This window comes from Enterobacter sp. Ap-867, assembly GCF_011752855.1.
In the GTDB taxonomy this organism is placed as follows: domain Bacteria; phylum Pseudomonadota; class Gammaproteobacteria; order Enterobacterales; family Enterobacteriaceae; genus Cedecea.
Genome location: NZ_VWWS01000005.1, coordinates 286,957 through 344,627 on the forward strand (window position 1 = coordinate 286,957; position 57,671 = coordinate 344,627).

The 57,671-nt window shown below is 52.3% G+C and carries 50 protein-coding genes, 1 tRNA gene and 1 pseudogene (2 of these 52 only partly in view); 24 read left to right on the forward strand and 28 right to left on the reverse strand.

Going from position 1 to position 57,671, the window contains the following annotated elements; genetic code table 11:
• Window positions 1-737 carry the 5' portion of a LysR substrate-binding domain-containing protein gene (locus F3J26_RS14205; RefSeq protein ID WP_166994474.1) on the reverse strand. The gene continues 193 nt to the left of window position 1, outside the view, so 737 of the gene's 930 nt are visible here — the first part of the coding sequence; the start codon lies at window positions 735-737; its stop codon lies off the left edge, out of view.
• 178 nt (window positions 738-915) lie between these two features.
• On the opposite strand from F3J26_RS14205, the gene F3J26_RS14210 reads away from it, so the two are divergent.
• Together F3J26_RS14210 and F3J26_RS14215 are read left to right on the forward strand one after the other, a co-directional pair.
• Window positions 916-1,521 carry an ankyrin repeat domain-containing protein gene (locus F3J26_RS14210; protein ID WP_008455923.1) on the forward strand — a complete coding sequence of 202 codons (606 nt, stop codon included), beginning with the start codon at window positions 916-918 and terminating at the stop codon, window positions 1,519-1,521.
• A gap of 49 nt (window positions 1,522-1,570) precedes the next feature.
• Window positions 1,571-2,956, forward strand: coding sequence for an amidohydrolase family protein (locus F3J26_RS14215; RefSeq protein WP_166994476.1), 1,386 nt, complete (start codon window positions 1,571-1,573; stop codon window positions 2,954-2,956).
• A gap of 44 nt (window positions 2,957-3,000) precedes the next feature.
• Here the strand turns inward: F3J26_RS14215 and uspG are convergent, their stop codons facing one another.
• Both uspG and F3J26_RS14225 read right to left on the reverse strand, forming a co-directional pair.
• A complete protein-coding gene (gene uspG / locus F3J26_RS14220) occupies window positions 3,001-3,432 on the reverse strand; it encodes a universal stress protein UspG (protein ID WP_008455928.1) in 432 nt (143 codons plus the stop codon).
• Window positions 3,433-3,620: 188 nt separating this feature from the next.
• Window positions 3,621-4,394 carry an SDR family NAD(P)-dependent oxidoreductase gene (locus tag F3J26_RS14225; protein WP_008455930.1) on the reverse strand — a complete coding sequence of 258 codons (774 nt, stop codon included), beginning with the start codon at window positions 4,392-4,394 and terminating at the stop codon, window positions 3,621-3,623.
• A 163-nt stretch (window positions 4,395-4,557) separates the two neighbouring features.
• On the opposite strand from F3J26_RS14225, the gene F3J26_RS14230 reads away from it, so the two are divergent.
• Both F3J26_RS14230 and F3J26_RS14235 read left to right on the forward strand, forming a co-directional pair.
• Window positions 4,558-5,466 (forward strand): LysR substrate-binding domain-containing protein, encoded by a 909-nt coding sequence (locus F3J26_RS14230; protein WP_166994478.1) that lies wholly within the window; start codon window positions 4,558-4,560, stop codon window positions 5,464-5,466.
• Entirely contained in the window at window positions 5,466-6,752 is a 1,287-nt protein-coding gene (locus tag F3J26_RS14235; RefSeq protein ID WP_166994480.1) for a DUF445 family protein, read from the forward strand. The genes F3J26_RS14230 and F3J26_RS14235 overlap by 1 nt, the downstream gene beginning before the upstream one ends.
• Window positions 6,753-6,783: 31 nt before the next feature.
• Here the strand turns inward: F3J26_RS14235 and F3J26_RS14240 are convergent, their stop codons facing one another.
• The gene (locus tag F3J26_RS14240; protein ID WP_008455937.1) at window positions 6,784-7,068 is read right to left on the reverse strand and encodes a hypothetical protein; all 285 of its coding nucleotides are present in this window, start codon (window positions 7,066-7,068) and stop codon (window positions 6,784-6,786) included.
• Between the two features lie 320 nt (window positions 7,069-7,388).
• On the opposite strand from F3J26_RS14240, the gene F3J26_RS14245 reads away from it, so the two are divergent.
• Entirely contained in the window at window positions 7,389-7,730 is a 342-nt protein-coding gene (locus F3J26_RS14245) for a DUF1294 domain-containing protein (RefSeq protein ID WP_166994482.1), read from the forward strand.
• A gap of 402 nt (window positions 7,731-8,132) precedes the next feature.
• Here F3J26_RS14245 and F3J26_RS14250 read toward each other — a convergent pair whose 3' ends face one another.
• From F3J26_RS14250 to tssB, 16 genes are read right to left on the reverse strand one after another with little or no spacing between them, the layout of a single operon-like run.
• Entirely contained in the window at window positions 8,133-9,239 is a 1,107-nt protein-coding gene (locus tag F3J26_RS14250; protein WP_166994484.1) for a VasL domain-containing protein, read from the reverse strand.
• Window positions 9,236-11,761, reverse strand: coding sequence for a type VI secretion system ATPase TssH (tssH, locus tag F3J26_RS14255; RefSeq protein WP_166994486.1), 2,526 nt, complete (start codon window positions 11,759-11,761; stop codon window positions 9,236-9,238). Before tssH ends, F3J26_RS14250 begins: the two co-directional genes overlap by 4 nt.
• An 18-nt stretch (window positions 11,762-11,779) precedes the next feature.
• A complete protein-coding gene (locus tag F3J26_RS14260) occupies window positions 11,780-15,190 on the reverse strand; it encodes a type VI secretion system protein (RefSeq protein WP_166994488.1) in 3,411 nt (1,136 codons plus the stop codon).
• Between the two features lie 5 nt (window positions 15,191-15,195).
• Window positions 15,196-15,807, reverse strand: coding sequence for a DotU/TssL family secretion system protein (locus F3J26_RS14265; protein ID WP_166994490.1), 612 nt, complete (start codon window positions 15,805-15,807; stop codon window positions 15,196-15,198).
• Window positions 15,807-17,159: a type VI secretion system baseplate subunit TssK gene (gene tssK, locus F3J26_RS14270; RefSeq protein ID WP_166994493.1), complete on the reverse strand. Its 1,353-nt coding sequence runs from the start codon at window positions 17,157-17,159 to the stop codon at window positions 15,807-15,809. The genes F3J26_RS14265 and tssK overlap by 1 nt, the downstream gene beginning before the upstream one ends.
• A gap of 1 nt (window position 17,160) precedes the next feature.
• A complete protein-coding gene (tssJ, locus tag F3J26_RS14275) occupies window positions 17,161-17,772 on the reverse strand; it encodes a type VI secretion system lipoprotein TssJ (protein ID WP_166994495.1) in 612 nt (203 codons plus the stop codon).
• On the reverse strand, window positions 17,772-18,830 hold the full coding sequence (gene tssA / locus F3J26_RS14280) for a type VI secretion system protein TssA (RefSeq protein WP_166994497.1): 1,059 nt from the start codon (window positions 18,828-18,830) through the stop codon (window positions 17,772-17,774). Before tssA ends, tssJ begins: the two co-directional genes overlap by 1 nt.
• Before the next feature lie 12 nt (window positions 18,831-18,842).
• Complete coding sequence (locus F3J26_RS14285) at window positions 18,843-19,142, reverse strand: PAAR domain-containing protein (protein ID WP_008455956.1); 300 nt, start codon at window positions 19,140-19,142, stop codon at window positions 18,843-18,845.
• Window positions 19,142-19,591 (reverse strand): DUF6931 family protein, encoded by a 450-nt coding sequence (locus F3J26_RS22875; protein WP_008455958.1) that lies wholly within the window; start codon window positions 19,589-19,591, stop codon window positions 19,142-19,144. Before F3J26_RS22875 ends, F3J26_RS14285 begins: the two co-directional genes overlap by 1 nt.
• A 9-nt stretch (window positions 19,592-19,600) precedes the next feature.
• Window positions 19,601-21,580: a type VI secretion system Vgr family protein gene (locus F3J26_RS14295; protein WP_166994501.1), complete on the reverse strand. Its 1,980-nt coding sequence runs from the start codon at window positions 21,578-21,580 to the stop codon at window positions 19,601-19,603.
• Entirely contained in the window at window positions 21,574-22,536 is a 963-nt protein-coding gene (gene tssG, locus F3J26_RS14300) for a type VI secretion system baseplate subunit TssG (protein ID WP_166994503.1), read from the reverse strand. Before tssG ends, F3J26_RS14295 begins: the two co-directional genes overlap by 7 nt.
• Window positions 22,527-24,326: a type VI secretion system baseplate subunit TssF gene (tssF, locus tag F3J26_RS14305; RefSeq protein WP_166994505.1), complete on the reverse strand. Its 1,800-nt coding sequence runs from the start codon at window positions 24,324-24,326 to the stop codon at window positions 22,527-22,529. The genes tssG and tssF overlap by 10 nt, the downstream gene beginning before the upstream one ends.
• Complete coding sequence (locus tag F3J26_RS14310) at window positions 24,319-24,741, reverse strand: GPW/gp25 family protein (protein ID WP_166994507.1); 423 nt, start codon at window positions 24,739-24,741, stop codon at window positions 24,319-24,321. Before F3J26_RS14310 ends, tssF begins: the two co-directional genes overlap by 8 nt.
• Before the next feature lie 46 nt (window positions 24,742-24,787).
• Window positions 24,788-25,270: a hypothetical protein gene (locus F3J26_RS14315; RefSeq protein ID WP_166994509.1), complete on the reverse strand. Its 483-nt coding sequence runs from the start codon at window positions 25,268-25,270 to the stop codon at window positions 24,788-24,790.
• 41 nt (window positions 25,271-25,311) lie between these two features.
• A complete protein-coding gene (gene tssC, locus F3J26_RS14320; protein ID WP_442892752.1) occupies window positions 25,312-26,775 on the reverse strand; it encodes a type VI secretion system contractile sheath large subunit in 1,464 nt (487 codons plus the stop codon).
• Window positions 26,776-26,786: 11 nt separating this feature from the next.
• Window positions 26,787-27,275, reverse strand: a complete 489-nt coding sequence (gene tssB / locus F3J26_RS14325) for a type VI secretion system contractile sheath small subunit (protein ID WP_166994513.1) — start codon at window positions 27,273-27,275, stop codon at window positions 26,787-26,789.
• A 529-nt stretch (window positions 27,276-27,804) separates the two neighbouring features.
• Here tssB and F3J26_RS14330 point away from each other — a divergent pair.
• Both F3J26_RS14330 and F3J26_RS14335 read left to right on the forward strand, forming a co-directional pair.
• Entirely contained in the window at window positions 27,805-28,611 is an 807-nt protein-coding gene (locus F3J26_RS14330) for a winged helix-turn-helix domain-containing protein (protein WP_166994515.1), read from the forward strand.
• 3 nt (window positions 28,612-28,614) lie between these two features.
• The gene (locus F3J26_RS14335) at window positions 28,615-29,076 is read left to right on the forward strand and encodes a YqeJ family protein (RefSeq protein ID WP_166994516.1); all 462 of its coding nucleotides are present in this window, start codon (window positions 28,615-28,617) and stop codon (window positions 29,074-29,076) included.
• 211 nt (window positions 29,077-29,287) lie between these two features.
• On the opposite strand, the gene F3J26_RS14340 is transcribed toward F3J26_RS14335, so the two are convergent.
• On the reverse strand, window positions 29,288-29,989 hold the full coding sequence (locus tag F3J26_RS14340; RefSeq protein WP_166994517.1) for an EAL domain-containing protein: 702 nt from the start codon (window positions 29,987-29,989) through the stop codon (window positions 29,288-29,290).
• A gap of 493 nt (window positions 29,990-30,482) precedes the next feature.
• On the opposite strand from F3J26_RS14340, the gene ebgR reads away from it, so the two are divergent.
• The 5 genes from ebgR to F3J26_RS14365 all read left to right on the forward strand — a co-directional run bounded on the left by ebgR (window position 30,483) and on the right by F3J26_RS14365 (window position 38,324).
• On the forward strand, window positions 30,483-31,466 hold the full coding sequence (gene ebgR, locus F3J26_RS14345; protein ID WP_166994518.1) for a transcriptional regulator EbgR: 984 nt from the start codon (window positions 30,483-30,485) through the stop codon (window positions 31,464-31,466).
• Between the two features lie 176 nt (window positions 31,467-31,642).
• On the forward strand, window positions 31,643-34,735 hold the full coding sequence (ebgA, locus tag F3J26_RS14350; RefSeq protein WP_166994519.1) for a beta-galactosidase subunit alpha: 3,093 nt from the start codon (window positions 31,643-31,645) through the stop codon (window positions 34,733-34,735).
• Window positions 34,732-35,181, forward strand: coding sequence for a beta-galactosidase subunit beta (locus tag F3J26_RS14355; protein ID WP_008455981.1), 450 nt, complete (start codon window positions 34,732-34,734; stop codon window positions 35,179-35,181). Before ebgA ends, F3J26_RS14355 begins: the two co-directional genes overlap by 4 nt.
• Before the next feature lie 93 nt (window positions 35,182-35,274).
• Window positions 35,275-36,708 (forward strand): amino acid permease, encoded by a 1,434-nt coding sequence (locus F3J26_RS14360; protein WP_008455984.1) that lies wholly within the window; start codon window positions 35,275-35,277, stop codon window positions 36,706-36,708.
• A 182-nt stretch (window positions 36,709-36,890) separates the two neighbouring features.
• The gene (locus tag F3J26_RS14365; protein WP_166994520.1) at window positions 36,891-38,324 is read left to right on the forward strand and encodes an amino acid permease; all 1,434 of its coding nucleotides are present in this window, start codon (window positions 36,891-36,893) and stop codon (window positions 38,322-38,324) included.
• A gap of 605 nt (window positions 38,325-38,929) precedes the next feature.
• Here the strand turns inward: F3J26_RS14365 and F3J26_RS14370 are convergent.
• Window positions 38,930-39,006 (reverse strand) — tRNA-Arg (locus F3J26_RS14370).
• Window positions 39,007-39,202: 196 nt separating this feature from the next.
• Here F3J26_RS14370 and folD point away from each other — a divergent pair.
• From folD to F3J26_RS14395, 5 genes are all read left to right on the forward strand, one after another.
• Entirely contained in the window at window positions 39,203-40,069 is an 867-nt protein-coding gene (gene folD, locus F3J26_RS14375) for a bifunctional methylenetetrahydrofolate dehydrogenase/methenyltetrahydrofolate cyclohydrolase FolD (RefSeq protein ID WP_008455989.1), read from the forward strand.
• Between the two features lie 2 nt (window positions 40,070-40,071).
• Window positions 40,072-40,284, forward strand: a complete 213-nt coding sequence (gene ybcJ, locus F3J26_RS14380) for a ribosome-associated protein YbcJ (protein ID WP_008455991.1) — start codon at window positions 40,072-40,074, stop codon at window positions 40,282-40,284.
• Window positions 40,285-40,582: 298 nt separating this feature from the next.
• Window positions 40,583-42,082, forward strand: a complete 1,500-nt coding sequence (locus F3J26_RS14385) for a PTS transporter subunit EIIC (protein WP_008455993.1) — start codon at window positions 40,583-40,585, stop codon at window positions 42,080-42,082.
• A gap of 70 nt (window positions 42,083-42,152) precedes the next feature.
• Window positions 42,153-43,169 carry a Mal regulon transcriptional regulator MalI gene (gene malI / locus F3J26_RS14390; protein ID WP_008455994.1) on the forward strand — a complete coding sequence of 339 codons (1,017 nt, stop codon included), beginning with the start codon at window positions 42,153-42,155 and terminating at the stop codon, window positions 43,167-43,169.
• A gap of 182 nt (window positions 43,170-43,351) precedes the next feature.
• Window positions 43,352-44,344, forward strand: coding sequence for a lysozyme inhibitor LprI family protein (locus tag F3J26_RS14395; RefSeq protein WP_166994521.1), 993 nt, complete (start codon window positions 43,352-43,354; stop codon window positions 44,342-44,344).
• A gap of 146 nt (window positions 44,345-44,490) precedes the next feature.
• Here F3J26_RS14395 and F3J26_RS14400 read toward each other — a convergent pair.
• Window positions 44,491-46,200, reverse strand: a pseudogene (locus F3J26_RS14400) (flagellar biosynthesis protein FlhA); the annotation flags it as partial.
• On the opposite strand from F3J26_RS14400, the gene F3J26_RS14405 reads away from it, so the two are divergent.
• Window positions 46,199-47,002: an OmpA family protein gene (locus F3J26_RS14405; protein WP_008456000.1), complete on the forward strand. Its 804-nt coding sequence runs from the start codon at window positions 46,199-46,201 to the stop codon at window positions 47,000-47,002. The pseudogene F3J26_RS14400 and the gene F3J26_RS14405 overlap by 2 nt on opposite strands.
• A 17-nt stretch (window positions 47,003-47,019) precedes the next feature.
• Complete coding sequence (locus F3J26_RS14410; RefSeq protein ID WP_166994522.1) at window positions 47,020-47,856, forward strand: NlpC/P60 family protein; 837 nt, start codon at window positions 47,020-47,022, stop codon at window positions 47,854-47,856.
• Between the two features lie 99 nt (window positions 47,857-47,955).
• On the opposite strand, the gene rnk is transcribed toward F3J26_RS14410, so the two are convergent.
• The 5 genes from rnk to dcuC all read right to left on the reverse strand — a co-directional run bounded on the left by rnk (window position 47,956) and on the right by dcuC (window position 52,706).
• Entirely contained in the window at window positions 47,956-48,366 is a 411-nt protein-coding gene (gene rnk / locus F3J26_RS14415) for a nucleoside diphosphate kinase regulator (protein WP_008456004.1), read from the reverse strand.
• A gap of 161 nt (window positions 48,367-48,527) precedes the next feature.
• Window positions 48,528-49,904, reverse strand: coding sequence for a GntP family permease (locus F3J26_RS14420; RefSeq protein WP_008456007.1), 1,377 nt, complete (start codon window positions 49,902-49,904; stop codon window positions 48,528-48,530).
• 281 nt (window positions 49,905-50,185) lie between these two features.
• Entirely contained in the window at window positions 50,186-50,344 is a 159-nt protein-coding gene (locus tag F3J26_RS14425; protein ID WP_157141387.1) for a hypothetical protein, read from the reverse strand.
• 91 nt (window positions 50,345-50,435) lie between these two features.
• Window positions 50,436-51,242: a ribonuclease I gene (gene rna / locus F3J26_RS14430; RefSeq protein WP_008456009.1), complete on the reverse strand. Its 807-nt coding sequence runs from the start codon at window positions 51,240-51,242 to the stop codon at window positions 50,436-50,438.
• Window positions 51,243-51,329: 87 nt separating this feature from the next.
• Window positions 51,330-52,706: an anaerobic C4-dicarboxylate transporter DcuC gene (dcuC, locus tag F3J26_RS14435; RefSeq protein WP_008456010.1), complete on the reverse strand. Its 1,377-nt coding sequence runs from the start codon at window positions 52,704-52,706 to the stop codon at window positions 51,330-51,332.
• A gap of 407 nt (window positions 52,707-53,113) precedes the next feature.
• On the opposite strand from dcuC, the gene F3J26_RS14440 reads away from it, so the two are divergent.
• The 5 genes from F3J26_RS14440 to F3J26_RS14460 form a co-directional block, all read left to right on the forward strand.
• Window positions 53,114-53,527, forward strand: a complete 414-nt coding sequence (locus F3J26_RS14440; protein WP_336708397.1) for a DUF2946 domain-containing protein — start codon at window positions 53,114-53,116, stop codon at window positions 53,525-53,527.
• Between the two features lie 66 nt (window positions 53,528-53,593).
• On the forward strand, window positions 53,594-53,971 hold the full coding sequence (locus F3J26_RS14445) for a copper-binding protein (RefSeq protein WP_166994523.1): 378 nt from the start codon (window positions 53,594-53,596) through the stop codon (window positions 53,969-53,971).
• An 11-nt stretch (window positions 53,972-53,982) separates the two neighbouring features.
• Window positions 53,983-55,239: a TolC family protein gene (locus F3J26_RS14450; protein WP_008456017.1), complete on the forward strand. Its 1,257-nt coding sequence runs from the start codon at window positions 53,983-53,985 to the stop codon at window positions 55,237-55,239.
• Window positions 55,236-56,702: an efflux RND transporter periplasmic adaptor subunit gene (locus tag F3J26_RS14455; RefSeq protein ID WP_166994524.1), complete on the forward strand. Its 1,467-nt coding sequence runs from the start codon at window positions 55,236-55,238 to the stop codon at window positions 56,700-56,702. Before F3J26_RS14450 ends, F3J26_RS14455 begins: the two co-directional genes overlap by 4 nt.
• Window positions 56,699-57,671 carry the 5' portion of an efflux RND transporter permease subunit gene (locus tag F3J26_RS14460; RefSeq protein WP_008456020.1) on the forward strand. The gene runs 2,147 nt beyond the window's last position, so only the first 973 of its 3,120 coding nucleotides appear in the window; the start codon lies at window positions 56,699-56,701; its stop codon lies beyond the right edge, outside the window. Before F3J26_RS14455 ends, F3J26_RS14460 begins: the two co-directional genes overlap by 4 nt.

The following is a 57,671-nucleotide window of genomic DNA, read 5'->3' on the forward strand; positions in this document are numbered from 1 at the left end:
TCCGGCAAAAAACCGATGCCGTCGCCTAAAATCTGGCACTGGCATTTGGTCGGGAAGTCCGGTACCACCACGGTTTCCTGGCCATGCAGCAGCCAGCCCACTTTTTTATTAATGGTAGAGGCGGTGTCTTCCACCATGATATTCGGATACAGCCTGAGCTGGCTTTCGGGGATCGGTTCCTGTGCCGCGGCGAGAGGGTGATCTGGCGCGATAGCGAACGCCCAGCGGATAACGCCAATCTCCGTGTAGTCAATGCCGCCCCCGCCCAGCAGCGCATCCGGCGCGCCGATGGCAATATTCACCTGATTGTTGAGCACCGCATCCCAGACGCCGTTGTACACCTCTGTGGTGACGGCAATCTGGCAGCCGGGAAACTGCTTTTTTAACATATTCAGCAGCCTGGCCGTGTGCTGAGGCGTGTACAGCAGATGGTTAATGCAGATCCTGACTTTCGCTTCGATACCCTGCGAAATGGTCTCAATGCCCCGCCGGATCCCTTGAAAATCATTCAACAAGTCGCTGGCCTTGCGGTAGAGATAGATCCCGGATTCGGTCAGCTCAATGCTGCGGGTGTTGCGGATAAACAGCGGCGCATCGAGCCACGTTTCCATGCGTTTTATGGTGTAGCTGATGGCGGAGGTGGTCACGCCCAGCTCTTCGGCAGCCCGGCTGAAGCTGCCGTAGCGGGCGGCGCAGGTGAAAGCCTGCAGGTTCTCTTCGGTAAAGATGGAGTGCATTCCGGGCTCCCTTCGATGACGCGTGATGCGGGGAGTTTGACACATTCTGAAAAAGATTATTAAAACACATTCAACAATAGCGGCATCAGCGATGAATCTTTTTTAAGCGGATGTTTTTCCCGCCAGGGCGTTGTTATTCTCGAATTTCGGCCATAACCGCGAACGACAGGAGAACATGATGTCTGACAACGAGCTGATAACCGGGTTTTTGACGGCGGCTTTGAACGGGGACGTGTCAACGCTGAAAGCATGCGTGGCGCAGGGCGTGGATATTAACGTCACCAACCGGCAGGGCAGAACGGCCATCACCATCGCCAGCCTGAACCAAAAATATGACTGCGTGGCGCTGCTTATTGAGGCGGGTGTGGACATTAATCAGCAGGATGAAACCTGTTTTAATCCCTTCCTGATTAGCTGCCTGAATAACGATCTCAAGCTGTTGCGCCTGTTGCTACCCGCGAAGCCTGACCTGACTCGCTTAACGCGTTTTGGCGGGGTGGGTATTACGCCTGCCAGCGAGAAAGGCCACGTCGAGATTGTGCGCGAGCTGCTGGTGCATACCGAGATTAACGTCAACCACACCAACTTCCTCGGCTGGACGCCGCTGCTTGAGGCCATCGTGCTGAACGACGGCGGCAAAAAGCAGCAGGAGATTATCTCGCTGCTGCTGGAACACGGCGCCAACCCGCACATGACGGATAAATACGGTAAAACGCCGCGGGAACTGGCCGAAGAAAAAGGCTACCGCGAAATCGCTCAATTGCTGAGAGAGGCGGGCGCTTAGCCGCTGTATACCTGACAACCACCATCACACTCTGGGTAGAAAAATAATAATGACTGAGATTGAGAAAAGCCGTCGCGACTTTATTAGCGGAGGCGGCAAGGTCGCCGCAGCCTGCGCGCTGTTTGGGGCTAGCGGCACCGCAGCCTGGGCCGCGAAAACACCTGCAACCGCCTGTGAGAGCAGCCACCAAATGAATGCTATCAGCGAAAAACACTATTACCTCGACAATGTGCTGCTGGAAACCGGGTTTAATTATGAAGGCGAAACCGCCGTCAGTACCCGCACCGAACTGCACACGTTAGAAATCAAAGACGGCAAAATTGCGGCAGTTCGTGCCAATAAATCGCACCCTGACGGCACGCTGCACAGCTATGACGCCGGGAGTAAGCTGTTGCTGCCGGCGATGCGTGATATGCACATCCATCTGGACAAGACGTTTTATGGCAGCCCGTGGCAGGTACATAACCGCCCGGAAGGTACCACCATCATGGATATGATTGCATGGGAGCGTAAAATTCTGCCGGAGCTGCAGCCCTACACCCGCGAGCGCGCCGGCAAGCTTATCGATCTTATCCAGTCCAAAGGGTCGACGATTGCCCGTAGCCACTGCAACATTGAGCCGGTTTCCGGGCTGAAAAACCTTGAAAACCTGCAGGCGGTACTGGCGGAGAGAAAGTCAGGTCTGAACTGTGAAATCGTGGCGTTTCCGCAGCATGGCTTGCTGCTTTCAAAATCTGAACCGCTGATGCGCGAAGCGATGCAGGCCGGGGCCCACTACGTAGGGGGGCTGGATCCAACCAACGTGGATGGCGCGATGGAAAAATCCCTTGATACCATGTTCCAGATAGCGCTTGATTACGACAAAGGCGTGGATATTCACCTGCATGAAACCAGCCCGGCGGGCGTGGCGGCGGTGAATTACATGGTGGAAACGGTTGAGAAAACCCCGCAGCTTAAGGGAAAACTGACCATCAGCCACGGTTTTGCACTGGCGACCCTTACGCCGCAGCAGGTGGATGATATTGCCACGCGCATGGCTGCCCAGCAGATCAGTCTCGCTTCTACGGTGCCCATCGGGACTTTGCATATGCCGCTGAAGCAGCTCCAGCAAAAAGGCGTGCTCGTGATGACCGGCACCGACAGCGTGATCGATCACTGGTCGCCGTACGGGCTGGGCGACATGCTGGAAAAAGCCAACCTGTATGCGCAGCTCTACGTTCGCCCGAGCGAGTTTAGCCTGTCGCGTTCGCTGACCATTGCCACCGGCAATGTTTTGCCGCTGGATGATAAAGGTAAACAGGTGTGGCCGAAGGCGCAGGATGAGGCGAGTTTTGTGCTAGTGGATGCATCATGCTCAGCGGAAGCGGTGGCGCGTATTTCGCCGCGTACCGCGACCTTCCATCAGGGCAATTTAGTCTGGGGAAGCGTGATTTAATCCGAGGTAGAATAGCCTGCAAAAGCAGGCTATTTATTGACACTTTAGCGAACCACAAAGACCGGGAAGCGGGCATGGCGAATAATGCTGGAAGCGTTGGAGCCGAGCAGGTGGGTGGAAATAGACGGGTTCTTCGAACCTACAATGATCACATCCGCATGAATGTCCTGTGCGACTTCGTTCACTTCGTCCCTCACCGAGCCGTAGCGAATCTCCAGCACGACGCGTTCTTTAGGCAGTGAGAAGTGCCCGCGCAATTCTTCCATCTTTTCTTCGGCGTTTTTCTTCAGGTATTCGTCGAATTTACGGATGTCAGAGGAAAAACCGTGGGTATTAAACAGCGGGGATTTAGGCAGAACGTACAGAAGGTGGATTGTGCCCTCAGACTCTTTCGCCAGATATTCGGCATGGCGAATAGCTTTATCCGTGAGCTCCATTTCAAAAACATCCACCGGCATTAAGATGGTTTTATACATCGTTCAGCTCCTTTTGGTAACGTTTCAACCATTCTGGCACTAACGATGCGGTTTCGCCGTGATCTGGCGGGGAAATAAGGCATTTATCCCCTCGCCCTGGAAGGGAGAGGGGATAACCAATGTTTCCCAGGCTTTTATTTTCTCCCTCATCCCTTTGGAGAGAGGGCTGGGGTGAGGGGCGATCGCGCCTAGTTACGACCCGCCATCACGCCGCCGTCAACGTCCCACAGGGCACCTGTCACCCAGGTAGTATTGTCGGACAGCAGGAAGCTCACTACTTCGGCAACGTCGCGTGGCGTACCTACGCGGCCAATCGGGTGGAAGCTATCAAAGCTGCCCATCACGCCCGCCACATCCTCTTTAGGAATGAAGCCTTCATAAATTGGCGTATGCACCACGGCCGGAGAAACCGCATTGACACGGATACCGTGTGAACCCAGCTCAATGGCAAGATTCTTCGTCAGCGCATGCAGACCGGCTTTCGCCATGGAGTAGGCGGAAGAAGGCGTGGCACCGATGGCCTGCTGCGCCCACATGGAACCGATGCTGACGATTGAGCCTTTGATGCCGGCGGCAACCATGTTTTTCACCACTTCGCGGGTAATGAAGAAGGTCGCACGGTTGATGTTCATGTACATGTCGTAATCCGCCTCTTCGTGTTCGGTAAAGGCTTTCGGGAAGAAGACCCCGGCGGCGTTCACCAGCAGGCTAATGTCGCGGTGCTCGGCGTTAATCACGTCCATCACTTTATGCATCCCTTCGCTGCTCATCAGGTCTGCGACGATGACGGACACTTCCCCGAGGGCAGACAGCGCCTGGCGTGCCTGTTCGGCTTTCTCCGCGCGATTCCCGACCAGCACAACTTTCCCGCCGTTTTCCAGCACCTGACGGGCGCTTTCCAGACCCATACCGCTGGTGCCGCCAACAACTAAAAGTTTCTTACCTGCGAATGATGTAGACATGATGACCTCGTTTCTCTTTGCTTAATAAGGTGAAGCAGCCTGCCTGGCGCTTCGGAATGGCGACAGAATGCCAAACCTATTTCGGCCTGGCGAAGCATAAGAACTTGCATATCGAGAAAGAAAAACTATCTTGTCGGTATATCGTCCTTGTCGAAGAGAAAATATGAGATCGCTGAATCGCCTGAAATGGCTGCACGCCTTTGAAGCCACGGCGCGCCACGGCAGTTTTACCGGCGCGGCGGAAGAGCTGGGCGTAACGCCCGCCGCTGTGGGGCAGCTTGTTCGTTCCCTGGAGGAGTGGGTCGGCCATCCGCTGCTGCACCGCACGCGCAGCGGAAAAGAAAGACTTACGCTGGTGGAGGAAGCAAGGGAGGCGCTGCAGGACATTACCGCTGGGCTGGACAGCCTGGAGCAGGGATTGAATAAGTTGCGAGGTGCCAGAGCCCGCGCGGTGGTGGTGATTACCGCTTCTCAGGTACTGATGATGAACTGGCTGATGGAGCGCCTCAACCGCTTTTCCGAGGAGCATGACAGCATCGACCTGCGCCTTAACGTCACGGAAAAACTGACCGATGTGCTGCACGGCGAGGCCGATGTCGGCATACGCTGCGGTCCCGGCAGCTGGCCCGGTTTACAGTCAACATGGTTAATGGACGAAGAGGCGGTGATTGTCTGCAGTCCGCATTTGCTGACTGGCGTCACCGAAGCTGACTGGCTGTCAAAACAGAAGCTTATTTATGATGATACACCGCATCCCGGGGCGAATTTCCCGGAGTGGGAAACGATTTCTCAGGACATTGGCGTGGCGTTGTGTGAGCAAAACGGCCTGCACATTAACTCTACGTCGGCCGTTATCCTGGCTGCTCTAAGCGGGCGTGGTGTGGCGGTGGTGCGCAAAGCGCTGGTCCAGCAGCTGATCGAACTTGGGCAGCTGCGCCAGCTTTTCCCGCAGCACAAATGGCCGCTGACCTGGTCCTATTTCATCGTGCGTTCAGAGCGCTCCAGTCGACGCCCGGAGGTGACGCTGTTCCATGACTGGCTGGTGGCAGAGACGGGCGCTACGCTTAAGTAATGGAAAAACTCATCGAATTAAAGCGCGCCAAACGCCTGGCGCTCTCACTTTTGCTGATTGCCGCCGCGACGTTTGTCGCCACTTTGTTCTTGCCGCCTAATTTCTGGGTGAGCGGCCTGAAAGCGATTTCTGAAGCGGCGATGGTCGGCGCCCTGGCCGACTGGTTTGCGGTGGTGGCGTTGTTTCGCCGCGTACCGATCCCGTTTATCGCCCGGCATACCGCCATTATTCCGCGTAATAAAGACCGTATCGGCGAGAATCTCGGCAAGTTCGTGCAGGAAAAGTTTCTGGATACCCAGTCGCTGATTGACCTGATTCGTCGCCATGAGCCGGCGCAGATGATGGGGAGCTGGTTCCGGCAGCCCGAAAATGCTCAGCAGGTAGGGCGGCATATGCTCAAGGTGATGGAGGCTTGGCTGTCTCTGACCGATGACACGCGGATTCAGGGGCTGATTCGCCGGGCGGTGCACAAAGCTATTGATAAAGTCGACCTCAGTTATTCCAGCGCGCTGCTGCTGGAAAGCCTGACCAAAAACAACCGTCATCAGGCCTTGCTCGACTCGGTCATAGCTCAACTGCTGGCGCTGCTCGAGAAACCGGCCAGCCGGGAATTTATTGCCCGCCAGATCGTCCACTGGCTGGAAACTGAGCACCCGGTTAAGGCCAGAGTGCTGCCCACCGAATGGCTGGGCGAGCAAAGTGCAGAGCTGGTGTCCGACGCCGTTAACTCTCTGCTGGATGACGTGAGCCAGGACAAAACGCATCAGCTTCGCCGGGCATTCGATCGCGCCGTGCAGCGGCTTATCGACAGCCTGAAACATGACCCGGAAATGGCGGCTAAAGCGGAAACGATCAAAAGTTACCTGAAGGAGGATGAGAAGTTTAATCTCTACCTCGGCGAGCTTTGGAATGACCTGCGGGGCTGGCTGAAAACAGATATCGCCCGCGATGATTCGCGGGTGCAAAAGCGCATTGCCGAAGCGGGGCAATGGCTCGGGGAAACGCTAACGGCCGATGCTTCGCTGCGTGCCTCGCTGAATGAGCACCTTGAGCAGGCTGCCCGGCATATCGCGCCGGACTTCTCAGCTTTTCTCACCCGGCACATTACCGATACGGTGAAAAGCTGGGACGCAAAAGACATGTCGCGGCAGATTGAACTCAACATCGGCAAAGATCTGCAGTTCATTCGCATTAACGGCACGCTGGTGGGGGGCTCGGTCGGACTGGTGCTCTATTTACTTTCACAATTGCCGGGCGTGATTGAGGGCTGGGGGCTGCGGTTTTAAGGCACAGGGCGCGAGGCCCTGTGCAGCGTGGTTAGCCCTGATGAGGCATCAGTTTTGGGTCACCGGCAAAAGCGGGTTTACTGCTGCTTAGAGCCTGTTCGTCAGCGCCTATCGAACCGCTGTTATCCGCCCAGACACCTTCCTGAGTTTTGCTGATTGCCTGATGCTGGCCGTTAAGGTTTTGCCCCATGGCGGCAATGTGCTGGCTTTCTGTTCCACCGCTGTTGTCGGCCCAGGGAATGACGGGGTCGGCCGCTGCGGCGAATAAAGGCAAGCAAATCGAGCTGGCAAGCAGCATTTTGATGGCTTTATGCATGTTATTCACCTGCTGACATTAGCGTTTTGGGTGCCAGCTCCGGAGGAGATGGCGGTACCCGATAAGTCTACTGCGGCGAGAAATATGCGCTGGCGAGGAAAAGTAAAAGAGCGTGTCATTTGCCACAATTGCTTACCGACGATCTCAAACTATTCAATAAGATAGACAGTGAATATGTTTCTTGTGAAATAATTAATTCGCTAATGATAATGGCCGTGATTTATTAAGTGACTGAACCGCCCAACAACCCGGCAGGACCCATGAACAATTTTTAGGTATCATTTCGTCTTATTTTCAATGGGATATTACTGCGGTAACTGATGAACCTTAACCATTTCTGCTATTGTCTTCTGATGCTCGCCGCGCTGGGCAGCACTTTTATGCCTCACTCTTTGGGCATGTGGTTTGTACTGGTGAATGTGCTCACGCTGCTGGTTTACGGCGCTGACAAACTGGCTGCGGTAAAAGGCTGGCGGCGCGTGCCGGAGGCAACATTGCTTCTCTTTGGGCTGACGGGCGGTTGGCCCGGGGCGATTCTGGCTCAGCAAAGTTTTCGCCATAAAACTCAGAAACAGCCGTTCAGACGCTGGTTTTTTATTACTGTGATAATAAATTTAATTGCCGTTATTGTCGTGGCATATGAGTTTTATTTACCCAGGTAATATTAATTTTGTATGTTCATGAAAGCGATAAACGCCGGGGATGAGGTGATGTCAGGGCAGTTTAGCAGTCGGGGGAAGCATTACATCTGGCCGAATGCCGAAAAAGCGGATGACGTGGCAAATACCTGTCTTGTTCGCGGAAAGCAGAATCAAAACAATATTATCTACGTTACACCCGAATGTGTATACTTTTAATGTTGCCGGTGAATGTTTTTCGGTTGAAGCATAAAGCAGGATAAATTAAGAAAGCTAAATGCCATGTGGATAATACATGGCATTTTTATCTTTCTTGCTGCAGGGAGCGTATTGAATGAATGCGCGTTGATAAATATTCATAATCTGAACACTGAGAAACCCTTAACGCTATTTAAATTAAGGGTTTTCTTGAGTGTTATTTATTAATTAAATTCCATCTTCCATTTTCAATAGCAAGAATTTACTTTTCAATCCTTCTATTTTGGCTGATAGCGCATACAGTTGCGCCGGTGGTATCTGCCTGTCGTTATCTTTTAAACGTTGGATCTGATTGAGCTGATTCTCTACCATGGTGCTCTGCCGGTGAACTGTTTCACGTAATTGATATATTGCCGTTTTTAACTCGGAAATAGTCATATAGGAGGTTCGTTTTTGTTCCGCCTCTAAAAGTCGTTTTTCAATGGCTGTAAGCTGTGAAATCAACTCTTCATAGGTTGTATTAGCCGGCGCAGATTTGCTGGCAATTTCCTGCTTGTTTTTCCATTGAGTGACCAACGGATTATCTTGCCAGATGCTGTTGGTCACTCGCAGTACGTCTGGATTATCGGCACTTTGGTAGAGGGACAAAATGGAAAGTGCAAAGGCTGCGCCAGCTACACTCCAGCAAAGCTTATTGGGCCAGGTTAATGGCCGGGATTCGGGGAGCTGCAGGTGTGTTATCGTGGGCTCCAGCTTTGGCGCTGCCGGTACGGCGGGTTTGCTCTGCTGGGTTTGCTGCTGGAGCATTTTGATGTTCATCTCCAGCCACAGTGAGAGCTGCCGAAAAACATCTCCCTGGGAAGATTGCAGCTCAACGGCCTGGGCTTCTAACATCCCCGATGACATTAGCAACTGTTCCATCGCCGGGATGTTGTCCGTCTGTAGCGGAAGGCAATAAATTAACGGCGTTAGGTACCGGCAGTAGCTATCAATCATTTGGCGACGCAGATCGAGAGCTGACAGGGGAGGCCAACAGGGAGGATGTTGTTTGGCAAAACCACTGGTAAAGACCTGGGTTGCACTGGCAACACCTTTCCAGCCATTTCGCTGACAGGCAATCAGGCAGTACCACATCCCAATTTGAAGGTCGTAGCCAAATTTTTGGAATAGCTGATTGCAGTCCTTTTCCCGTTCTCTCCACCAGTTACCGTCGTCTGAATAAATCTTCCAGCGGTGCATGTCGTTGCTGAACTGGAGAAAAGTATGATGGCCACGCGGATCGTGGCTGTTAATTTTCAGCGTGCGGGTATGTTCAGAATGGATGGGCTCGCTCATGTTGTGACCTTCTCTGCGCGCAGGGTGAGGACTTTTTTACTGACGTCGATTCTTAAGGGGATTCCCGGCGCGCCATGCAATGCGCTGTCGGCCATCAGCGGGAGCAGATGCTGATTCAAAACCTGATCAATATCGCGGGCACCACTTTGAGCCACCCGGCAGCGGTCGGCAATCCAACTGACGGCTCGTTTGCTGTAACCCGGCTGCGCGGAGGCATCTGCTGCTTTCTGGTATCGCTGGCACAAACGCTGCAATTTAAGACCAATGATTTCATTCATCGCGTCAGAAGAGAGCGGCAGATAGGGCGTCAGCGTCATGCGCCCCATGAGTGCCGGGCTAAATACGCGTTCAAATTCCGGGCGAATGGCATTACACAGCGCCTCCGGGCTGATTTCCCCTGAATCATAGGTTGCCATCAACGTTTCGCTGGCGAGATTGGACGTCATAATAATCAGCGTATTGCGGAAGTTGATCTGCTGGCCTTCTGCGTCCTCGATCTGGCCCTTATCAAAGATTTGATAAAATAGCTCCATAACGTCCGGGTGGGCTTTTTCTACTTCATCAAGCAAGACGACAGAGTAGGGATTGCGACGAACAGCTTCAGTAAGTACGCCACCCTGGCCGTAGCCGACATAGCCAGGAGGGGAGCCTTTCAGGCCGGAAACTGAATGCGCTTCCTGGTATTCGGACATATTGATGATCACCATGCTTTCCTCACCGCCAAACAGCAATTCGGCCAGCGCAAGCGAGGTTTCCGTTTTTCCCGTGCCGGATGGACCTGCCAGCATGTAGACCCCCATTGGCTTGAGCGGGTCCCCCATACCTGCCCGGCTGATTCGTACCTGCTGCGCGATCTGTTTGAGAGCGTGATCCTGACCAATCACTCTTCCGGCCAGTCGCTCAAATAAAGCATCGATTTGCTGATGCTCTTTCTCCAGCATTCGCCCTAGTGGAATGCCCGTCCAGTCGGCCACTACATCTGCAATGCAGGTCGCATCGACACATTCAAATACCATGGCATGTTGCTGATGTCGGGCCGACAGTCTCTCCCGGCCGTGGGAAATAAATGCGGCATCTTTGCTGTTCAGCAATTGCTGAACCAGGTCATTTTGTTCCCTCCATTCCTTGGTAAGGGCTTCAAGCTTTTGCGTTAACTCTGTGGTTTGCCGCGTCAATATTTCAAGGCGCTTTGGCGCTGTGTCTTCTCGTCTCAGGGCTTCACATTCACTGCTAATCGCCCGTAGCTGGACGTTGATCGCTTCAATTTCTTTGGGTTCGTGGGTTTGAGACACGGCGACTCGGGCGCAGGCCGTATCCAGCAGACTGACGCACTTGTCCGGCATTTGCCGCCCGGCGATATAGCGATTGGAAAGAGTAACCGCCGCATGGATCGCGCTTTCTAATACGGGCACACCGTGGTGTTGCTCCATTGCCGGAGACATTGCTCTGAGCATGGTTGTCGCATTTTCGATATCAGGTTCTGCGACTTTGACAACCTGGAAGCGGCGGGTTAATGCGGCATCTTTTTCGAAGTACTTTTTATATTCAGCCCAGGTAGTGGCGGCAATCACGCGCAGTTCGCCGCGAGCCAGGGCGGGTTTCAGGAGATTGGCCGCGTCGTTCTGACCCGCCTGGCCACCGGCGCCAATCAGCATATGGGCTTCATCAATAAACAAAATAATGGGTTTGGGGGCACGCGTGATTTCTTTTAGCAATACCTGAAGACGGTTTTCAAATTCTCCTTTTACGCTGGCTCCGGCCTGCAGCAACCCAAGATCCAGGGTCAGAACTTCCATCGCTCTCAGTTCAGGCGGCACCGTGCCCTCGGTAATCCGTAGCGCCAGCCCTTCGGCGATAGCCGTTTTACCCACGCCCGGTTCGCCCGTCAAAATCGGGTTGTTTTGCCGGCGTCGCAGCAGGATATCGACCATTTGTCTTATTTCAGATTCACGTCCGAGCACGGGATCCAGGGCACCTTTTTGGGCCAATTCGCTCAGATTGCGGGTATATTTTTTCAGTGAAGAGTGCGTGGCAAGGTGGTCATTATTTGGCTGGGAACTGGCTGGCGTAGAAGCACGAAGAAGTTCATTAACTTTGTCCGATTCGCAGTGCAGGGCATCCTGAACCTGTCTAGTGAAAAGCGGTTTAACTATATCGCTGAAAGCGCTGGCAATTAGCGCTTCAGGCGTTAGTGAGCCGCTTCCCCACCGTGCGCTGGCCAGCATCCACCCATTCGTTAACCACTCTACCAGCTCGGTGGAAAATACCGGCGTGGGCACCTGCGCTTTATTCGCCTGGGTCAGCGCATGTTGCAGCGCACTGAATAACTGGCTGACGGGTAAACCTGTTTGCAAACTTAGCGTTTCAAATAAGGTGCTTTGCTGCTGAATGATAGCCAGCAGCAGGTGCTCTGGCGTCACCTCCGTATGCTGCTGGGAGGCTGCATGACTAACGGCAGTATCGAGCGCGGCTCGGGTATCGGTATTAAGTCTGCTGATAATAGATTTTAAATAATGGTTCATCATTTCTCCCATCAGGTATTAATTGCACTGAGCGATATCGCCGGGCAGCGCTGAAATAGGGTTGCTAAGTTGTGTTTCTGAACGAAAGGCAAGGTCGGCAATTTGCGTGTTAAGACTGTCAATGTTTTGCGCCAGGGCATCCCAGCTTTGCCAGGCCGTTTCCAGTTGGTTCGTGTCGGAGAGGGCAAAACGCACCAGCAGATGTTTGATTCCGGTCTGTTTGAGCAAGTCTTCATCGTCGCCAAATTCATCGCTTTGGAATAATGCTTCGCCGGAATTAAAGCGGCGAATGAAGGCCGGCCAGGCGTCTTCGCCATAAAGGCGATGGTGGACGGTGAACCCAGGGAAAATGACGCTGACAGTGACGTCAGTACACTGGCCGGGCTGCCAGCTAAAGTCATGTTTGTCGGCAAAGTTCATGTTGAGAAATTTCTGTTCACCCTTCTGGCAGCTCAGCGTTAGCTGCGTACCGGTAGGCACTAGCTGTGCGCCACCTGGCACGGAGGCTGGCATACTGGCGACACTGAGCTTCCAGATTTTTTTCGACAGCGTGGTTTGTTCGCCTTCCAGGGTGGCCACTTTTGCCACCAACGCCGCCATTTGGTCTCCGTCTCGCGTTGATTGCCGGTCCTGAACTTCCAGAAGCTTTTCTGCCGAAAAATTGTGCCTGACGAGATGAATAAACTCCTCTGTCAGAGGAGCCTGTATGCCGGTAAAACTGACTGCCCCCAGGCCGTTTTTAGCTTTTGCGAGGAAAGGGCTGGCGGGGCCACGCAAAAAATCGCCTACCAGCTGTTGGCTTAGCGCCTGCTGCTGTTCGTAGTCACGGGTTTCGTTATTTTTCCCCAGGGGCCAGATGACAGATCGTTTCCATTGTTCATTAAGCCAGCAGGCGCTCTGATGGATGGCATTCGCCGCTAAGCGGCGGGCATCATTTTGATAAAACAGCCATACGGCGTTGATTCCTGCGTCGGTATTCTGAGGTGTCAGGTGTTCCTGAAGCGCGGTGAGAGCCGGTAATAAATCGGTTAGCGGATTACCGTCACCGTTATCATTTTTTGCAAAAAGGGCTCGGGTCAGGTGTGCGTCAGGGATCCCCTGTGATACGGCCTCTTTGACGGCTTTGTTTCGAACGTCCTGCCAGTGAAGCCATGCCCGATCGGCGGGCGCGGAACCGCCGGGGATGTTGTTATCTTTTCTGCCTTGTAGCCAGGCGATAAAAGACTGGCGAACCTGCCTGTCTATTTGCCTGGTACGGCGTACCATGGCACTGGTGTTTGCATCGGCTGACAGTTGCTGAAGCTGGCGAAGCGTTTGCAGCCATGGCTGCGCCTGGGCAGCCGTTATGCCATGAAGTTCGTTCAGTGTGCGGTGCATAAATTGCATCGCCGCACTTTTATTTTGCCCCATTGCGATGAGATGCGGATGCGACACCTTTGAGGGCGTTGTGGGAGACAAATGGGCGCTCACCTCAATCAGATATCGCTGCCAGGCATCCTGTCGCCGTGCCGGCCATCGCATTTTTTCCTGCGTAAGAATAGGCAGGGGATGAGCGAAAGCTTTTTCCAGGGTATTTATCCACCCGAAATAGGTTTTTTCGCCCTCGAGTGTCCAGAGACTTGAGAGCGCTATCGAATCGGAGAGCGACGGCCACCAGGCCGCTGCCTGAAGTGGGGATGGCATAGCGCCAGGTGCAACGAGCCACTGCAGAGCAGGATCGTGATTCACTAAACTCTCCAGCAGCCGTTGGGCCGTATGCAGCCACTTTTCGCCGTCCGGGCTGCGCATGAAGTGGCGTTCTATAGCCATAACAGTCAGCGGAGAGAGCGTTTGTGGGTAATCACGCTGCAGCAAGGCTTCTTTTACCGATGCGTTTTTTTGCAGTTCATCAAGCGTGGCGCCAGCCCGCATTTGCTGCCAGGTAATTACCGCATTGGCCAGGGAGAGGATAAGATCTCGCTGCTCTTCAGGGGCCGCACGTAATACCTGCCATTGATAGGCATCCAGAGCAGCCTCTGGTTGACGTTTACTGGATGGCGACTGCACTAAACGTGTTTCTGCTTTCTCTCGCCGCTGCTCAAGTAAAGGCAAAAACGGCAGATAGCGAGGGGAAAGAGAATGTCGCGCTTCATCTTTGGCTAAAAATGCCGCCAGGCTATCGGGGGACTGTTGGGGGGCTTTGGCGTTTAGATAGTCAAAGCTTAGCCACGCGCTGGCCGTGATCCAAACTGCGATAAATGCGATTGCAACGGAGCATATTTTTCTGGCATGGGAGCGCTGGAACCAGTGTTGATTGCCCCGACGCAGGCCAAGATCTTTTAAATGGTGGGCCAGTAGATGATGAATAAAAAGCCCCGTCCGGCGGCTGCGATTTTCCTCTAAAGGTTCCGTCGCACAGAACCATATGCTGCTGAGAGTGGTGTGTCGAAAATACGCGTTGGGTTCGCACAAAGACGCCACGGTATAGCAAAGTGAAGGCTCCAGCCGGGAGAACGCTTCCGGGAAGTCGAGTAGCGTGGCGTATTCAGTTGCCGTGAGATCGTCAGAGCGCCCCATGCTGAGCCTGATGTGTGACATACCCTGTCTTAACGCTGAAAACAGCGGTTGCAGGATCTGCTCATCTTGCCCATCTATATGCGGGGGTTGGCTCCATGTGTAGCCCAACGGCTGTAGGCGTTGCTCAGAGGAGAGCTGCTGAGCCCAAAGGCTGAAGCCGGGAAAACGATCGCATTGGGTGATTAAAATATGCAGCGGCAGCTGTTCACCAAAACGACGAACCAGCGGCTCGAGAAGCGCTCTTTGCTGGCGGATAAGTGAATGCAATGCGCTAAGATCCTGGTTTAGCAGCGAAGTTACCGGAATCGCAATAATCACGCCTGCGGGGGCTGGCATGCTTGTACACCATTGCACCAGCCTTTTCCATGCCTGGGCGATAGCTGGTGAACCGGAGAGAAAATTACTGGAGACGTCCAGGACGCAAAGTTGGCGGAAGAACCACCAGCGCAGCGTTCTGGTTAGTCTTATTTCGGTATCATCGGCGCTATTATAAAATGTTGGCAAACCAGCGCTGGCCAACAGCGTGCTCTTTCCGCAGCGATCGCCCAATATCAAATATAGCGGGACTGTCTCTCGCTGACGGCGTGCCCCTTTGATAATGCTGGCCCCGGTTTTCCAGTGCGCTTTCAGCACAAATTCACGGCGGGAAAGACGATATTTTTCAAAGAGGCGTCGCCCTTTTTTGCCCTTTATTATCAGAACAAGGCCATGCCCAGCGCACCATAACAAGACGGTAATGAGCAGCATTGACAGGCAAAAGACCAGTATTGAGGTTGTACTCCAGTTTTGCCATAAGCCGAGGGTAAAGCTAAATAAAACCGAGAAACAAAGAACCAGCAGCCAGCCGGTAAAACACGCTAATTTTTTAAGCATAGTATTCAGGACATATCGTAAAGGGCGAAAAAGAGAATCGAATAAAGCAGGAATACGCCCAGCGCGGCCAAAAGAAGCGGGCGCAGCCGCTGGGAGATGGAGGTGGATTTTGGCATTCGTTCCGGCATGATTTCCGCCTCATTCGGCCATTTTTGCCATTTTTCGGGCAAGCAAAGTTTTCGCTGTTCTTCGATCACGATATGAAGAGGCTGTTTGTCTTCAGACGTGCTGTACTGGCCCTGAAAACCTTGCTGCAGGCAAAAGAGAAACACTTTGCGTGCCTGGCTATACGCGGGGTTAAGCTTCTCAAGCTGAGTAAAAAAAAGTTCTCCTGCCGTTGTGATATTTAAATACTTCCGCTGCAGCAGCTCACTTCTCCAGTGATGCCGCCAGGGAATGTCAGAACTGAGAATGGCTTCATCCAGCCAGGCGATAACGGCGATACGTGCCGCTTCTTTTTCATCCCCGCAGGTATCCTGTAACGCAGCGTCCTGTTCTGCTTTTTCGAACAGCTTGATGCAGAGCTGACGGCTTTGCTCATAGTCGGTCAGCTCGTTTCCCCCCGTGATATGTAATACCTGCTTGAATACCGGAAGATAGCTGTCAAGGAGCTGCATTATTCCGCCCCCATAAAAATCACCTGAACCACAAGATCGTCGGGAGCGTCATCCCAGTAAAAAACAATATTTTTTTGATTTTCAATGCTTTTCCATAGGTCATCTTGCTTTTGTATCATGAAGTAGAAAGCATCTTTACGGTTAGGTACGCCTCGTGGGGTTGGCGTTAGCCGGGAAACTGGAATGCCCGGTAGGGCATGCTGAATCAAGGTGTGAATGGCCGATTTTGCGGCAACTTTAAAGCTTGAACTGTCCGGGTTGGACGCGGTTTCTGAACTCAGCATTAAGAGAACATTGCCGGTTTTTTCCCACGGTAATGCCTGCAAATCGCCGTAAAAAACGCGCTGCTCGTCTGCGACTAACGACACCCAGGTGTTGTCTTCTAACGTCAGGTTATTCAGAAGGGCAAGAATGAATTTTCTGGCGCTGGTGAAGCAGGCGCAGAGGTTGAAATGGTCGTACGGCAGTAAAGGGGTTTCACCTTCCCACTCACCGTTGAAAGAACACTGCTCGCTAAAGCTGGAGAGCTCACCGATAAGCTGCAACAGCTGCCCATAAATGTGCCATGGATGCATGGAGGATACGCGGCAGCAATGCTGTAACAGAGGAAGAGCGCGGTTTAATGAACGCATGACCAGCAGTTGGGTCATGTCCCCCGAGCTGGCATTTTTGAGCTGATCCGAACGTTTGTACTCCGCTAGCTGGTGCGCGCGATTAGCCAGTTCAGCATACAAACCGTCCAGGAGCGTTTTTAGCGCCGGCGACCCATTCAGCGTGATTACGGGAGGCGCAAAGTTTGGATCGATGACTACCCTGTCATTTTCATAGCGAAGCCTTAATAAAGGTAAAAATTCGCAGTCGACGACGGAGGCTTTTTCATCGTCACTAAGGATCTGAACATTATATAAAATTCGGGATACGCTACATTCCGGGCCGTTGAAGTAAACGTCTTTCATGACATCTTCCTGGCGAGGTTTTAGCCATCGACTGTTGGGGGAGTCCCCAACATTGGCATGGCCTGGATCGAACCGGCGTAAAGCTAGCCAAAGCGTGAAGGGCTTTTCAATTTGCTTCCAGGCTTCACGGAACATGCGAGGCTGTAAAAAGCAATTTCCGGGATATTCGAGATAATCACCGGACGGCAATATAGCCTGCAATCGGTCTATCTTGAGGGTGAAGTCCACCAGTGTTTCAGGATTGAAATCACAGTGAATAAGGCCGGTGTTCCAGGGTTGCGACAGCTGGCGATGCCGCGCCAACATATAGTTGTGGTGTAAATCGACCGACTGTAGATGCTGTGGCTGAAGGTACACGCCGGAGTACCAGTAGATCTGTTGAAGTTCTGGATACACGTTATTCTCCTGTGTCCGTTGGCGCGGTGTTATTGAGCGTGAAGGGGGCTTTTTCTGCCCCGGAGAACTGGCTAATACTGTCGCTGCCAAGCCGAATATTCAGCGTGACGGGGGTCAGATGTGCTTGCCAGCCAGGCCGCAACCAGCCTGATTTTGTGCTGGTGACGGGCACGGGTACGAGGGCCATATGCTGACTCTGTGGAAAGGGGTAATACCCCGCCACGATGGCAAAAAAGCGCGTATTCTCGCTGCGGTCTATATGCAGAGTGGCGTTTTGCCCCGGCATGGCGGCGTAGCGATCTATCTTGAGAATGTCGTTATGGCTGCCGGCGGCACGGAACAGGTTTTTCAGCGTCAGGGGCGTTGAAAATAGCTGTGTTAGCGTCTCAGCCTTGTTTGCCTGAATAATCAAAACGGTGCAGCTGTTTGCAATCCCATTCAGAGAATTGAGATCCGGATCCGCCTGAAGTTGCACCGTGATGGCCCCGGATGAAAAAGGTGCTTTAACCTGTTCTATAGCCAGTTTTTTAGATGCCTGTGAGTCGGCATCGGCAGCGCAGCCGCTTAGTAACACGACGGAGAGGAGCGCGATTAATATGGTTGCTCTGCGCATCAGTCCACTTTTCCTGTCAGTACATTATTGATTTCCCTGATACTGCCGCTGTCTTCGATCATTTCCTGCAGCCAGTCAGTTAGCGTCATGTTTGCCCAGCGTGCGGCTCTTTCCATCAGGAAAGGAACCGGGCTGGAGGGTTCTGACTGGCGAAAATAGGCCGCGATCGCCAACATTTGGCTGATGGCAAGCTCACGGCTCATTGCCTGTGGTGAATGGCGCACTGGCGCTTCTGTTGACTGCGGCGGAGAGTCTTCAAGAACTTGGGTAAGCGTGAGGGCTTCATCAGGAAGTGGGATCGCACGCTGTGTCAGGCGCTGAAGGTAGTCTCTAAGATCGCTCAGCGTTTGGCGGGTTAGGGTAAATAATTCCCCCTCCTGATCCTGGCTCAGCGAGGCATAGCGACTTTCCAGCGATTTCAATAGGGTGGTGATTTGTTCTACCCGAGCGGCCTGCTGACTGATTTCAATGGAGGAAAATGCGGTGGCCTGTTTGTCAAAGGTCGCCATCGTCAGGTCCCCTTCTTGCTCTATCAGCGCATCAAGGGACTCCGGGTTGCTATTGATTTTGTGTTCAAAGGCGAGGATTTGCCGCCATTTTGCCAGGGTGGTGTTGGTCTGGCGCAGCATCGGCTGGGTAAATAAAATTTGATTGAGCTCGCGATCCAACCGCACCAGCTTGCTACGGCGGATGGTGAGACCTTCTTCTTCCAGCGACGGCCAGCATTGATACCAAAAGCGAGTCATGAACTCACTCAGAAAATCAATACTGCCCAGCAGGCCTTCCAGCCCTTTCTGGTGGCATGTTGCTTCGACAAACCAGCACGCAAGCTGCAGATCTTTACTTTGTTCCGCCAGCGCTTGTTCACTCAAGGATTGAACAAGATGCCAGTCCGCCTGGCGAGGCTCGCTTACGGCCCAATCACCTTGGGGAAGATCGTCCTCATCGCTTTCTCGCGCCTCGCGGATTTGGTCGAAGACGGGTTCATACTCGAGGTGATTTCCCATAGGGTTGTCGAGCGATATTGGTGCCAGCAGAGTTGAAAAATCTGACTGCATAGAGAACCTCAATTATCCAATTAATACTTTGGGACATCCGGCCACGATGGTGCCGCCGTGGGCACAGCTATCGCCCATACGCGCTGCTGGTTTTTTGCCGATCAGCACCTTTGTGCTGCCCATCACAATGGAGTCGACCGGGCCTATGCAGGTTGCCATTGAACCTACCGTCGCCGCGGGTAACCCACCGATCAACACGGTGGGAGCGCCGGGGGGTAAAATGGGGCCGCCTACATGAGGCAGAGGCGGGAGACCCGGTGCGACCATCGGGCAGACATGCATGTCAGAGACGCGGGCTGCAGGTTGAGCCATCAGGAAGCCTCCTTAGTCAGGCATCGCTGTATAAGGTGACGAGCGCCTTCAACGGGAGTTTCTCCCAGCTCGACGGCCAGCATAACGAGCGCGCACTCAAGCATCCGGGAGGAAAGCTGCGGCTCGGGATACACCGGGGGCAGATCGTCTGGGCTCATGCTACCGTTGGCCCAAAACAGCGAAAGTGCCAGGGCACCTGTGGGGGAGTTAAGATCCTGGCTTTGAGCCTGTTCAAAAATACGCCACCTGCGCGCGTTATCGTACTGGCTAAACTGCTGATTCATCTCGCTAAGGAGTGGATGTAAGCTCGGCGGAACGGCTTCGCGAAGCAATGCGACGAGCTGCGAACCGAGTCGATTGGCGGGCAGGGAATGTGCCCAGCATGTTAGAGCCTCCTCCCACCGACCTTCCTCCAGCAGCTTGTCTGGATTGAATTCGTTCTGTGTCATGGTTTGTTTTTATCCAATGTTGATAATGCCGCCAGAGATAGTGGTCATGCCGCTGCCAGAAACGGTGGCCATCGCGCCTTTAAGTTCGACGGTTCCACTGCCTTCAACTTTCACCATGGCGCCTTTCAATTCAGCGCCAGCGCTGCTTTCAACCTTGAATGCTGCACCGTTGATGGTGATGCCACTGGTTGAAATGGCTATCTTGTTGTTGCCGACTTTTAGTTCGATAGACTGTGTGGATTCAATGCTTAGCGCTTTCTCCACTTTGACGCTGCCACTGCCGCCTGCGACGTCCAGGATGTAGTGGCCATTTTTAATTTTGGTGGTGATGTTCCCGCTGATTTCCTGTTGCCAGTTCCCTTTTTCCAGGGTGAGGTTCAAATTTCCCTCTTTCAGCAGCAGCAGGTCATTACCTTTGGTGAGTTCGGTGCTGCGGTTGGCTGCGATGGTGCTGGTAACATCATTTTTAACGGTCAGCTCGAGATCCTTCTGAGCGACAATGGTCATTAACTCTTCGCCCTTTTTGTCGTCGAAGCTCAGGCGGTGCCCGTCTTCGACGCTGCCTTTTGTTGCACTGCGGGTCACGAATCCGCTCTGTGTTTTTTGCGCCGGCAGGTCGAAAGGTGGTTTGTTTTGACCGTTGTAGACCGTACCGGTGACCAGGGGATAATCGGGATTTCCCTGGATAAAGCTCACCAGAACTTCGCTACCGACTCTGGGAATAAACTGCGCCCCAAACTTCCCACCGGCCCAGGTTTGCGCCACGCGCACCCAACAGGAACTGGCATCGTCGTTTTTGTTTTCTTTATCCCAGGGGAACTGGATTTTGATACGGCCATACTCATCGGTGTGGATCTCTTCCGAGTCGGGGCCGACGACGGTGGCCGTCAGAATGCCTGGGATTTGAGGCTGCTGGTGGAGAAAAGGGGGATGCCAGGGCTTGTCGGCGTGGGTGGCTTCAATCTGGCATTGGCTACTGCTGCTGCCATCAAAATCATTGCTTACCACAATGCTTATCGCGTGGATAAGGTATGCCTGGTCTCCGGCGGGATGTTCTTTAAGATCAAACGTTTCCCCTGCATTTAACCAGTGAGCCTGCACTGTTGCAGAAAAGAACTGATTATTGGCTTCATAGGCCGCAAGGGTGTTTTTGGCTTCCTGAGTAATCAGCGCGCGTTCACCCTGCGGGGTGATGTCGACAAACATGACGGACTCGTTGTTAGCCGCTTTGCCGCTGGTTTTTTGTAGATCTTCAATTGCAGCAGACTGCTGCATATTGACGCCATGCAGCGCCACGCCTCCAGGAAGCAGCGTTGCCGAGGACTCAAGTTTGGTAATGGTGCCCTCAGAAATCACATCGCCATGATGGTGCCAGAGTAACGCTTTTCCAGGCGTCGGCTTATGGCCGGCTGCGTGATCGGTCAGGACTAAGGTGTGCCCGCTTTCACTGTGTTTGAAGTAGTAGTAGATCCCTTCGTCTTGCAAAAGCCGCTGAATAAAGTCAAAGGCCGATTCGCGGTATTGCACGCAATATTCGCGTTTGTCATACGTGCCGTTGAGCTGAAGGTCTAGCTGGCTAATCTTGTGTTCATTGAGCAAGTCATGAACCAGATCCGGTACGCTGATATTTTGCCAGACGCGCATTCCCCGGCCGTGTTTCAGCTGAGAAAATGCAGGCTCCAGCGTCAGGATGCATTCGCCTTCTTCAGATGTGCGTTGGGCATAGCGAATCCGGGTCACAACGCCATGCAAAACGCGCTGGGGGAGTTCATTACCGCCGCCCCCTATCTGGCAGGAAACTTCCTGCCCGTGCCAGCGCAGTAATTCCGCTTCCTTTTTATGCGTCAACGAATGGAGTTCGTATTCATAAGGAACGAACAACGACTCCTTTCCAGCCAGAGAAACGAGGCGCAGGTCGTTGGCAATATCCCCATTCCACCGAATGAATTGGTTTTCCTGATCCGTTTTAAGTTGATTGCTATTTAACATGAAGTACATCCTGATGAGAGGACAGGGGCAGGGAGCCGTACCAGATGCAAGTGCGACTCGTTATTTTGTCCAACGCAGAGATCTAACCCTAAGGCACTCATACCAAGCCCACGCGGCGCCAGGTTGGCGCTACTGATTACCAGAGAGACAGAGAAATCCACCACGGGACCGACATAGTCCCGGATGCAAGACCAGACGGCCTTTCTGGCCTGGCCTGAAGAGGCAAACTGGCGTGATACTTCTGGTGACATGGGGCCAAGTATCACGTCGAAATGGGAATGGACTTCGAGGCGCGCGCTTCCAATCATTGGCGCCGTGGATAATGTTTGGGTTGGGTTATTCAGTTGGCAGCGCTCTTCTTTTTTCACTTCGCGCCATCCGCCAGTGAAGGGCACGATGCTGGCCTCAACGCCAAATCTTTGGCTAAGCCAGCGCTCAAGATTCACCATTGATCTCACGGGGGATGAAAAAAGAGGGGCATGCATTGTTAGCGCCTGCGCGTTAGCTTCAGCCTGCAGGCCTGTTAACGAAAGCAGCGCAAGCTGCAGCGGTTTTTCCTCTTGAGATTCTGCCTGGGCGCAAAGGTGATGCTTTTGCCATGCCAGGTAATCAAGGCAGTAAAGGCGGTGCCCGAAGAGGTCGATAAAGGCTTTAGCGCTGAGATCGCTGTAACGGTACTGGCGTTCAATCATCCATTCCGTATACGCCGTTGGAAGTGCACCCATTGCACCCGTTAATCCGTTGATCCAGGTACTAACTGCGATGGGGGCATCATGAGAGGCCTGACTCAGGGCTTCGACTTGCCCATCGGGTGCATCCATCGAAAGCGTGGAGGTTATTCGCAGTTTTTCATCAAGCAGCTTTTCATCAGGAATATTGCCCTTTCTCAGCTTACGTAGCAGCAAGCGGATCTGCTGGTACCAGTTGAATTTGCTGATAACGGGGATTATAGCCATGACAGTCTCCCCGCTCTCACGGGCCAGATGCGCGTGGTTTGTGATTCTTGTTCAATGACGGTTGTCAGGCGGGTGAAGCTGTTGACCGGTGCGTAAAGCGCCAACAGGCGATCGAGTAAGCAGCAAAGCAGGTAATAATCGGGTTCTCCCAACGCATCGTGGCAAAACGTCAGGGATATTGATATTCCCCGTGCAAGCGAGTGAGGATCGTTGCTAATCAGCCTGGCCGTCACGGGTTCACAGGATAAGTGCTTTATCATATTGACCAGGCGGGCTTTTTCGGTGTCTCCTGCAATATTGTAAAGTGCCAGCATATCTTTCAGGCGTTGAGCCCCATGCGCGCCATCCAGCAACTGATGATTGAGTGAAAGCTGTGAAAGGAAACGCCAGCGTAGAGCGCTTTTTTCCAGTGGGCTTATCGGGCTGGTAGGGTGCGTGAGGCAGGTAATCTTTAATCCTGCAATGGGGGCTGAGGAGTCAAAATCGCCCTCATGATGACCATACTGCAGTTGATGTGGCAGCGCGTGGTTAGTACAGGTTGTGTTGATAGTAATAATTTCTGGGCTTTCAGAAGGTTGACGCGTTTTGTGTTCGCAAAATGCGATAAAGTGTTTTAATTCCAGACTGTTTCCGGTGGGGAGTTCACGGCGTAATACCTGCCAGCTAAGTCCAGCGTCCTGCTCGTTGGCGGAGGCAACGTGGCTCTCTAAGAGAGGCTGCACGGGCAGATGTTCAATACTGTTATTCACTTTCCGCTGCAGGGAAACTTGATGCACTGCCCACACATGAATCTGATTTTGATGACGAGCATCGGGCACAATGGGATAGTCTGGCTGGCTATTGGTCAGCGTGATCGGTTCTGCTCGCTGCGGAAATAGATTAATGGCTGGCGTGCAGTTGAGGCGGAAAAAGTTTTTGTCGACTAATCCGGCCAGTTTTTCCAGACGTTCAGTTAATGCATTCCGTTTTATTACTGCCTGTAATTCAAATACCCCATTGCCCTGTACGCTGAAGCCATCAGGAAGCTGAATGTCGATAAAAGAGAACTTCTGTGGAAACCAGAAATAATCCATTAATAAGATATGAATGGGGGCGATCCGGGGATCTGGCGTGAGCAGCGCTTCACCAGCATCAAATCCCACTGAGGACAATACATGGGGCTCTAAAGATATGCTGATATCATTTTGGCGGAGAAATAACCTTTCAACCTCAGAGCAGAGTAAAGTGTAAAGCGTATTTACGGCATTAACAGGACCATGCAGATAAATACGCACTCGCTCGTTAGCCAGTTTTGCTCCAGGCCAAACCTGGAAAAGTAATTGTAGCTTCCAGCTTAACGCATCGCTGTCAAAACTAAGTTTTGCCTCGTTAACAGACAAAGGTAACAACGTTACCGGATAGATTGTTTGAAATTGATAAGGCAGCTCTGGGCTTTGTCGTGTAAAAAGAGACGTACCTGCATCAAACCTATTTTTGTCAGTAATCCCGGAACGCAAAGTATCCGGCGTGATCGTTACAATACACGTTGACGGTAATGTCCGTAGAAATTGAGGTGCAAGGGTGTTGAGTAATGCATCAACAACTTCGGGGATGTCATCATCCAGCCGTTGATGGATGCGGGATGTTAATAGTGCAAAAGACTCAATGAGGCGACTGATATGAGGGTCTTCTGACTCACCTTCAACAAATCCGAGACGACGCGCGATTTTCGGAAAACGGTATGCAAAAACCTTTCCGTGTTCCTTTAAAAACCGAAGTTCTTTCTGATAATAAGAAAGTAATTTATTCATGGAGATAAAATCTTCCGTTACAGTCGTCCCATTCCAGCTCGAAGAGCACAGGGGATTGATCGTAATATCCTTGCAGCGTGAAAATAATGTTTTGGTTATTGCCCGTATGGCTTGCTACCGAAATGCTTGTCAGACGGGGTTCAAATCTGTCAATAGTATTCATTAAGCGTTTTTCTATTGTTGATTTACGCGTATTTACTTCATGTACTCTGCTGAATGATTCGTCTATGCCATAATTTAATATCGATGCGTTAACATACTGGACCGTTTCAATGTCCGGAGTGCGTGAGCGGGAAGTCAGCAGCATCATCAACTCTTTTAATAATGTATCCTCTGGCCTTTCTTCACAGTGGTAATCATCCTCAAGTTCAAAAGGATGATTATCACTGAGTCTGGAAAGAAGCGAAGGTATCATTATGGCGTTCCTGTTCCCACCCATAGGGACTATGGGCGGGAGAATTTTATTTCAGCACTTTTTCTGGAATGCTATATTTAATCGGTCCAATCTTATCGAGGCCCGATTCTGTAGCATTGGCAACGTTAAAGACAACTTCAACCATTCCTTCAAATGAGAAGGTCAGGTTAATGAAAAGTTGGTCACGCATTTCAAAGCTAAGGCTTTGAATTGTACAGGTGGAATATATGGCGCGCTGTATTTCATAGTCTGCGTCAAATTTATCAGAACCACGGTGTACGATGGTAATCGTTACGTCTTTGTGACCTCTTTTTAGATAGTTTTCAAATATCTTGCTGGTTTCTTTCGTTACCAGAATAGACATCTGAACGGAGTCAAAATAGGTTCCGTCAGGGCCAGAAAAAGTATTCAGGCCAGCAGGGGCGTAGCCCTCCATCCATTTGCTGTATTTCTTCTCTTCTGAAGAGCCTGCAATGGTTTTTCCATCAATCTTAACTTCAATAAATTGGCAATCTTGCAATTTAGCCATAAAAAACTTCCTCTAGTGGTGATATTAACAACATGAGATAATTAGCCCGCAGCAGATGGCAATTCAGCTACCAGGCGTAGAGACATACTTAATCCCTCAAGTTGGAAATGAGGTTTTAACCATGCAATTGCTTTGTAGGTACCCGGTAATCCTGGTACTTCTACAACATTAATTTGGGCTTCACGGAGTGGAAAGCGTGCTTTGGTTTCAGGGCCTGCATTATCTGAGGCGACGACATATTGCATGATCCACTTCTGCAAATATTCCTCACATTCACTGCGGGACATAAAGCTACCGACTTTGTCCCTGACGATAGATTTGAGGTAATGCGCAAAACGGGATGTCGCAAGCAAATAAGGTAGTTGGCTTGATAGGCGAGCGTTGGCATTTGCTTCATCGGAGTTGTAAAGACGTGGCTTATTAATAGACTGTACGGCAAAAAAGGCCGCATAGTCGGTGCCTTTACAATGTACTAAGGGAATAAAACCAAGATCGGACAGTTCTTTTTCGCGACGATCGGAAATGGCTACCTGCGTTGGGCACTGCAAAGTGCGCTCTCCGCTTTCAGAAACATAGGTATAAGCCGGCAGTGACTTAACCAGTCCGCCACCTTCTACACCACGAATGGATGCACACCAGCCATATTCTTCAAATGATTCAACAATACGACCCGCGAGTTCCCACGCGGAGTTAATCCAGAGGTAATCCTGTCCTGCGGCGTCTTCCTTGATGGACTCTTCAAAAGTGAAAGTTTCCGCCGGGATTGTTTTTGTACCGTAAGGGAGTCGGCCAAGGACGCGAGGCAGCGTAAGGCCAATATAGCGACTGTCGTCATTTTGACGGAAAGAACGCCAGCGGGCGTAGTCGGTGGTGTCGAACATTTTTGCAAGATCGCGCGGGCGTGGGATCTCCGAGAAATCATTCATTGACAGCATGCCAGGGGCTACGGCGCTAAGGAACGGTGCATGTGCGGCAGCGGCAACGTGCGAAATTTGCTCCAGTAAAGAGATGTCCTGAGGGGTATTGTCGAACTGGAAATCACCGACAAAGGCAGAAAAAGGTGTGCCACCAAATGTGCCATACTCACTTTCGTAAACACACTTAAAGAGCATCGACTGGTCAAAATCACTGGCGGATTTAAAATCTTTAATCAGATCCTGCTTGGTACATTGCAGCAAGCGAACCTGCGTATTTTCAGTTACGCTGGATTGGATGAGTTTATGCAAACCGCGCCAGGAAGATTCTTTTTTCTGAAACTCTGGAGCATGAATAATTTGGCTCACTTGTTCAGACAGCAGGGCGTCAATAGCGGCAATTCGCTGTTCAATACTGCCAATCAGATCGCTGGAGATAACAACTTCGCCGGAAAGGACTTCGGACAGGAAATTATTCAGCTGAGACTTCATACGGTCGCGGTCGGACTCACGACGAATAGCCTGGGTATTATCGATAACCTGATTAAGATAATCATCGTTAAACGAGGATTCTACCACTGCTTCCTGCATTTGTTCGGTGCTCATTCTTGATCGTCCCCACCTATCTCAGTTTTACCTGCTAAGGTATTTTGCTCTGTAGCCATTTCCAGGAGTTGTTCTTTTAGACGTTCATTACTTGCAGCCCGATTTTTAAGATCGCTAAGCTGCTCACGTAAATCCATGAGCTTTTTAAGCGGTTCTACCTGGCGTACAACATTGTCTGGAGAAAAATCATCAATGCTATTGAAGGTCAGCGAAACGGCCAGTTTTCCATCCGTACCTGTAAGCGTGTTATCCACCAAAAACTCAGCTTCAGGTTTCATTGAACGCATAACCTCATTAAAGTTGTCTTTATCAACATTAATGAATTTACGATCTTTCAATGTATCGGAACTTTGGGTGAAATCACCCATCACACCCACAACCAAAGGGAGTTCCTTTGCTGTTTGTGCATCACCTATTTCAACATCATAGGTAATTTGTACTCGCGGTGGGCGAGCTTTATCCAATTTATGTTGTGTATTGCTCATAAGTTTATCCATTAAATAAAAGATTGAGTGTTAAAACATTATTTAGCAAAAAAAGCCATGCAGTTAGCGTCAAGGCCGTTGGAAGCCATTTCTTAAATGCGGTGCTATGAAAGAAAACACCGATGACAAACAAATATTTAACAACTCTACTGAGGTTTTTATAGCTAAATCCTCAGAATCAGAATCATGAAATGATATTGCTATGATCCTTATTTATCATGTCTGTGACCGGCAAGTGCAATCGCCATTATCCGTTAGTTGGGAAATTAGACAGGAAGGTGTATTTCTTAGCAATGAAAATGTTATTAATTAATCATTATTAATCAAAACAGTAAAAATGAATGGGTAGGAAATTAAATTTCCGCTCTTAATTAAGATGGGCCTTAACTTGTTTAGCTTTTTGTCTTTGTGTTAAGATCATTATTTGGGTATGGTCCTTTCTCCGGTACTGTTGCCTATTGTGGTTTCTCATAATTGAATAGTACACGGAGTTGAATACATGCCTATTGGAGACTAAGGATAAGTGGAAATGGAGCAGTGTAGCTCAAGTGGTTCATATAACTATATGATAAATGATGAGATAATCTTCAATCCTGATAAGCGAGTTTTGTATCGTGTGGATGACGAAGCCAATGTTGAAACTCTTAATACCCCCACAACAAAATGCTTTCTTTTGCTAATATCACGCAACGGAATCGTTGACCAGGCAACTATATACTCATATGTCTGGGGTGAAAATGAGAGCATGATCACACCCAACAATCTATATCAAAATATTTCGCTCATTCGCCGCGCGCTATCAAAGTTAAGTCCAGGTCTCAATTTAATAAAAACAATCCCCAGAATAGGTTTTTCGATAGATACCGAGATAAAAGTTGAAAAAATTCCTTCGGAGAAAGTTGAGTATGATGAAAGCCATGAGCGCCATGAAAATCCGATAGAGGTAAAAAAAGAGCCAGCTCCTGGTGTTAATGTTGCTGCAAGCGACGTTGTAAAAAATAAAATGCTCCATCCTATGGCCATCATTTCATTGGCTGTCTTGACTACCATTGCCTCGGCGTTATTTGTTTCCAGTACATCACGTCAGTCTTCGTACTTTCTTAGCTATCATGCGTACCTTAATAATGATGGATGCAATATATATACCTCAGTAACGACACAAAGAGATATCAAGTTTGTTACCGATAAGTTAATCAGCAAATGTGAAAGAACGCCATGGAATTATGTTTCCTACAGTAATCTATTTTCTGATATTTCTGTTATTTCATGTGCGCAGCCGCTGGGAAGCAATAAAAAAAATAGTTGCAAGTCAGCTTATTTTTTTGTGGGGAGTTGATGTGTGAATAATAGACGATATTTAATGATGATATCATTTCTTGTTTTTTTACTTATTGTTGTCATCTCGGTGGGCGTGCTACGGCGTTATCATGCCAATCACTTTAGCTGTAATGGGGTATATTCTGTATCTTACAATGACGTTGTGCTTCATGCTAATGCGCGAATGACATTTTCCGGCAGTGAAGGAACGGCTGTTCTAAGTGGAGTACTCGAAAGTGATTCAACTAAAGTCAGTAATATTGTTATTTCTACAATGTTTGATGTTAAGAGGGTTAAAGAATCATTTGTACTGACTGCAACAAAAAATACAGTTGAACTAAGTGATGAAAAAGAAAAGATTGAAAGGATTTTGCCGGAGTTTTATTATAATAAAGGGTCGAGTGTGATTTATGATATTCTTCCTCAGGGAGACGATTACCTTTTTTTAAGAGGAGGGATTCCGGTATTTTTCTGCAAGCGATAATATAGCCCCATTCATTTATAGTTCAGGCTTTCTTAAAAAAATACGTTATGCCACCTCAAGCGTGGGGTGGTCTTTTCCTATATATTTAATTTTTATTTAATAGTGATGAAATGGTGTTGCTTAATGTTAAATTAGAATGTCATTGTTATTCAGTGAATGCCATTTTTTTGCATTGATCTATTTATTTAATTGACCTGGATGGTAGTGTCTTCTAAATTGATACCGGTGCGCCAAAATAGTATCCTTGCATATAATTTACTCCGCATTTATGAAGTAAATCTCTTTGGGTTTTTGTTTCAACACCCTCAGCAACAAGTATGGTATTGACCAGAGAGGATAAATAAACTAACGATTTTATCGTACTTTCATAAATCAGACTGTTACCATGCGTTAGAGACAATTCCCTGTCGAGTTTGAGCATATAAAACCCGATTGCTTCAATGTATTTTATGGATATGGAGTTGTTGCAAAAATTAATTGCAATATCTATATTGTTTTCTGACAGTGATTTTATTGCATCAATCATGCTATCTGTCAGTATTGCTCCATTGCCTTCCACCAGCGCCAGAACGAGTTTTATGTCTTCTCTTATCTTTTTCCTGAACGAGAGCAAATACTTCATGAAAGAGGTGGATAATAGTTGATTGGGAATAATATTGAAGCTGATGAAGCCATCAGGCGGTAGCTTGTCAGTGATCTCCTCTATTCGCTCATTGACATGGCTCATTAAGCATATCGTCAAGTGGTTGTATTCTACGTTTGACTTGAAGGTGTGTACCAGTGAGTCTGGTGATAGGTATTTTTTAATAGGCGTTTCCTTCATCACCCTAAGTAATATTTCAAAGCCAATAATGCGGCCTGTGTTACAGTTTGTCACTGGCTGTGAATACGGTTCTATAATATATTTAAACACTGTAAGCCTTTATAAGTGTATTGAATCTAATAGAAAGTAATACCGCATAATTTCCCTTCAGATAATTTCAGGTGAAGTTGTTATTTATTGTCTTCAGTCTTTTTGATGTTTTTTTAATGATTGGCTCCTTTTTAATGACCCTAAGCAGGGCTAAACTTTAACGATAAAATTGTTACCAGTAAATAAATACAAACTTAATTTTCCCTGTTTAGTCTTAAGCACCTGGTGGAACAACGTGAGGGTGTTAAAAATAATTCTTATTTTTTTATCATCGGAAAAAAGAGTCTTAATGGGGCGATTTATGCGCAGTAGTCCGTGAAAAAGAGAACTTCGCCATTTGCTATGCATAAAGGCTTACCGTCGGTATTTTTTCATCGAGTTTACTAGCCGTTAGGGCTGAAAAAACGGTTATTTTTACTAAAAACAGATGCATGTCCCTTGGCTTGCTTTACACTATGTGGCAAACAAAGAGCTGCGTCCGATAGGGAAAAAGATGGCGACATTGAAAGACATTGCGGTTGAGGCGGGCGTTTCGCTGGCGACGGTTTCACGGGTGTTGAATGACGACCCCAGCCTGAATGTGAAAGAAGAGACCAAGCGGCGGATCCTTGAAATCGCGGAAAAGCTGGAATACAAAAACAGCAGTTCGCGCAGAATGCTGGCTAATCCCGTTGGACAGCATCATTTTTTGGCTCTCTACAGCTATCAGCAAGATCTGGAAATTAACGATCCCTACTATCTGGCTATTCGCCACGGTATTGAGACGCAATGTGAGAAACTCGGGATCGAACTAACGAATTGTTATCTCGGGCATTCTTTGCCTGAAATGAAAAAGGTGACCGGCGTCCTGGTGGTGGGCCAGCCTTCCGACGCGACGCGCGAAACCTTGCGCGCGATGACAGATAATCTCTGCTTTATTGACTTCCATGAACCGGGTAGCCAGTACGACGCCGTAGACATTGACCTGGTGCGCATTGCTAAAGAGGTGATCGATTTCTTTATTGCCCAGGGCATGTCGCGCATCGGTTTTATTGGCGGTCAGGATAGACCGGGAAAAGCCGATATTCGTGAGATAGCATTTGCTGAATATGGCCGCCTGAAGGGAGTGGTGTCCGAGAGCGACATCTGGCGCGGTGGTTTCTCGAGCTCATCAGGTTACGAACTGGCAAAAACGATGCTCGCCCAGGAAGATTACCCCTCTGCGCTATTTGTGGCATCTGATTCCATTGCGATTGGCGTATTACGTGCTATTCACGAGCGCGGACTAAAGATCCCGGACGATATTTCGCTGATCAGCGTGAACGATATCCCCACCGCACGTTTTACCTTCCCGCCGCTTTCCACGGTGCGCATCCATTCCGAAATGATGGGCAGCCAGGGCGTTAATCTGCTGGTTGAAAAGGCCCGCGATGGCCGGGCCCTGCCGCTCAATGTCTTTGTTCCCAGCGTGCTTAAACTACGCGGTACCACGCACTAGCTTACTTTCACGCCGGAGAACAATCGTTTTCCGGTGGTCTCCCTGGTCTGTCGATATCCCCCTGTCCTGAACGCTCATTTTGTGATCGAGTTAAAGCAAATGGCCTTCGCTCGTTTTATTTAGTAAAAATTTTACTAAAATTAAACGTAATTATTTAGTCAGTACAGGGAGGCGAGATGAATCGCTGGGAAAATCTGCAACTTACTCATGAAAACAGGCTGCCGCCGCGCGCCTATTTCTTCGCTTATGATTCACTGGCGAAGGCCCGCTCGTTTGTACGTGAAAACAGTAACCACTTTTTGTCCCTTAGCGGGCAGTGGAACTTCCGTTTCTTTACTAATCCGCTCTTAGTTCCAGAGGCATTTAGCACAGAGTTGATGGCGGAGTGGGGCACGATTACTGTGCCGGGAATGTGGCAGATGGAAGGCCACGGCCAGCTGCAGTACACCGACGAAGGTTTTCCTTTCCCTATTGATGTGCCGTTTGTGCCGAGCGATAACCCAACGGGGGCGTACCAGCGGATGTTTACGCTGGGCGAAAACTGGCAGGATAAACAAACGATTATCAAATTTGATGGCGTAGAAACTTACTTTGAAGTCTACGTGAATGGCCGGTACGTTGGGTTCAGCAAAGGGAGCCGCCTGACGGCCGAGTTTGATATCAGCGCGGCGGTGAAAACCGGCGATAACCTGCTGGCTGTCCGCGTCATGCAGTGGGCTGACTCGACCTATATTGAAGACCAGGATATGTGGTGGACGGCGGGGATTTTCCGCGATGTTTACCTGGTTGGGAAGCATCCCCTGCATGTTCAGGATTTCACGCTGCGTACCGATTTCAGCGACGACTACCGCAACGCGACGCTTGCCTGCCAGTTGATGCTGGAAAACCTCACAACCCAGGCTGCCGGAGCCACGCTGGAATACACCTTGTTTGATGGCGACACCGCGCTTTATCGCGGGGTGAAAGAGCATTTAACGGTTGATCGGCAGCTCAATATCGACTTTTCGATTGACGTCAAAGCACCTCAGCAGTGGTCGGCGGAAAATCCTTATCTTTACCAACTGGTGATAACGCTCAAAAATGCGATGGGTGAGGTGCTGGAAATCATTCCCCAGCGCGTGGGATTCCGCGATATCAAGGTCCGCGATGGCCTTTTCTACATCAACAATCACTATGTGATGCTGCACGGCGTTAACCGCCACGACAATGACCACCTCAAAGGCCGGGCCGTGGGGATGGATCGTGTTGAAAAAGACCTGCAGCTAATGAAGCAGTACAACATCAACTCAGTGCGAACGGCACATTATCCAAACGATCCACGTTTCTATGAGCTGTGTGACATCTATGGCCTGTTCGTCATGGCGGAAACGGATGTGGAATCGCACGGTTTTGCCAACGTCGGTGACCTGAGCCGCATCACGGACGACCCCGCCTGGGAGCACATCTACGTAGAGCGCATTGTGCGTCACGTCCATGCCCAGAAGAACCACCCGTCGATCATCATCTGGTCACTGGGAAATGAATCTGGCTACGGCTGCAATATCCGCGCGATGTATCGCGCCACAAAGGCGCTGGATGACACCCGGCTTGTGCATTACGAAGAAGATCGTGATGCGGAGGTCGTCGATATTATCTCGACCATGTATACCCGCGTTCCGCTGATGAATGAGTTTGGCGAATATCCCCATGCCAAACCACGCATTATCTGTGAATACGCCCACGCCATGGGCAATGGGCCTGGTGGGTTAACGGAGTACCAGAACGTCTTTTATCAGCACGAAAGTATCCAGGGGCATTACGTCTGGGAATGGAGCGATCATGGTATCCAGGCCACCGATGAAACTGGCGCGGTGCGGTACAACTACGGCGGTGACTATGGGGATTACCCTAACAACTATAACTTCTGCCTGGACGGGCTGATTTTCTCCGATCAAACGCCCGGGCCGGGGCTGCAGGAATACAAACAGGTTATTGCGCCGGTTAAAGTCCGGGCCGAAGATCTTTCGCGCGGCTTGCTGCACGTTGAAAATAAACTGTGGTTCTCAAGCCTGGACGATTACACCCTGAACGTCGAAGTGCGCGCCGAAGGCCAGACACTTTCCAGCCAGCGGCTAAAAGTTGAGGGGCTGGCGGCCAACAGCGGCCGCGATGTAGCCATAACATTGCCTGCGCTCGACGAACGCGAAACCTTCGTCAATATCACCGTGACCAAAGACTCCCGCACGCTCTATAGCGAAGCCAACCACCCGATTGCGGTTTATCAGTTCCCGTTAAAAGCGAGCACGTTGGCAAAAGTACCGCACTGCAATACCAGCGCGACGCCGCTGCAAATCGTTGATGACCGCCTGAGCTATCGTGTCATCGGCCACAATTTCCAGGCTGTGTTCTCAAAAGTCAGCGGCAAGCTTACGGCGTGGCTGGTCAATGGGGTCGAACAGGTGACGCGTGAGCCGAAGATTAACTTCTTCAAGCCCATGATAGATAACCACAAGCAGGAGTTCGAGGGGCTGTGGCAGCCGGCACATTTGCCGATTATGCAGGAGCATTTACGCGGATTCAGCGCTGAAATGCACGGCGATGCCGTGACGATCGTTACGCAGACTATCATCGCCCCGCCGGTGTTTGATTTTGGTATGCGCTGTACCTACCGCTGGCAGGTCACCCCGCAAGGGCATATCAACGTCGAAGTGCAGGGCGAGCGCTATGGTGATTACCCGCATATTGTGCCGTGCATTGGCTTTACGTTAGGGATTAACGGCGCATTTGAACAGGTGGATTATTACGGCCGTGGCCCGGGCGAGAACTACGCCGACAGCCAGCAAAGCAACATCATTGACCTCTGGCATACCACCGTGGACGACATGTTCGTCAATTATCCCTTCCCACAGAATAACGGCAATCGCCAGCACGTGCGCTGGGCTTCATTGACCGATCGCCACGGCAGCGGCCTGCTGGTTGTGCCGCGCCAGCCTATCAACCTCAGTGCCTGGCATTACACCGCTGAAAATCTGCACGCCGCGCAGCACTGCAATGAGCTGCAGCGCAGCGACGACATCACGCTAAACCTTGACGTTCAACTGCTCGGACTCGGCTCCAACTCGTGGGGAAGCGAGGTGCTGGACAGCTGGCGCGTGTGGCTCCACGCCTTCAGCTACGGTTTTACGCTGTTGCCGCTGGAAGGCGGGCGTAACACCTCGCAGGCGCTGGTTAATCACGATTTCGGCGCAGATTTCTTTTCTCCTGTTTCACATAGCGAGGCTGAACAATGAGAGTTCTCGAGAATTTAGAACAGTTTAAGCAGATCTATCACAGCGGCCGGAAGTGGCAGCGCTGCGTGGAAGCTATCAATAACGTCGACAACATTCGTCCCGGCGTGGCCCATTCCATTGGTGATTCCCTCTCATACCGGGTGAGTACCGACAGCTGCACCGACGCGCTGTTTGTGGGGAGTCGTCGCTATTTTGACGTGCACTACTACCTGCAGGGTCGGCAAAAAATTGAGTTTGCGCCGAAAGAGCAGTTGAAAACGGTGGCCTGCTACCGGGACGAAACCGACCGGGAATACCTGAAAGGCATCGGCGACATCGTGACGGTGACCGAAGGGCAGATGGTGATCTGCGACCCCGAGGAAGCTTACCGTTTCATCAGCGATGAGTGGGTAAAAAAAGTGGTCCTCAGAGTCACGATTGAAGACGGCTATTTCCTTAATAAATAACGCCAGTTTCGATGCGTACCACGGCCAGCGGTATACTCCGCTGGTCTTCCCTGTACCCTCCCCATGACGGGGATGTGAATTTTCGGAGGACGTATGTCCACATCCATTCGGGCAAAAATAGGCAAGTTTGCCCTGCTGTCGATGGCGTTTACGGCGGTCTTTAACGTACGAAACATCGTCAATAACAACATTGAGTTAGGCCTAAGCTCGGCGCCGATTTTCTTATTTGCGACGGTGGTGTACTTCATTCCCTTCGTCTTTATCATCGCCGAATTTGTTTCGGCGAATAAAAATTCTGAATCAGGCATGTACGCCTGGCTGAAACAGCCGCTGGGCACGCGGGCGGCCTATCTGGGGTCGTTTCTGTACTGGTTTGTGAACCTGTTCTTTTTCCTGTCGCTGCTGCCAAACGTGGTGGCCTACGCCTCCTACGCCATCATGGGCTACGCCATTCCGTTCTCACCGATGATCACGTCGTTGATTTCGATTGTGCTGTTTGCGATGGCGACGCATATCTCGACCAAAGGGGCGACGTGGCTGGGGAAAATCTCAGAGTGCGTGGCCTATGGTGTCTTTGCGCTGTTTGCTATCTACGTGGTCGGGGCATTAACGGCGTTGGGCAGCGGGCACGTTCCTGCGCAGCCGATCACGCTGGAAGCGATGGCACCAACCATCAACTGGGCCACCTTGGGCATTATGTGCTGGATTTTCCAGGCGGCAGGCGGGGCAGAAACCGTTGCGGCGTATCTGAACGACACCAAAGGGGGCCAGAAATCCTTCATCAAAGTGATCATTACCGCCGGAGTGCTGATTGGCGGCATGTACGCGCTGGGCTCGCTGTTGGTGAACGTTTTTGTCGCGCGGGAAGATCTCACCTATGCGGCAGGTATGGTGGAAATCTTCACCGGCCTGGGCGCATATTTCCATGTTTCTGAAGCATTAATGGGGCGATTTGTCGGCATTATTCTGTTTATTGCCATTTTCGGCAGCATGATGATGTGGACTGCCGCGCCGGTCAAAATCCATTTCTCGGAAATTCCGGAAGGCATTTATGGCAAGAAAACCACTGAGCTGAATGAGCACGGCGTGCCGGTACGGGCGGCCTGGTGGCAGTTTGTCTTCGTACTGTTAATGCTTATCGTCAACGGCTTCGGCTCCGCCAGCGTCCAGCAAATGATGAACACGGCCATTAACCTGACGGCGGGCACGGCCATGCTGCCGCCAATATTTATTATGGCGGCTTACTTTGTCTTCCGTTGGAAACACGATGACACGCCGCGAGATTTCCGTATGGGGTCAAGAAAAGTGGGGATGGGGGTTGTCTCCATGCTGATGCTGATCTTTGTCGTCAGCATGACCGCCTCGGCATTCCCACCGGGGGTCGATCTGGTCAACGCGTTCTTTATTAACGTCTTTATGACGGCAGTATTCTCGGGCCTGGCCTGGTGGTGGATCAGTCGCTTTGAGAATAAACAGAAGGCAAAGCGGCAGAGCAGCCCGGATTTCGCCTCCCGACCATCGAAATAATCCCGCCCCTGGCCAGCCGTTTTGCGGCTGGCTAAGCCTTCACCCTCCCGCCATTTTCGCGATGGGGTTAAAGCAAACTGGCTTTGTGTTTTTTACTAAAATTTTACCAAAATAAATTATAAAAATTAACGTCCTCTTCCCTACAAAAGAACGCAGCCCTGAAGACTGCGTGGAGATGTGTTATGTCTGAGACGAAGCGTAATACTATCGGTAAATTCGGTCTGCTCTCCCTGACGTTCGCGGCCGTGTACAGTTTTAATAACGTCATTAATAACAATATCGAGCTTGGGTTAGCGTCAGCGCCGATGTTTTTCCTGGCCACGCTGCTTTATTTCATTCCGTTCTGTTTAATCATCGCTGAGTTTGTTTCGCTGAATAAAAACTCGGAGGCCGGGGTTTATGCCTGGGTTAAAAGCGCGCTGGGGGGCCGCTGGGCTTTTATTACGGCCTACACTTACTGGTTTGTTAACCTGTTCTTTTTCACTTCTCTGCTGCCGCGCGTTATCGCCTATGCATCCTACGCGTTCCTCGGGTATGAATACATGCTGACGCCGGTCGCCACCACGGTGCTGAGCATGGCGCTGTTCGCCTTATCAACGTGGGTTTCAACCAATGGGGCAAAAATGCTGGGGCCAATCACCTCGGTGACATCCTCCCTGATGCTACTGCTGACGCTCTCCTATGTCTTATTGTCAGGGGCGGCGCTGGTGGGCGGTATTCAACCGGCAGACCCCATCTCCGTAGAGGCGATGATTCCCAACTTTAACTGGGCATTTCTTGGGATCACAACCTGGATATTTATGGCGGCGGGCGGGGCCGAATCGGTGGCCGTGTACGTCAACGACGTGAAAGGCGGGTCTAAATCCTTTGTGAAAGTGATAATCCTGGCCGGAATATTTATCGGCGTACTGTATTCCGTCTCCTCGGTGCTGATTAATGTTTTTATCAGCAGTAAAGAGCTGAAATTTACCGGGGGATCGGTACAGGTTTTCCACGGCATGGCGGTCTATTTCGGTCTCCCGGAAATCGTGGTCAACCGCTTCGTGGGCCTGGTGTCATTTACCGCGATGTTTGGGTCGCTGCTGATGTGGACGGCAACGCCGGTGAAAATCTTCTTCTCGGAAATCCCCGGCGGTATTTTTGGTGAAAAAACCGTGGCGCTAAATAAAAACGGCGTGCCCGCGCGTGCCGCCTGGATTCAGTTCCTGATTGTGATCCCGCTGATGATTATCCCCATGCTGGGCTCCAGCACCGTCCAGGATTTAATGAACACCATAATCAACATGACAGCCGCCGCTTCCATGTTACCCCCGCTGTTCATCATGCTGGCGTATCTCAATTTACGCCGTAAATACGATCATCTGCCGCGTGATTTTAAAATGGGATCGCAGAGAACCGGCATGGCCATCGTCTCAATGCTCATTGCGATTTTCACCGTCGGTTTTATCGCCTCCACGTTCCCAACCGGCGGCAATATATTGACGATCGTTTTCTATAACGTGGGGGGAATAGTGATTTTCCTGGGCTTTGCATGGTGGAAATACAACATATACATCAAAGGATTAACTGCAGAAGAGCAAGTAAAGGAAGCCAGGCCGGTGGTGCATTCGGTCTGATCTCAACGGCACGTCATCGCAGACGCTGGTTTCCATAAAGGCTGGATGCCCCCGGCCAGAATAGCCGGGGGCAGTTTGACATACTGGGTCGGAACATCATTAATTAAAACTGACAAACCGGCAGGGCAAACAAAACGGCAACCGCCCGGCCGAAGGCTCAGTAATAGCAACGACTTTACCGGCAAGTAACTTCATAACGTTCCCCATTTCATTCATGAGATTCCGAATCTCAGTGTGAATCTTTCTGTTAATTTTCCTGATGTGTGTCGCCGGGTGATTTCAACGGATTATCCGTAAGCCTGTGTTCGGGTTGTGCAATAAAAACCCTGGTTCTTGCTTTTTAATTCAATGCCGGGTGGGTAAGAATGGAAACGTCTCACTCTCCTTCAGACCGGAAACATATAGGTTGCTCTAAGAGGAAAATTTTCGCCTTAAATAGGGGGGCAGGCTTGAGCCTTAACAAGGCCATGCAGCAGGACGTTCTGGCAAAAAAGAATGGACAATGCGGTGGTGGCGTTGTTTCACAGTGACTTGCAACAAGGGAGCCTGAACGATAATGGGGCAGAGAAAAAAAAGAATTCAGTAGAGGTGTGTTGACGTCAAAATGGTACGCCCTACAGGGTTCGAACCTGTGACCTACGGCTTAGAAGGCCGTTGCTCTATCCAGCTGAGCTAAGGGCGCACGGAGTAATGCAGAGAAACATTACGGCTTGATGCGGGGTGGATTATACGGTCAGCACCTCTTGAGTCAATGGCTTTTCAACCACCTGCGCGACAAATGAGCATAAACCTACATCAGTGCCTGACAGCGGGCCGCGCATCTGACAAAATAGCAGCAACCCCCTTCCTTTAAGTTTACAGATGGAATTCTCTCTCTGATGGCAGCAAAGATTATTGACGGTAAAACGATTGCGCAGCAGGTCCGGCTTGAAGTTGCTGAAAAAGTAAAAGCCCGAGTTGCCGCAGGAAAACGTGCCCCTGGTCTGGCCGTTGTATTGGTGGGAGCGAACCCTGCGTCCCAGATTTATGTCGCGAACAAACGCAAAGCCTGCGAAGAGGTTGGTTTTGTCTCCCGCTCTTATGATTTGCCGGAAACCACCAGCGAAGCGGAGCTGTTAGGGCTGATCGATGCGCTAAACGCGGACGCCGAGATTGACGGCATTCTGGTACAGCTGCCGCTGCCTGCCGGGATCGATAACGTCAAAGTGCTTGAGCGTATCGACCCGGACAAAGACGTGGATGGCTTCCATCCATACAACATTGGCCGCCTGTGCCAGCGTGCGCCGCGCCTGCGTCCGTGTACCCCGCGCGGTATCGTGACGCTACTTGAGCGCTACAACATCGACACCTACGGCCTGAACGCGGTCATCATTGGCGCGTCCAACATCGTGGGTCGCCCGATGAGCATGGAACTGCTGCTGGCTGGTTGCACCACGACCGTAACGCACCGTTTCACCAAAAACCTCCGCCAGCACGTTGAGAACGCCGACCTGGTGATTGTCGCCGTGGGCAAACCTGGCTTTATTCCGGGTGAATGGATTAAAGAAGGCGCTATTGTGGTGGACGTCGGCATCAACCGTCTGGAAAGCGGGAAAGTGGTCGGGGACGTAATTTATGATGAAGCAGCCGCCAAAGCCTCGTATATTACGCCGGTTCCGGGTGGCGTAGGCCCAATGACGGTTGCCACCCTAATTCAGAATACCTTGCAGGCCTGCGAGGAATATCATGATGTTGATGGAGAGTAATAATGGCGACCTTCTCATTAGGTAAACACCCTCACGTTGAACTGTGCGACTTGCTCAAGCTGGAAGGCTGGTGTGAAAGCGGCGCGCAGGCAAAAGCGGTGATTGCCGAAGGCCTCGTGAAGGTGGACGGTGAAGTTGAAACCCGCAAGCGCTGCAAAATTGTGGCGGGGCAGACCGTCGTCTTTGAGAGTCTGAGCATTACCGTTCAGCCTTAATCGCGCGCGCCCTTTTCAGAACGAAAAGGGCTGGCATCAACTCTCCTTGCCGTTTGGGTGAAGGAGAGTTGCAGAGCCTTTCCCGCCTCAGAACCAAATTACCTTATCAATACCAGGCTTAAAAACCTGCGTCACTTCAAATATTCGATAACAATATGGCAACAGCGCAGAATTCAGTTGCGGGGCAAAAACCGTTTCGGCACTCTAGGTAGAACGTTCTACTAGAACGTTCTACCTACCATAAAAACGCGTGAACAGACAAAACGCGGTTACTGCGTCTGCACCGGGGGAAACGTCCATGAGTCTGTTGTCCAGTGTTGTTAAATCGTTATCAAAGCTTTCCATGATTGGCCGTGCGTTAATGCTGCCTATCTCTCTGCTGCCTGCCGCAGGTTTACTGCTGGCGTTCGGCGATAAGTTTCACTTACCGCTGATGATGAACGCGGGTGGGGTTATCTTCGATAACCTGCCAATGCTGTTTGCCATCGGTTCTGCCGTGGGTCTTGCTGCAGAATCGGGTATTGCCGCGCTGTCGGCGGCGGTGTCGGTGTTTATCATCAACATTACCATTGGCACCGTCATGCACATCACGCCGGAAATGGCCTCTGCGGGCGGGAAATATGCCATGGTGGTCGGCATCCCGACGCTGCAAATGGGCGTTTTTGGCGGGCTAATCTCCGGTATCCTGGCGGCGTGGTGCTACAACAAATTCCACACCATGCAATTGCCGGAATTCCTCGGCTTCTTCTCCGGAAAGCGTTTTGTCGCCATCGCGACGGCGTTTCTCTCCTTCCTGTTGGGGATGGTGCTGCCGTGGGTGTGGTCGTACATTCAGTCCGGCATTGATGCGCTGTCGGTGGTGGTTAACGGGGATAATCAGGCCGCATCAACCTTTATCTTCGGGCTGGTTGAGCGCGCATTAATCCCGCTGGGCCTGCACCACATCTGGTATCCGTCCTTCTGGTATTCCTTCGGGGAATACACCACCCATACAGGGCAGGTGATTCACGGCGACCAGACGATTTGGTTCAAAATGCTGGAAGAGGGCGTGAAGTCCTTCAGCAGCGACAGCTACCAGAATGCGGGTAAATTCATGCAGGGCGAGTTCCCGCTGATGCTGTTCGCGCTGCCTGCGGCCTGTCTGGCGATGTACCATGAAGCCAACACCAAGAATAAGAAAATTGCCTCCGGTATTCTGTTCTCCGCGGCGCTGACCTGCTTCCTCACCGGGATCACCGAGCCCGTTGAGTTCACCTTCATCTTCGTGGCTCCGATTCTGTATGTGTTCAACGCGGTGATGGCCGGCCTGTCTTATATGTGCATGTACCTGCTACATGCCCATATCGCCAAATCGTTCTCCGCCGGGATGATCGACTACATCTCCTTCGGGATCCTGCCGTCGTTCAACGGCTACCAGACTAACTTCCTGATGGCGGTGGTCGTGGGCGTGCCGATGGCGCTGATTTACTACTTCACTTTCCGCTTCGTGATTCGCCGTTTCGACGTGAAAACGCCGGGCCGTACCGAAGTCACCGCTAACGCGGGAGACAAAACCGATACCGAACTGGCGGGCGATATCATCGGCCTGCTGGGCGGGGCACCAAACATCAACTCCGTGGGCTCCTGCATTACCCGCCTGCGCCTGGAAGTGGACGACAGTTCGATGGTCGACAAAGACGGCCTGAACAGCCTGGGCGCTCGCGGCGTGGTATTCGTCGGCGATTCGGGTATCCAGGTCATATTTGGTGCCAGAGCGCAATTTATTGCACAGACAATGTCGACGATGATCGGTAAATAATGTAATACCTTTCGGCCTCCTGTATGTTTCAGGGGGCTGAAATTTATGGATGTGCGGTTACAGGGGTGGAATGAAAAAGGTCAACATCATTGATGTCGCTGAGCTTGCGGGCGTATCGGTTTCGACGGTTTCGCTGGTGCTTCGCCAGAAGGGCAAGATCTCTGAGGCGACCATTGATAAGGTCAATGCCGCTATCAAGGAACTCGGCTATGTGCATAACGTTGCCGCCGCCAACCTTCGTTCCAGCACCTCTAACCTGATTGGCCTGATTATTCGTGACTTTAACAACTCTTTCTCCGTCAACGTCACCGCGAGCGTTGTTCAGCAGCTCGAAAAACAAGGCTACATGGTGTTTCTTGGCCAGCCGCGCGACGGAGAGCAACAGCTGCGCAACTGCCTGACCTCGTTTAGCCAGCAGGGCGTAGCCGGGGTCATTTATCTGGCCGCCGACTGCCACTCCGCTGAGGTTCCCCAGGCCATTACCGACTGCCCGCTGCCCACGGTGGTTATCTCTGAATCAACCATTACCAGCACCCGTGATGTGATTGGGCGGGATAATCGTCAGGCCGGTAACCAGGCCACGCGTTTTCTCATTGAGCGCGGCCACCGCAATATTGCCTGGCTGGGAGGCACAAAAAGCTGTCTCATCCGCGCCGAGCGGCTGTCTGGCTACCGAAGCGCCCTGCAGCAGTACGGCTTGCCGTTCAGAGAAGAGTGGGCGCCGGAATGTGCGGACGACACATCGGCTTCGGCTTTTGCCACGCGCCTGATGCTGGAAAAGAGCAACCAAATTACCGCCATGCTGTGTCATTCTCCGGCGGCGATCATCGGCGCCATCACCGGTATTCAGCAAGTGGGTCGTACCGTTGGGAAAGACGTTTTCTTAACGCAGCAGGTCTCGCTGATTGGTTTTGAGGATATGATGTACATTAATCTGACCTCGCCGAGCTTTACCTATGTTTCTGCCTCCAGTGAAGAGACCGGGCGACAAGCTGCCGCATTAATTGTCAGCAAAATTAAACAGCCGGAACTTCCTGCCCAGAGAATTATCATTTCTGGTGAACTGGTGCCGCGCGAATCTGCATAACGGGAAGTATGTTATCCGTCCGTTATTATTATGCTATTAATCCCTTTCACCCACATTAATGGCATATTATTAACGCATTATTTTCATTTTTATTTCAATTAATCATGAAATCAGCCTGAGATTGCAAACCGCATATATTCTGGTCAGAATAGTCGCTTCTCTTTCAGAATTTTCTCTTAAATATGCTCAAGCGAATTATTCCCTCTCTATTATTAATGCTGGGTTTTTATACCGGAAACGCGCTGGCGGTTGATTGCCAGCGAGCGGCCAGGCCGCTGGAAAACACCATCTGCAATAACGACACCCTGCACTGGCTGGACAGCACGATGGGCGCCATTTATCGCTCTATGCTGGTGAAGGGTAATGGCGCGCAGGTGCATAAAGACTATCTTGAGTGGGAAAAATCGCTTGAAAACTGTACCACCGACGGCTGTATTGAACGAGCCTACTATGAAGGCATCAGCCGAATTTCCGGGGTGAAAGAGGGCTTTGACTGGCAGGGTACATGGTGGAACATCACGGCAGCTAATCGAAGCGGGGGCAAATTAACCTTTAGCCGTAATGCAGAATGGTCATTAACCCTTGATATCAGAGCCTGGGCTGGCATAAACCATGACGACTTCACAGCAGAGGCCCAGAAAATATACGGCATGGTGATAGTGGAGAAAGTACAAAGCACCAGTAACTGTAAACTGCTGCTTATCCCGAGGCAGAATGGCTCAATCCAGGTGCACAGTAATGGCGAATGGGGCTGTAAATTGTCGATGCCGGTGGGGGTATTTGTTGACGGACGCTATGTGAAAAGCGCCAAGGACCCACGTCCGAAAGCCACGTTGCTGTCCATTGGTATATTCCCGGATGTTGAAACCGACAATCGCTTCAGAGAGATGGTGGGCAATGACTACCAGAATTTTGTGGATGCCGCAAATGTCTATATCTATCAGGATGATATAGATAATATTGGCGCGAAGGTGATTGCCATGTGGGTACGGGGTGAAGCCAATCGCCATACGGCAATTATCATGTACACCCCGGAAGGTAAAATGTGGGCGGCGCGAACGTCGCCGGGTAAAAAAGGGGGGCAGGAAGCCAAGTTTTACCGCTCGAAGAGCAATGAGGCAGACCCGCTGCCGCGCACTATCCGGGGCTGGAAGCTGCGGTTTTTAGATAAGTAGCTTTGCTCAAGCCGCCACTTTTTTCAAACTTAACGTCGCTTCAGGTCGTTACCCTCTCCCTGGAAGGGAGAGGGGATAAACAATGTATCCCGTAGCTTTTGTTTCCCCCTCTCCCCCATGGGGAGAGGGCCGGGGTGAGGGGGAAATCACGCCAATGTCCCGACAATCTTCAAATCACTGTCGTCCGGCACCTCGTTATAAGACAACACATGCAGCCCGGTGCTAAACAGGCGGCCATAGCGCGCCAGAATCGGGCGAAGCTGTGGGGTAACCAGCAGCAAAGGCGGCAGGCTTTTCGCCCTCATCTGCTCGTAAATCATCGGCATGGTATTTTGCAGCTGCGACAGAATATTGGGGTCAACCGGGAAGCTGTCCAGTGCCACTTTCCCGGCCTGTTGGGCCTGATTCAGAGCGTTCAGCAGCAGGTTTTCCAGCTCGTTATCCATGGTGTAGGCGGCAAGCTGACCGCGATCGCCGTTGATGTTATGCAAAATAGCGCGCCGCAGGGCGTAACGTACATCGGCACACAGCAGCTGCGGATCTTTGGTCACCGCGGCGCTTTCCAGCAGCGTGGCGGCAATGGTGACAATGTCTTTCAGCGACACCTGTTCCAGCAGAAGCTGCCGGTACACTTTCAGCAACTGGCTGAAATTCAGCGCAGCATTTAAGTCTTCCGCAAGCTTGGGAGCCTGCAGCGCCAGGCGCGCATGGAGATGCGTGATATCGTCATAATTAAACAGATCGGGCAAATGCTGGCGCGCCACTTTGTTGACGTGCGTGGCCACCACGCTGGCGCAATCCACCACCTGATAGCCAAGATTTAACGCCCGCGCTTTTTGGTCGGGATCAATCCAGACGATAGCCATGCCGTAAGCCGGATCGGTATCCAGCACGCCGTCAATCTCGCCGTACAGTTCGCTGCCGGGGATCGCCATCAGTTTTTCCGAGTTCACTTCCCCCAGCGCCACTCGAATACCATTGATGTGGATGGCGTACTGGGCGGGTTTGAGGCGGAAGTTCTCACGGATGCGGATCTCTGGCAACAGCACGCCGCAGGTCTCAGAGATAACCTGTCGCGCCCCGCGAATACGCTGCGAAAGCGGGCTGCCTTTGGCTGTATCCACCAGCGAAACCAGCTTGTAGCCAAGGTTCAGACCAATCGGCTCGACCAGCGGAATGCTGTCCCAACTGACGGTAGGTTCCGTGTCGGGGCTGAGCGCCTCCTGAATCGCCAGAATGTCATCATCCTGCTGCTGCGCAGGCTGTACCACTTTGCTCTGCCGCCAGGCGGCAAACAGCAGCAGAGCGGTAAAGCTCAGGAAGGCGATATGCGGCATACCCGGCACGATGGCCAGAATAAACATCACGAACGCAGCGGTATAAAGTACGTTCGGGCGGGCGAGCAATTGCGTTTTAATTTCGTGGCTAACGTCGGCATCGTCGCTTACTCGGGTCACGATAATAGCGGCCGCAGTCGCCAGCAGCAGGGATGGGATCTGCGCGACCAGGCCATCACCAATCGTCAGCAACACGTACTGCTGGAAGGCGTGGCTGGCATCAAGATCGTATTTAAAAATACCAATACAAATCCCGCCGATCACGTTGATGATAAGCACCATGATCCCGGCAATGGCGTCGCCGCGCACGAACTTTGAGGCCCCGTCCATCGCGCCGTAGAAATCGGCTTCGTTGGCAACGTCTTTACGCCGGGTTTTGGCCTGTTGCTGATTGATTAATCCGGCATTCAGGTCGGCATCGATCGCCATCTGTTTGCCGGGCAGGGCGTCAAGGGTAAAACGGGCGGACACTTCAGAAATACGTTCTGCGCCTTTGGTGACCACCACGAAGTTAATTATGGGGGCGGTCACCGAAGAAGAGCGGAAAGAGATTGTCTCTTTGCTTAACAGCGACTCGCTGTTTGACGGCATGTCCGGCATGCCGATTACCCAGCTAAACGGCTCCGGAGGCAGCGTTACTGTTCTGGCCGGGAAGCCAAAGCCGGATGATGCCAGCCAGGCTATTCAGCAGGATGTTGCTGCGCTACAGGCATTGACCAATGCGGCAAGCCAGGGGGAAAGTCTGGAAGACGTGAACCGCCGCTCAGAGCAGGAAATTGAAGATTTGGCCCGGGTGATCATGAAGATCACCTCAGCCTATGAGGCGCAGTCTAATCTGCAAATCGAGATCGTGCCGCAGGGGCTGCGTATTCTGGTGCAGGATGATCAAAAACGAGAAATGTTCCAGCGCAGCAGCGCCATTCTGACTCCCTTTTTTAACCGCCTGCTGACGGAGTTTGCTACGGCGCTGAACGCCATTGACAACAAAATTATTATTACCGGACACACCGATGCGACGCGTTTTCGTGACCAGGAGCTTTACAACAACTGGAACCTTTCCGGCGAGCGTGCCATGCAGGCGCGCAAAGCGCTGGCGAAGGGCGGGCTGGATACCGGAAAAGTGCTGCAGGTTAGCGGGATGGCTGACCAGATGTTGCTCGATCCTGACCATCCGCTCAGTTCGGCCAATCGCCGTATTGAGATCATGGTGTTGACCCATTCCGCTAGCGCTTCGCTGTATCAATTCTTTGGTCAGCATGGCGAAAAAGTGCTTAAGCCGCTGGCCGAGCGCGTGGCGCAGCAGCCCTCCGCGGCACGCTAAGTTTTCAGGTATTTGTGTTGCTTATGTCTATTTCCACCTCAATTGTCTCCACTTTTTCGCCTGCGTCCGAACTCTCCCGGCGTAGGGCGGGATTTTTTTTTCTGCTGCTATTCGTCCTGTTTTCGTCCCAGGCCTGGGCTTCACCCGCGAAAAAGTCTAAAGCAAGCGTGAAGCGCACACAGATCGCGCAGCCGCAGAGTAAAGAAGCCCGTGAACGGATGAAAAATCGTGCAAGGCTGCTTACCCGTGCCAAAAATCGCCTTGCAGTTGTCCCGCCTACGCCCGAACAGAAAAAGCGTCAGGCTGCTGAAAAACTGGTCGCTCGTGCCCTGAACCGTGAGCAGCTCGCCATGCACACTCGCTGGCGTCCTGGGCTGATGGGGGGCTCAGAAGGTCTGTGGCCGTTGGCGACCGAAGCGCTTATGGCTGAGATGGTAAGCCCGCGTGTGGAAGCCACTCTCCACAAAGTGATAGCGCGGCTCAAGCAACAGTTGGGCAAACCCTATGTCTGGGGTGGACAGACGCCCGAGCAGGGCTTCGACTGCAGCGGGCTAATCTATTACGCCTATAACAAGCTGCTTAGCCAAAAGCTGCCGCGTACCGCCAACGGTATGTTTCAGGATCGGCGATTAAAGCGAATAAGTCAGCGCCAGCTTCAGCGTGGCGATCTGGTGTTTTTCAGTATCAAAAGCCAGGATCGCGCCGATCACGTCGGGGTTTATTTGGGAGAAGGGCAGTTTATCGAGGCGCCCAGAACCGGGCTGAATATCCGCATCAGCCAACTGGCAGACAATTACTGGCAGGATCATTACCTGGGGGCGAAGCGTATTTTGACCGAGGAGGCGGTTCTGTGAGGTCAGACCCCTCACCCCGGCCCTCTCCCGGAGGGAGAGGGTTAGGGTGAGGGTAAGAAGCCGTCTCTCCCGAAAGAGAGGCCGCCGCCGCGAATTGAATTAGCGGTGAAATTCACCGGCAGATTCAGGCTGGTAGTGCAAAGCGAGCACTTCAAGGTGAGTCTGACTGCCGTTTGGCAACGTCCAGTTGATACTATCGCCAACCCGCAGGCCGAGCAGCGCGGCACCGACTGGAGCCATAACAGAAAGCTGGTTATCGCTGTCGGTCAGGTTCGCCGGGTAAACCAGCGTGCGTACGTGGACTTCCTGAGTGCTTAAATCGCGAAACTCTACGCGGCTGTTCATGGACACCACATCCGACGGCATCTTCTCCGGGCTGCACATCTCCGCGCGATCCAGTTCGGCGTTGAGCGCCTCTGCAACCGGGGCTTTGGCGTACTGCGGCTGTTCCAGCAGGCGGTCAAGGCGTTCGGCGTCTAGTTCGTTAATGATGATGGCAGGTCTGGACATAGTTCTCTCCGTGTAAAAAAGCAGGGCACTCATGTGCTGAAATCGTACAAAGAAAAACCCCCACCGAAACCGGCGAGGGTTGTTCACGTAGGAACGATGATACTGAGCTTAGCCCGGAGTTGAAAGCGAGATCAGTCACATTTTGACTTCCCCCGATTCCCTTACAGAATCACGCTCCCCAGCGCCGCCAGCAGGAAGGCGATGGTGCCGATCAGCGTTTCCATCACGGTCCAGGTTTTCAGCGTCGTTTTCTCATCCATTTCCAGGAAACGCCCCACCAGCCAAAAGCCGGAGTCATTCACGTGAGACAGTACGGTAGCGCCCCCGGCAATCGCGATAACGATAAAGCACAGGTCAAACTGGCTCAGGCCCGTGGTGGCTTCGACCATCGGTGAGACCAGCGCGGCGGTAGTGGTCAGGGCAACGGTGGCTGACCCTTGAGCAACGCGAAGCGCAGTCGAGATAACAAAGGCGGCAACGATAACCGGCATGCCGGTGTCTGAGAGGACGCCAGCCAGCGCGTCACCAATGCCGCTTGCGCGTAGCACGCCGCCGAACATACCGCCCGCTCCGGTCACCAGGATAATGCCGCAAATCGGGCCGAGTGCGCCGTCACATACCTTTTCAAGATGCTGGCGGCTATGTTTGCCGCTGAAGACCATCAGGGCAAAAAAGACGGTAATCAGCAGCGCAATAGGCGTTTTGCCCAGCATGCGCAAGAAGTTCACCAGCGTATTGTCGGCGCTGACCCAGCCGAGCACAGTGGCGGTGTTGAGGCCGGTATCGAGGAAGATCAGCACCAGCGGCATCAGTAAAATTGTCATGACCATGCCGAATGACGGCGGCTGGTGATTCTGATCCACTTCGACTTTACCGAGGAAAGAACTCGGCAGAGGAATATCGAATTTCTTCCCGGCATACAGCCCGAAGAGATAGGCCCCGAGATACCAGGTCGGGATGGCGATAATCAGCCCTACCACAACCAGCAGGCCGATGTTCGCCCCCAGCAGTTCGCTGGCGGCCACCGGGCCTGGATGCGGCGGCAAAAGCGCGTGCATCACCGCAAAAGCACCGGCCGCCGGGAGCGCATATTTCAGCGTTGAGCCGCCGAATTGCTTGGCGACGCTGAAGATGATCGGCAGCATCACCACCAGACCCGCGTCAAAGAAGATCGGGAAGCCAAAAAGCAGTGACGCGACGCCAAGGGCAAAAGGTGCCCGGTGAGCGCCAAAGGTCCCAACCAGGGTGTCCGCCAGCACCTTTGCGCCGCCGGAAATTTCCAACAGGCGGCCAATCATGGCGCCGAGTCCAACTAATAAAGCGACGCCTGCCAGGGTGCTGCCAAAGCCACCCAGGATCGTGGGTACAATTTTGTCGAACGGCACGCCTGTGACGAGTGCCACAATGACGCTGACCAGGGTCAGCGCCAGGAAGGCATGTACGCGAAAGCGCATGATCAATACGAGCAGGAGCACGACGGAACAGGCGGCAATACCCAGCAGGCTTCCTGCGCCTAAACTTGTTGTTATTTCGGTCATTTTATTTCCCCAGTGGCAAATTCTCAGATGAATGCACCAAAAGCGTGTTATTGGGTGATGCTGATACCGGTAACATGATATCGGTAACATCCGGTTGCCTGTAAATGAACTCTGTAATGTTTGTTAACATTCTGGGACGAAGTTCAAACAATCAAAATAATCAGTGCGAAAGGTGAGCGGGGGAATTGTTTGGCTGGGAAAAGTCTGACACGCGCCTGACTTACACCATCAGGGAGCGAAATACTGCGGGGGCCACCGTGTAGCACGGGGCCCGGCGGCTTTTAACGAGCAGGGTGTTCCGCTATCGGCAACAAGAGCTCTTTGAGAATTTCATAGCGCTGCTGCGGCGAGAGCCAGATAAACCCCAGCAGTTTTTGCTGGCTGCCTTCACGCTCGAACTGCGCCCTTAGCTGCAGTAAGTACCGTTTTGTTCTGTTCATGGTCACCTCCAGGTTCGTTACCTGAAGGCTATAACCAAAAAACCGGAACAAATAGTGATGCGATTAATTTTTGACTTCAGTATTTATTCTGTCAGTAGCCAACTGCGTCCAGGCGGAAGCTCTTCCCGCAGTTGCCGGGGTGTTTTTGCGGGGCAAAGGAGGCAGTTTGCAGCGGTTGGTTAATCTTGTCTGCCAGCAGGGAGATCTGCATTTCCGTGAGGTAGGCGGGATTACCGTCACAGGTTAGCTTGATGGCATTCACCGCATCGCTGCCCCAGGTTTGCTTCACGGCTTGGTTAAACGCCTTACGCGTCACCACCTGGCCGTAGTGCTGAGCCAGGAACTGGCCAAAAGCGCTGTGTTTCACTTCTCCATTCAGGCGCACCATCGTGCCGAAGTAATCGTCGGGGTTAAAGCCAAAGCAAACGCCGTGCTTGGCGTATTCGTAGCGCTCCAGGCAGGATTGGCCCCCGGCGCCGGGCATCACGCCGGCCAGCTTTGAGGCCATTTCAACGGAAAGCCCGGTATCCGGCGCGGCGCATTTGTTTGAAGCCCTGGCTTCGGCCATATTCGGCACCGGGCGAGTGGCGCAGCCGTAGCGCATCCAGCGTTTTTCATCGACGCCGCGTGACGCGACAGATTTTGGCAGACCGGGCCAGAGGCCGTGAACGGTCAGGAAGGCACTTTTATCCGCCTGTTCCTGCTGGGCTTTACACTCCGCGGGTTCGTTGCGATTGCGGTCGTGCATGCTCTGACAGAAGCCGGTTTGCCAGGAGAGCGCCAGCACGTAGCGATCAAAATCCCCGTACTGGCTGGGCTGCAGGGCGTCGGCAAACGCAAGTGGACTAAGTAAAAGCGGCGTGCAAAGCAGTAAATGTCGCGGTGTGAAATTCATCATTATTCTCTTATCTGTCCTGGAGGCGGGCTTATTATAGGCATAAAAAAAGCGCCTGATGCAGGCGCTTGAAACAATGATGGCTGCGGGTTAGTGAACGATCGCTGCAGCAGGAACCAGAATCTCCGTGGCGATAATCACCACAATAAGACCGACGGCGACCGGCACAGAGGTACGCTTCACCACCTCGAAAGGTGAGATTTTTGCCATCCCGGCAACGGCCACTACCACGCCGGAAACTGGAGAAATGGTGCGGCCCAGGTTGGAAGCCTGCAGCATCGGAATGGTCAGGTATGCCGGGTTAATCCCGGAAGAGTGAGCCAGTTTCGGGATCATTTCGACGAAGGCATAGAACGGTGCGTTACCGGAGCCGGTGGTCATGGCCGCCAGCATGGTCAGCACCACCAGCACCAGCATCAGAATAATGCTTGCGGAACCAAACGAGGTGGCAATAGAGATCAGGCTTTGAATAAAGCCGATGGTGCTTAAGCCCTGGGCAAAAACGCCGGCGGCAACCAGCAGCATCACCACGTTGGCAAAGGCGTCCGCCATGCCGCGATAGCAAACTTCCATCCCGGAGAAGACGTGCTGCGTATTGAAGCTGCGGAAAAACTCAATCAGCGCGGCAATCAGAATACATATCACCAGGATAGTAATGATATGCAGCTGCGGGCCCCATTTGCCGTCGAAAATGAGTACCCCGACAATCGGCGTAAACGGCAGGATGGCGTAGAAAGCGGGCGCGGAAGTCTGAATTTCACTCACGTCCAGCATTTCGTGGTTGATGTGCTCTTTCTTGTCGAGATAGCGCTGCCAGAAGAAATGCGCGATGGCCATGCTGATGATGGCAGCGATGGAGATAGGAATGGTCGTTTTAAAGGCAAAGTCGACCAGCGACATTTCAGAAGCCTGAGCGGCCAGCACCACGTCTCCGGACGTTGGAGCCAGAATAATCGCCGCCGGGGAAGCGCAAATGGCTGCGGCAGCTCCGCGGCTGATACCAACATTGACCATGACCGGGAACAGCGTAGCCATTAACAGCACCCCAAGCCCGGTTGCGGAAGAGACCGCCAGCGACATCAGGCAGGCGACGAAGTAGGCGGCAATCATCAGTAAGTAAGGCGAGTTGATGAATTTCAGCGGCTTAGAGGCCAGTTTGACCACCACATCGTTGGCGCCGATATGGGTCATGTAGGCGGCAAACCCGCAGAGCATCATGATCATCATGCCAAGATCGCCGCCGCGGCTCATCAGCAGGATTTTGACGTATTCAAAGATGTCCGTGGCGGTGTAGCCGGTGCTTTCCGCGCTGGCGGGCAACACTTTATGCCCCATCAACGCGCTGACGATAAGTAACAATAACCCGCCGACGAACAGCACGCCGGTGGCGGAATAGCCTTTGATGATGTAGCGGGCAACGCCCACAATCACCACGACCCCGATAATAAGTTCCAGAATGGTAAGCATGATATCCCCTGATACGCTAAGGCGCTCTTCGGCGTCCTTACGCTTGCGGCTGTAAGTGGTTTTCTCTCAGAAATTAAAATAGTGATTTTTTACAGGCGACTGTAAAGGGCTAAGAATTTGCCTCAGAACCCGTTTGGAGTTTCTGATAAGCATCAACTTTCGTTGCAACGGATCAACTTTAGGCAAAGCTTTTGTTGGCTGCATTACATTTATCGACGTGGTCGATAAAAAATAAGGCATAAAAATTGTGCGAGTTTTGGCGGTATAACCGGCGATCGGTTATGTAAAAACAATGATTGTTTTGCCTGATTGTTAACGAATGGCTTTTTCGTAAACCAGTTAAAAAAAACTTTAAAACGCGACAGGCTGCCGCCTATACTGCCGATCTCTTTTATGTCGGGGTTTTTATGCTGCACACCTCCCTCTGGTCGACAAGCCGCTGGCGCTTTATCAGGAAGCATCTTTTGATGCTGCTGTTGGCGTTGGGCTGGTTTTTTGTCAACAGTCAGGTGGCGATAGCGTCCTACGATTGCCCGGTTGATATGACCGCTGGCCCCATGGCAGCCCCGCATGCCGACACCATGCAGATGCCTGACAAGGCGATGCAGGCGAAACTCAGTAACCCGCTGTGTGAAAAACACTGCGTGCCTGACGTAATGCAAAAAGACAACGGGCACAGCTCGCTGGTGGCGTTACCGGTTGCAGATACCCTTGCGCTGGTTGAGCCTCAGTGTTCAACGGTCGTTGAATCCGCCCCTTATGTTACCCCTCCCGCAACAGGACCTCCGGCAACCATTCGTTTTTGCCGCTTTAGAGAATAACTCCAGCACCGTCAATGTTTTGGGGCTTTGCCCATTCCCTTTTTGACTGTGTTTTGGAGATAAATCATGTTTAACGCTATTCGTTCTGCTGCGGCCGGTGCGCTGCTTGTTGTTGCCGCTTTCCCTGCTTTTTCCGCTGAAACTTCCCACGATATGTCCTCTATGAAGGGGATGTCTGACATGCCTGGCATGACGATGTCTTCTGATGCGACTTCGGCGATCAAGGTCTACAAAACCGAAGGCGTGGTGAAGACCATCACCGCCGATAGCGTGTCTATTGCCCATCATCCCGTCGCCGAGCTTGGCTGGCCAGCCATGACGATGACGTTCACTTTGCCGAAAGACGGTTCGCTGCCGGCGTTTAAGGTGGGGGAGAAGATTGCCTTCTCTTTCACCCAGCATGCGGCCGGGTATCAGCTGGCTTCCGCAACCCCGCTTAACTAACCGAGGTTGCTATGAAACAACACACCCTGAGCCTCTGGCTTGGTGGAGTGCTGTTGGCTACGTCTGTCTCCGCCGCTCAGGCGGCGGAGCTCAGCCTGCAACAGACTCTGCTGGCCGCCGAGCACTATTCTGCGGCGCTGTCCGCCAACCGTAATCAGAGCGATGCGCTGAACGCCATGGCTGACTCTGCCCGGCAATTGCCCGATCCAAAGCTGAAGTTTGGTATCGAAAACGTGCCGGTGGGGGGAAGTAATAACCATCGCTTTAGCCGTGACGGCATGACCATGCAGCGTATCGGCATCATGCAGGACTACGTCAGCGAAGATAAACGCGACCGTAAAGCGGACACTATTCTGGCGCAGTCGGCCAGTAGCCAGGCCAAAGCGGAGGTGATTCGCGCCAATCTTCAGCGCGATACCGCGCAGGCGTGGCTGGATCTTGCTTTATCTGAGCGAGTGCTGACGGCTGCCCGTAAGCTGGTGAGCGAAACCGAGCGGCAGATTGGCGTCCAGAAAGCCACCGTGGCCAGCGGCAGCTCGCCCGCTTCCGGCGTGGTAGATATCCGTATGACGCTGCTCTCCATGCAGGACAAAGTCACGCTTGCCGAGCGGGATGTCACCCTGGCGCAGACCCGGCTTCTGCAGCTGACCGGGCAGACGGTCGATAGCGTGGTGGGGACATTGCCCCGCTACCAGCGGTTACCGGCCGATCCGGCAGTGCTTGAAGAAGGCGTGATGCAGCATCCGGAGGTGATTGAAGCCGCCCGTGAAGCCGACGTTGCTCGTGCGAAATCAGCCCAGTCCGCCGTAGCCGCTAAACCTGATGTTGGGATTGAGGTGTATTACGGACGCCGCGCTGAAGGTTATGACGATATGGCGGGCGTGATGTTCACCGTCGATCTGCCTCTGTTTAAGCCTCAGCGGCAGGATAAAGATTACTCCGCCGACGTTTCCCGTGCGATGGAAGCGAACGATCAACTGGCACTGGCTCGTCGGGAGCGTGTTGCGCTGGTTCACTCGCTGGTGGCTAATTACCAGGCTGCGCAAAGCGTCTGGCAGCGGCAGCAGGATCAGGCTTTACCGCTTCAGCGCCAGCGCCTGTCTCTGCTGGCGTCGCAGTACCGCGCCGGACAATCCTCTCTGACTGAGCTGCTGGCCGCTCGCCGGGATCTTCTGGACACCGAGCTGACCGCCAGCAGTGCGGAAAAAGCCGTGGCCACCAACTGGGCGGCGATCCGCTACCTTACGCCTCAGGATGTTAACCAATGAAAAAATCACTCACTTTTTCCCTGTTGGCAGGGGCGGTTGTTGCCGCGCTGGCCGCGGGATATTACGCCGGGAAGCAGCCAACCTTTCACCAACATGCCGAAGCTCAGCCCCAGCAGGAAAGCGGCCGCAAAGTGCTTTATTGGTACGATCCTATGGTGCCCGGTCAGCGGTTCGACAAGCCGGGGAAATCGCCGTTTATGGATATGGCGCTGGTCCCGCGCTATGCCGATGAAGTGGCCAACGATGGCGGCGTGACGGTCAGCAACCGCCAGCAGCAAAACCTGGGCATTAAGACTGCCGCCGTTGAGCGCAAGGCTCTGAGCGTGCCGTTCGCCGCTTTTGCCACCGTAACGCTGGACGAACGCAGCGTACAAATCATCCCGGCCAGCGCTAACGGTATTGTGGAAACGCTGTATGTCAAAGCCCCTCAGCAGTACGTGAAAGCCGGGGAACCGTTGGCGCAGCTGTGGTTCCCGGAATGGACCGCCGCACAGCAGGAGTTTCTGGCGGTGCGCAAGCTGGGAGACAGCGCTTTAACCGCGGCGGCCAGAGAGCGGCTGCAGCTGCAGTTTATGCCCACGGAAGTGATTCGCCAGGTTGAGCGCAGCGGCAAGCCGCAAACCCGCGTTACCGTTCGCGCAAAGCTTGCCGGGTATGTAAATAAACTGGAGGCGCGGGAAGGGCAACAGGTGACCGCGAATGCCCCGCTGTTCGAAGTGGCAAGCCTTGATTCCGTCTGGATTGTGGTGGATTACCCGCAGTCCCAGGCTCAGGCATTGCAGCCGGGAAGCGAGATTGTGGCGACCGCCGACAGCTGGCCTGGAGAGGTATTCCACGGGCGAGTAAGCGAACTGCTGCCGAACCTCGAAACCACCACCCGCACGCTGAAGGCGCGCATTGTGCTGGATAATCCGCAAATGAAGCTCAAGCCCGGCATGTACCTCAGTGTGCATCTGGCAAATCAGCAGCCCCGCGCCGCGGTTCTGGCCGTGCCGGAGGAGTCGCTGATTGAAACCGGAAGCCAAAGCCGGGTGCTGGTTGCCGAAGACGGCGGCCATTTCCGCCCGGTGAACGTGGTGCCGGGCATCAGCGACAAGGGCTGGGTGGAGATTCGTTCCGGGCTGAATGAGGGCGAGAAAGTGGTCACTTCCGGCCAGTTCCTTATCGACTCAGAGGCGAGCCTGCGCAGCGCGTTGCCTGAAACAGACGCTCAGCCAAAAGCGCCGCCTACAGCAAAGACCTACGACGGCGAAGGCGTGGTCAAAGCGGTGAGCGCGGACGCTATTACTATTGCCCATCATCCTATCCCCGCGCTGAACTGGGGCGCTATGGTGATGCCTTTCGCGCTGACATCGCCGACCAGCCTGAAACCGGGTGATGCAGTCATGTTCAGCTTTACAATGGACGATGAAAAAGGGGTCGTTATTACTCACCTGATGCCGATGGCGGGGGCGCACAAATGATTGCCGCCGTTATTCGCTGGTCGCTTAAAAATCGTCTGCTGGTGGTGCTGGCCGCCATCATTATGGCGGCGTGGGGGCTTTGGTCGCTGCAGAGAGCGCCGCTGGATGCGCTGCCGGATCTCTCCGACGTGCAGGTGATTGTGCGGGTCAGCTACCCGGGCAAAGCGCCACAAATCGTGGAGGATCAGGTCACCTATCCGCTGACCACCACCATGCTGTCCGTTCCGGGAGCCAAAACGGTGCGTGGCTTCTCCATGTTTGGCGATTCTTATGTCTACATTCTGTTCGATGATGGGACCGATCCTTACTGGGCCCGTTCCAGGGTACTTGAATACCTGAGCCAGGTGCAGTCTCAGCTGCCGCCGGAGGCTAAAGCCTCGCTGGGGCCAGATGCTACCGGGGTTGGCTGGGTATACGAATATGCGTTGGTGGACAGAACCGGCAAGCACAGCCTGGCGGATCTGCGAGCTCTTCAGGACTGGACGCTGAAGTTTGAGTTGAAAACCGTGCCCAACGTCTCTGAGGTGGCAAGCGTCGGCGGCATGGTGCGTCAGTACCAGATTGTGCTCGATCCGGAGCGCATGAAGGCGCTGAATATTACCCATGAGCAGATCATTAACGCGGTGAAAAGCGCCAACCAGGAAGGCGGTGGTTCGGTGATCGAGATGGGCGAAGCCGAGTATATGGTGCGGACCTCTGGCTATCTCAAAAATCTGGATGACTTCAAGCAGGTGGTTATCACCAGCCGGGACGGCGTGCCGGTGCTGCTTTCCGATGTCGCTTCCGTGAGGCTTGGGCCTGAAATTCGTCGGGGCGTGGCGGAGTTTAACGGTGAAGGCGAAGTCGCGGGTGGCATTATCGTGATGCGCTACGGCAAAAACGCCCTTGAAACGATTAACGCGGTAAAAGCAAAGCTGGCTCAGCTGCAGAAGAGTTTGCCCGCCGGCGTTGAAATTGTGCCGGTGTACG

Bases quoted from the DNA above. Each gene is read 5' to 3' on its own strand.
- F3J26_RS14445 (WP_166994523.1), top strand. From the start codon at position 53,594: ATGTTTAACGCTATTCGTTCTGCTGCGGCCGGTGCGCTGCTTGTTGTT.
- F3J26_RS14315 (WP_166994509.1), bottom strand. From the start codon at position 25,270: ATGGCTAAATTGCAAGATTGCCAATTTATTGAAGTTAAGATTGATGGA.
- F3J26_RS14425 (WP_157141387.1), bottom strand. From the start codon at position 50,344: ATGAACAGAACAAAACGGTACTTACTGCAGCTAAGGGCGCAGTTCGAG.
- tssG (WP_166994503.1), bottom strand. From the start codon at position 22,536: ATGGCTATAATCCCCGTTATCAGCAAATTCAACTGGTACCAGCAGATC.
- rnk (WP_008456004.1), bottom strand. From the start codon at position 48,366: ATGTCCAGACCTGCCATCATCATTAACGAACTAGACGCCGAACGCCTT.
- F3J26_RS14385 (WP_008455993.1), top strand. From the start codon at position 40,583: ATGAGTCTGTTGTCCAGTGTTGTTAAATCGTTATCAAAGCTTTCCATG.
- F3J26_RS14310 (WP_166994507.1), bottom strand. From the start codon at position 24,741: ATGATACCTTCGCTTCTTTCCAGACTCAGTGATAATCATCCTTTTGAA.
- F3J26_RS14260 (WP_166994488.1), bottom strand. From the start codon at position 15,190: ATGCTTAAAAAATTAGCGTGTTTTACCGGCTGGCTGCTGGTTCTTTGT.
- F3J26_RS14455 (WP_166994524.1), top strand. From the start codon at position 55,236: ATGAAAAAATCACTCACTTTTTCCCTGTTGGCAGGGGCGGTTGTTGCC.
- F3J26_RS14405 (WP_008456000.1), top strand. From the start codon at position 46,199: ATGGGGGCGGTCACCGAAGAAGAGCGGAAAGAGATTGTCTCTTTGCTT.
- tssF (WP_166994505.1), bottom strand. From the start codon at position 24,326: ATGAATAAATTACTTTCTTATTATCAGAAAGAACTTCGGTTTTTAAAG.
- F3J26_RS14440 (WP_336708397.1), top strand. From the start codon at position 53,114: ATGCTGCACACCTCCCTCTGGTCGACAAGCCGCTGGCGCTTTATCAGG.
- tssH (WP_166994486.1), bottom strand. From the start codon at position 11,761: ATGAACCATTATTTAAAATCTATTATCAGCAGACTTAATACCGATACC.
- F3J26_RS14215 (WP_166994476.1), top strand. From the start codon at position 1,571: ATGACTGAGATTGAGAAAAGCCGTCGCGACTTTATTAGCGGAGGCGGC.
- F3J26_RS14210 (WP_008455923.1), top strand. From the start codon at position 916: ATGTCTGACAACGAGCTGATAACCGGGTTTTTGACGGCGGCTTTGAAC.
- tssJ (WP_166994495.1), bottom strand. From the start codon at position 17,772: ATGCGCAGAGCAACCATATTAATCGCGCTCCTCTCCGTCGTGTTACTA.
- F3J26_RS14240 (WP_008455937.1), bottom strand. From the start codon at position 7,068: ATGCATAAAGCCATCAAAATGCTGCTTGCCAGCTCGATTTGCTTGCCT.
- uspG (WP_008455928.1), bottom strand. From the start codon at position 3,432: ATGTATAAAACCATCTTAATGCCGGTGGATGTTTTTGAAATGGAGCTC.
- F3J26_RS14360 (WP_008455984.1), top strand. From the start codon at position 35,275: ATGTCCACATCCATTCGGGCAAAAATAGGCAAGTTTGCCCTGCTGTCG.
- F3J26_RS14295 (WP_166994501.1), bottom strand. From the start codon at position 21,580: ATGTTAAATAGCAATCAACTTAAAACGGATCAGGAAAACCAATTCATT.
- F3J26_RS14230 (WP_166994478.1), top strand. From the start codon at position 4,558: ATGAGATCGCTGAATCGCCTGAAATGGCTGCACGCCTTTGAAGCCACG.
- F3J26_RS14420 (WP_008456007.1), bottom strand. From the start codon at position 49,904: ATGACCGAAATAACAACAAGTTTAGGCGCAGGAAGCCTGCTGGGTATT.
- ebgR (WP_166994518.1), top strand. From the start codon at position 30,483: ATGGCGACATTGAAAGACATTGCGGTTGAGGCGGGCGTTTCGCTGGCG.
- F3J26_RS22875 (WP_008455958.1), bottom strand. From the start codon at position 19,591: ATGACACAGAACGAATTCAATCCAGACAAGCTGCTGGAGGAAGGTCGG.
- folD (WP_008455989.1), top strand. From the start codon at position 39,203: ATGGCAGCAAAGATTATTGACGGTAAAACGATTGCGCAGCAGGTCCGG.
- F3J26_RS14245 (WP_166994482.1), top strand. From the start codon at position 7,389: ATGAACCTTAACCATTTCTGCTATTGTCTTCTGATGCTCGCCGCGCTG.
- tssB (WP_166994513.1), bottom strand. From the start codon at position 27,275: ATGAGCAATACACAACATAAATTGGATAAAGCTCGCCCACCGCGAGTA.
- rna (WP_008456009.1), bottom strand. From the start codon at position 51,242: ATGATGAATTTCACACCGCGACATTTACTGCTTTGCACGCCGCTTTTA.
- F3J26_RS14235 (WP_166994480.1), top strand. From the start codon at position 5,466: ATGGAAAAACTCATCGAATTAAAGCGCGCCAAACGCCTGGCGCTCTCA.
- malI (WP_008455994.1), top strand. From the start codon at position 42,153: ATGAAAAAGGTCAACATCATTGATGTCGCTGAGCTTGCGGGCGTATCG.
- F3J26_RS14265 (WP_166994490.1), bottom strand. From the start codon at position 15,807: ATGCAGCTCCTTGACAGCTATCTTCCGGTATTCAAGCAGGTATTACAT.
- tssC (WP_442892752.1), bottom strand. From the start codon at position 26,775: ATGCAGGAAGCAGTGGTAGAATCCTCGTTTAACGATGATTATCTTAAT.
- F3J26_RS14355 (WP_008455981.1), top strand. From the start codon at position 34,732: ATGAGAGTTCTCGAGAATTTAGAACAGTTTAAGCAGATCTATCACAGC.
- dcuC (WP_008456010.1), bottom strand. From the start codon at position 52,706: ATGCTTACCATTCTGGAACTTATTATCGGGGTCGTGGTGATTGTGGGC.
- F3J26_RS14285 (WP_008455956.1), bottom strand. From the start codon at position 19,142: ATGGCTCAACCTGCAGCCCGCGTCTCTGACATGCATGTCTGCCCGATG.
- F3J26_RS14225 (WP_008455930.1), bottom strand. From the start codon at position 4,394: ATGTCTACATCATTCGCAGGTAAGAAACTTTTAGTTGTTGGCGGCACC.
- F3J26_RS14250 (WP_166994484.1), bottom strand. From the start codon at position 9,239: ATGAGCGAGCCCATCCATTCTGAACATACCCGCACGCTGAAAATTAAC.
- tssA (WP_166994497.1), bottom strand. From the start codon at position 18,830: ATGCAGTCAGATTTTTCAACTCTGCTGGCACCAATATCGCTCGACAAC.
- ybcJ (WP_008455991.1), top strand. From the start codon at position 40,072: ATGGCGACCTTCTCATTAGGTAAACACCCTCACGTTGAACTGTGCGAC.
- ebgA (WP_166994519.1), top strand. From the start codon at position 31,643: ATGAATCGCTGGGAAAATCTGCAACTTACTCATGAAAACAGGCTGCCG.
- F3J26_RS14395 (WP_166994521.1), top strand. From the start codon at position 43,352: ATGCTCAAGCGAATTATTCCCTCTCTATTATTAATGCTGGGTTTTTAT.
- F3J26_RS14450 (WP_008456017.1), top strand. From the start codon at position 53,983: ATGAAACAACACACCCTGAGCCTCTGGCTTGGTGGAGTGCTGTTGGCT.
- F3J26_RS14330 (WP_166994515.1), top strand. From the start codon at position 27,805: ATGGAGCAGTGTAGCTCAAGTGGTTCATATAACTATATGATAAATGAT.
- F3J26_RS14365 (WP_166994520.1), top strand. From the start codon at position 36,891: ATGTCTGAGACGAAGCGTAATACTATCGGTAAATTCGGTCTGCTCTCC.